At 74.5% G+C, this 56,679-nt stretch carries 46 protein-coding genes, 5 tRNA genes, 1 pseudogene and 1 riboswitch (1 of these 53 only partly in view); of the genes and pseudogenes, 22 read left to right on the top strand and 30 right to left on the bottom strand.

The window, feature by feature from the left end; all coding sequences use genetic code 11:
- On the top strand, positions 1 to 346 hold the end of the coding sequence (locus ACH5AR_RS07475) for a hypothetical protein (protein ID WP_396300419.1). It extends 860 nt beyond the left edge of the window; the window shows 346 of its 1,206 coding nt (coding positions 861-1,206); its start codon lies beyond the left edge, outside the window; its stop codon occupies positions 344 to 346.
- A gap of 72 nt (positions 347 to 418) precedes the next feature.
- Here the strand turns inward: ACH5AR_RS07475 and ACH5AR_RS07470 are convergent, their stop codons facing one another.
- Positions 419 to 1,918, bottom strand: a complete 1,500-nt coding sequence (locus tag ACH5AR_RS07470; protein WP_396300418.1) for an aminopeptidase P family protein — start codon at positions 1,916 to 1,918, stop codon at positions 419 to 421.
- A gap of 125 nt (positions 1,919 to 2,043) precedes the next feature.
- Positions 2,044 to 3,495: a PP2C family protein-serine/threonine phosphatase gene (locus ACH5AR_RS07465; protein WP_396300417.1), complete on the bottom strand. Its 1,452-nt coding sequence runs from the start codon at positions 3,493 to 3,495 to the stop codon at positions 2,044 to 2,046.
- Between the two features lie 616 nt (positions 3,496 to 4,111).
- On the opposite strand from ACH5AR_RS07465, the gene ACH5AR_RS07460 reads away from it, so the two are divergent.
- A complete protein-coding gene (locus ACH5AR_RS07460; RefSeq protein ID WP_396300416.1) occupies positions 4,112 to 4,774 on the top strand; it encodes a bifunctional DNA primase/polymerase in 663 nt (220 codons plus the stop codon).
- A 251-nt stretch (positions 4,775 to 5,025) separates the two neighbouring features.
- On the opposite strand, the gene ACH5AR_RS07455 is transcribed toward ACH5AR_RS07460, so the two are convergent.
- The 4 genes from ACH5AR_RS07455 to ACH5AR_RS07440 form a co-directional block, all read right to left on the bottom strand.
- Positions 5,026 to 6,009: a DUF5926 family protein gene (locus ACH5AR_RS07455; RefSeq protein ID WP_396300415.1), complete on the bottom strand. Its 984-nt coding sequence runs from the start codon at positions 6,007 to 6,009 to the stop codon at positions 5,026 to 5,028.
- Between the two features lie 68 nt (positions 6,010 to 6,077).
- A complete protein-coding gene (locus ACH5AR_RS07450; protein ID WP_396300414.1) occupies positions 6,078 to 6,494 on the bottom strand; it encodes an ATP-binding protein in 417 nt (138 codons plus the stop codon).
- Positions 6,495 to 6,920: 426 nt separating this feature from the next.
- Positions 6,921 to 7,742 carry a glycerophosphodiester phosphodiesterase gene (locus ACH5AR_RS07445; RefSeq protein ID WP_396300413.1) on the bottom strand — a complete coding sequence of 274 codons (822 nt, stop codon included), beginning with the start codon at positions 7,740 to 7,742 and terminating at the stop codon, positions 6,921 to 6,923.
- A 101-nt stretch (positions 7,743 to 7,843) separates the two neighbouring features.
- Complete coding sequence (locus tag ACH5AR_RS07440; protein ID WP_396300412.1) at positions 7,844 to 9,280, bottom strand: purine-cytosine permease family protein; 1,437 nt, start codon at positions 9,278 to 9,280, stop codon at positions 7,844 to 7,846.
- Positions 9,273 to 9,417, bottom strand: a riboswitch (TPP riboswitch). Its footprint overlaps the gene before it by 8 nt.
- Before the next feature lie 219 nt (positions 9,418 to 9,636).
- On the opposite strand from ACH5AR_RS07440, the gene ACH5AR_RS07435 reads away from it, so the two are divergent.
- The 6 genes from ACH5AR_RS07435 (at position 9,637) to ACH5AR_RS07410 (ending at position 15,940) form a co-directional block, all read left to right on the top strand.
- Complete coding sequence (locus ACH5AR_RS07435; protein ID WP_396300411.1) at positions 9,637 to 11,376, top strand: S1C family serine protease; 1,740 nt, start codon at positions 9,637 to 9,639, stop codon at positions 11,374 to 11,376.
- A 62-nt stretch (positions 11,377 to 11,438) separates the two neighbouring features.
- A tRNA-Ser gene (locus ACH5AR_RS07430) sits at positions 11,439 to 11,526 on the top strand.
- A 127-nt stretch (positions 11,527 to 11,653) separates the two neighbouring features.
- The gene (locus tag ACH5AR_RS07425; RefSeq protein ID WP_396300410.1) at positions 11,654 to 12,481 is read left to right on the top strand and encodes a MerR family transcriptional regulator; all 828 of its coding nucleotides are present in this window, start codon (positions 11,654 to 11,656) and stop codon (positions 12,479 to 12,481) included.
- Between the two features lie 141 nt (positions 12,482 to 12,622).
- Positions 12,623 to 13,987 carry an FAD-binding oxidoreductase gene (locus ACH5AR_RS07420; RefSeq protein WP_396300409.1) on the top strand — a complete coding sequence of 455 codons (1,365 nt, stop codon included), beginning with the start codon at positions 12,623 to 12,625 and terminating at the stop codon, positions 13,985 to 13,987.
- 392 nt (positions 13,988 to 14,379) lie between these two features.
- Positions 14,380 to 14,709, top strand: a complete 330-nt coding sequence (locus ACH5AR_RS07415; protein WP_396300408.1) for a hypothetical protein — start codon at positions 14,380 to 14,382, stop codon at positions 14,707 to 14,709.
- Positions 14,710 to 15,139: 430 nt separating this feature from the next.
- Complete coding sequence (locus ACH5AR_RS07410) at positions 15,140 to 15,940, top strand: pyridoxal 5'-phosphate synthase (protein WP_396300407.1); 801 nt, start codon at positions 15,140 to 15,142, stop codon at positions 15,938 to 15,940.
- 35 nt (positions 15,941 to 15,975) lie between these two features.
- On the opposite strand, the gene ACH5AR_RS07405 is transcribed toward ACH5AR_RS07410, so the two are convergent.
- Complete coding sequence (locus ACH5AR_RS07405) at positions 15,976 to 17,043, bottom strand: EamA family transporter (RefSeq protein WP_396300406.1); 1,068 nt, start codon at positions 17,041 to 17,043, stop codon at positions 15,976 to 15,978.
- A 152-nt stretch (positions 17,044 to 17,195) separates the two neighbouring features.
- Here ACH5AR_RS07405 and ACH5AR_RS07400 point away from each other — a divergent pair, with 152 nt between their 5' ends.
- From ACH5AR_RS07400 to ACH5AR_RS07390, 3 genes are all read left to right on the top strand, one after another.
- A complete protein-coding gene (locus tag ACH5AR_RS07400; protein ID WP_396300405.1) occupies positions 17,196 to 18,068 on the top strand; it encodes a DUF1906 domain-containing protein in 873 nt (290 codons plus the stop codon).
- A gap of 45 nt (positions 18,069 to 18,113) precedes the next feature.
- Positions 18,114 to 19,355, top strand: a complete 1,242-nt coding sequence (locus tag ACH5AR_RS07395) for a hypothetical protein (RefSeq protein ID WP_396300404.1) — start codon at positions 18,114 to 18,116, stop codon at positions 19,353 to 19,355.
- Positions 19,356 to 19,524: 169 nt separating this feature from the next.
- Positions 19,525 to 21,186, top strand: coding sequence for a long-chain fatty acid--CoA ligase (locus ACH5AR_RS07390; RefSeq protein WP_396300403.1), 1,662 nt, complete (start codon positions 19,525 to 19,527; stop codon positions 21,184 to 21,186).
- Positions 21,187 to 21,279: 93 nt separating this feature from the next.
- On the opposite strand, the gene ACH5AR_RS07385 is transcribed toward ACH5AR_RS07390, so the two are convergent.
- Complete coding sequence (locus ACH5AR_RS07385) at positions 21,280 to 24,723, bottom strand: PAS domain-containing protein (protein WP_396300402.1); 3,444 nt, start codon at positions 24,721 to 24,723, stop codon at positions 21,280 to 21,282.
- 177 nt (positions 24,724 to 24,900) lie between these two features.
- Here ACH5AR_RS07385 and ACH5AR_RS07380 point away from each other — a divergent pair.
- From ACH5AR_RS07380 to ACH5AR_RS07355, 6 genes are all read left to right on the top strand, one after another.
- Positions 24,901 to 24,994, top strand: a tRNA-Ser gene (locus tag ACH5AR_RS07380).
- 219 nt (positions 24,995 to 25,213) lie between these two features.
- Positions 25,214 to 25,289 (top strand) — tRNA-Arg (locus ACH5AR_RS07375).
- 31 nt (positions 25,290 to 25,320) lie between these two features.
- Positions 25,321 to 25,396, top strand: a tRNA-Arg gene (locus tag ACH5AR_RS07370).
- Between the two features lie 353 nt (positions 25,397 to 25,749).
- Positions 25,750 to 28,614, top strand: a complete 2,865-nt coding sequence (locus ACH5AR_RS07365; protein WP_396300401.1) for an Ig-like domain-containing protein — start codon at positions 25,750 to 25,752, stop codon at positions 28,612 to 28,614.
- A 194-nt stretch (positions 28,615 to 28,808) separates the two neighbouring features.
- Positions 28,809 to 30,089 (top strand): SPFH domain-containing protein, encoded by a 1,281-nt coding sequence (locus tag ACH5AR_RS07360; RefSeq protein WP_396300400.1) that lies wholly within the window; start codon positions 28,809 to 28,811, stop codon positions 30,087 to 30,089.
- Positions 30,086 to 31,075: a C40 family peptidase gene (locus ACH5AR_RS07355; RefSeq protein ID WP_396300399.1), complete on the top strand. Its 990-nt coding sequence runs from the start codon at positions 30,086 to 30,088 to the stop codon at positions 31,073 to 31,075. The genes ACH5AR_RS07360 and ACH5AR_RS07355 overlap by 4 nt, the downstream gene beginning before the upstream one ends.
- Before the next feature lie 88 nt (positions 31,076 to 31,163).
- Here the strand turns inward: ACH5AR_RS07355 and ACH5AR_RS07350 are convergent, their stop codons facing one another.
- Positions 31,164 to 32,117, bottom strand: coding sequence for an aldo/keto reductase (locus tag ACH5AR_RS07350; protein ID WP_396300398.1), 954 nt, complete (start codon positions 32,115 to 32,117; stop codon positions 31,164 to 31,166).
- Positions 32,118 to 32,271: 154 nt separating this feature from the next.
- On the opposite strand from ACH5AR_RS07350, the gene ACH5AR_RS07345 reads away from it, so the two are divergent.
- Positions 32,272 to 32,472 carry a hypothetical protein gene (locus ACH5AR_RS07345; protein WP_396300397.1) on the top strand — a complete coding sequence of 67 codons (201 nt, stop codon included), beginning with the start codon at positions 32,272 to 32,274 and terminating at the stop codon, positions 32,470 to 32,472.
- Between the two features lie 54 nt (positions 32,473 to 32,526).
- On the opposite strand, the gene ACH5AR_RS07340 is transcribed toward ACH5AR_RS07345, so the two are convergent.
- The 16 genes and pseudogenes from ACH5AR_RS07340 to ACH5AR_RS07265 all read right to left on the bottom strand — a co-directional run bounded on the left by ACH5AR_RS07340 (position 32,527) and on the right by ACH5AR_RS07265 (position 48,877).
- Positions 32,527 to 33,291 carry an endo alpha-1,4 polygalactosaminidase gene (locus ACH5AR_RS07340; protein ID WP_396300724.1) on the bottom strand — a complete coding sequence of 255 codons (765 nt, stop codon included), beginning with the start codon at positions 33,289 to 33,291 and terminating at the stop codon, positions 32,527 to 32,529.
- Between the two features lie 280 nt (positions 33,292 to 33,571).
- The gene (locus ACH5AR_RS07335) at positions 33,572 to 34,267 is read right to left on the bottom strand and encodes a spherulation-specific family 4 protein (RefSeq protein WP_396300396.1); all 696 of its coding nucleotides are present in this window, start codon (positions 34,265 to 34,267) and stop codon (positions 33,572 to 33,574) included.
- Entirely contained in the window at positions 34,264 to 35,181 is a 918-nt protein-coding gene (locus tag ACH5AR_RS07330) for an NAD-dependent epimerase/dehydratase family protein (RefSeq protein ID WP_396300395.1), read from the bottom strand. Before ACH5AR_RS07330 ends, ACH5AR_RS07335 begins: the two co-directional genes overlap by 4 nt.
- A 125-nt stretch (positions 35,182 to 35,306) precedes the next feature.
- A pseudogene (locus ACH5AR_RS07325) lies at positions 35,307 to 36,008 on the bottom strand (NDP-sugar synthase); the annotation flags it as partial.
- A 73-nt stretch (positions 36,009 to 36,081) separates the two neighbouring features.
- A complete protein-coding gene (locus tag ACH5AR_RS07320) occupies positions 36,082 to 37,074 on the bottom strand; it encodes an SDR family NAD(P)-dependent oxidoreductase (protein ID WP_396300394.1) in 993 nt (330 codons plus the stop codon).
- 161 nt (positions 37,075 to 37,235) lie between these two features.
- On the bottom strand, positions 37,236 to 38,756 hold the full coding sequence (locus ACH5AR_RS07315; RefSeq protein WP_396300393.1) for a hypothetical protein: 1,521 nt from the start codon (positions 38,754 to 38,756) through the stop codon (positions 37,236 to 37,238).
- Positions 38,757 to 38,883: 127 nt separating this feature from the next.
- Positions 38,884 to 40,398, bottom strand: a complete 1,515-nt coding sequence (gene pelF, locus ACH5AR_RS07310; RefSeq protein WP_396300392.1) for a GT4 family glycosyltransferase PelF — start codon at positions 40,396 to 40,398, stop codon at positions 38,884 to 38,886.
- 113 nt (positions 40,399 to 40,511) lie between these two features.
- Entirely contained in the window at positions 40,512 to 42,875 is a 2,364-nt protein-coding gene (locus ACH5AR_RS07305) for a hypothetical protein (protein WP_396300391.1), read from the bottom strand.
- Between the two features lie 860 nt (positions 42,876 to 43,735).
- Positions 43,736 to 44,641, bottom strand: coding sequence for an RNA polymerase sigma factor SigF (locus tag ACH5AR_RS07300; RefSeq protein WP_396300390.1), 906 nt, complete (start codon positions 44,639 to 44,641; stop codon positions 43,736 to 43,738).
- Between the two features lie 145 nt (positions 44,642 to 44,786).
- Positions 44,787 to 45,632, bottom strand: coding sequence for an RNA polymerase sigma factor SigF (locus ACH5AR_RS07295; protein ID WP_396300389.1), 846 nt, complete (start codon positions 45,630 to 45,632; stop codon positions 44,787 to 44,789).
- Between the two features lie 320 nt (positions 45,633 to 45,952).
- The gene (locus ACH5AR_RS07290; RefSeq protein WP_396300388.1) at positions 45,953 to 46,246 is read right to left on the bottom strand and encodes a Dabb family protein; all 294 of its coding nucleotides are present in this window, start codon (positions 46,244 to 46,246) and stop codon (positions 45,953 to 45,955) included.
- A 133-nt stretch (positions 46,247 to 46,379) separates the two neighbouring features.
- Positions 46,380 to 46,544, bottom strand: coding sequence for a hypothetical protein (locus tag ACH5AR_RS07285; protein WP_396300387.1), 165 nt, complete (start codon positions 46,542 to 46,544; stop codon positions 46,380 to 46,382).
- Positions 46,545 to 47,046: 502 nt separating this feature from the next.
- A tRNA-Ser gene (locus ACH5AR_RS07280) sits at positions 47,047 to 47,133 on the bottom strand.
- 67 nt (positions 47,134 to 47,200) lie between these two features.
- Entirely contained in the window at positions 47,201 to 47,728 is a 528-nt protein-coding gene (gene tadA / locus ACH5AR_RS07275; protein WP_396300386.1) for a tRNA adenosine(34) deaminase TadA, read from the bottom strand.
- Positions 47,729 to 47,778: 50 nt separating this feature from the next.
- On the bottom strand, positions 47,779 to 48,315 hold the full coding sequence (locus tag ACH5AR_RS07270; protein ID WP_396300385.1) for a tRNA adenosine deaminase-associated protein: 537 nt from the start codon (positions 48,313 to 48,315) through the stop codon (positions 47,779 to 47,781).
- Between the two features lie 325 nt (positions 48,316 to 48,640).
- A complete protein-coding gene (locus ACH5AR_RS07265) occupies positions 48,641 to 48,877 on the bottom strand; it encodes a hypothetical protein (RefSeq protein WP_396300384.1) in 237 nt (78 codons plus the stop codon).
- A gap of 162 nt (positions 48,878 to 49,039) precedes the next feature.
- Between ACH5AR_RS07265 and upp the strand changes: the two genes are divergently transcribed.
- Positions 49,040 to 49,675 carry a uracil phosphoribosyltransferase gene (gene upp, locus ACH5AR_RS07260; RefSeq protein WP_396300383.1) on the top strand — a complete coding sequence of 212 codons (636 nt, stop codon included), beginning with the start codon at positions 49,040 to 49,042 and terminating at the stop codon, positions 49,673 to 49,675.
- A 111-nt stretch (positions 49,676 to 49,786) separates the two neighbouring features.
- Here upp and ACH5AR_RS07255 read toward each other — a convergent pair whose 3' ends face one another.
- On the bottom strand, positions 49,787 to 50,458 hold the full coding sequence (locus tag ACH5AR_RS07255; protein WP_396300382.1) for a LytR C-terminal domain-containing protein: 672 nt from the start codon (positions 50,456 to 50,458) through the stop codon (positions 49,787 to 49,789).
- Between the two features lie 274 nt (positions 50,459 to 50,732).
- Entirely contained in the window at positions 50,733 to 51,029 is a 297-nt protein-coding gene (locus tag ACH5AR_RS07250) for a type II toxin-antitoxin system VapB family antitoxin (protein ID WP_030061387.1), read from the bottom strand.
- Between the two features lie 191 nt (positions 51,030 to 51,220).
- Here ACH5AR_RS07250 and ACH5AR_RS07245 point away from each other — a divergent pair, with 191 nt between their 5' ends.
- The gene (locus ACH5AR_RS07245) at positions 51,221 to 52,798 is read left to right on the top strand and encodes a helicase HerA-like domain-containing protein (RefSeq protein ID WP_396300381.1); all 1,578 of its coding nucleotides are present in this window, start codon (positions 51,221 to 51,223) and stop codon (positions 52,796 to 52,798) included.
- 33 nt (positions 52,799 to 52,831) lie between these two features.
- Here ACH5AR_RS07245 and ACH5AR_RS07240 read toward each other — a convergent pair whose 3' ends face one another.
- Entirely contained in the window at positions 52,832 to 54,007 is a 1,176-nt protein-coding gene (locus ACH5AR_RS07240) for a hypothetical protein (protein ID WP_396300380.1), read from the bottom strand.
- A gap of 197 nt (positions 54,008 to 54,204) precedes the next feature.
- The gene (locus ACH5AR_RS07235; RefSeq protein ID WP_396300379.1) at positions 54,205 to 54,861 is read right to left on the bottom strand and encodes a rhomboid family intramembrane serine protease; all 657 of its coding nucleotides are present in this window, start codon (positions 54,859 to 54,861) and stop codon (positions 54,205 to 54,207) included.
- An 80-nt stretch (positions 54,862 to 54,941) separates the two neighbouring features.
- Here ACH5AR_RS07235 and ACH5AR_RS07230 point away from each other — a divergent pair, with 80 nt between their 5' ends.
- Entirely contained in the window at positions 54,942 to 55,460 is a 519-nt protein-coding gene (locus ACH5AR_RS07230; RefSeq protein WP_396300378.1) for a YbhB/YbcL family Raf kinase inhibitor-like protein, read from the top strand.
- A 9-nt stretch (positions 55,461 to 55,469) separates the two neighbouring features.
- Positions 55,470 to 56,357 carry a hypothetical protein gene (locus tag ACH5AR_RS07225; RefSeq protein WP_396300377.1) on the top strand — a complete coding sequence of 296 codons (888 nt, stop codon included), beginning with the start codon at positions 55,470 to 55,472 and terminating at the stop codon, positions 56,355 to 56,357.
- A gap of 16 nt (positions 56,358 to 56,373) precedes the next feature.
- Here ACH5AR_RS07225 and ACH5AR_RS07220 read toward each other — a convergent pair.
- Positions 56,374 to 56,679, bottom strand: a 306-nt coding sequence (locus tag ACH5AR_RS07220; RefSeq protein WP_396300376.1) for a transposase, incomplete at its 5' end; no start/stop codon positions are given.

Raw genomic sequence — 56,679 nt, 5'->3', positions numbered from 1 at the left:
CGATCCGGTCCCGTTCAGCTTCCGGGTCTCCTCGCCGGACGGCACCGCGGGCCTGCGCCCCCGGGTGACCGTGCGCAGCTCCGCGCTGCTGACCCCGGACGACGTGACGGTGGAGGCCCGGATCGGCGACGTGTGGAAGCCGGTCGAGCTGAAGGACGACTGCGGCCTGGTCACGGTCGATCCGAACGTGCCGGGCGTCCGCGACGGCGGCACCGTCGAGTACACCTTCCGGGCCACGTTCAAGCAGGCCCCGGGGAACGGCTCCGACGTGGACATCCGGGTGAGCGCGGCGTCGGACGGCCACCAGTCGGTCGAGCGGTCCGTCCTCCTGCGCGACGCGCGCTGACACCGCACGCCCCCGAGCCGAAGGGCCCGGCCTCCCACTGCTCGGGAGGCCGGGCCCTTCGTCGTGGCGCGGTCAGGCGAGCGAGGCCATCCAGGCCTCGACGTCCTCGGCGCGGCGGGGCAGGCCGGCCGAGAGGTTCTCGTTGCCGTCGGCGGTGACCAGGATGTCGTCCTCGATCCGGACGCCGATGCCGCGGTACTCCTCCGGCACGGTCAGGTCGTCCTGCTGGAAGTACAGGCCGGGCTCCACGGTCAGCACCATGCCGGGCACCAGCAGCGCGTCGACGTGCTCCTCGCGGCGCGAGTGGGCGCAGTCGTGGACGTCCAGGCCGAGCATGTGGCCGGTGCCGTGCAGGGTCCAGCGGCGCTGGAGGCCGAGCTCCAGGACCTTCTCGACGTCGTACACCGAGGCGTCCAGCAGGCCCCAGGCGAGCAGCCGCTCGGCGAGCACGCGCTGCGAGGCCTCGTGGAAGTCGCGGAACCGGGCGCCGGGCTTCACCGCGGCGATGCCGGCCTCCTGGGCGTCGTACACGGCGTCGTAGATCCGGCGCTGGAGCTCGGTGAAGCGGCCGTCGATCGGCAGGCTGCGGGTGACGTCGGCGGTGTAGAGGGTGGCGGTCTCCACGCCCGCGTCCAGCAGCAGCAGCTCGCCCGGGCGCACGTCGCCGTCGTTGCGCACCCAGTGCAGGGTGGTGGCGTGCGGGCCGGCCGCGGCGATGGTGCCGTAGCCGACGTCGTTGCCCTCGACCCGGGCGCGGCGCCAGAAGGTGCCCTCGATCCAGCGCTCCGAGGTGGCGACGGCCTGGCCCAGCTCGCGCACCACGTCGGTGAAGCCCTTGACGGTGGCCTCGCAGGCGGCACGCAGCTCGCCGATCTCCCACGCGTCCTTGACCAGCCGCAGGCCGCTCAGGAACTCCTTGAACTCGGCGTCCCGGTCGGCGTCCAGGGCGTCGGCGAGCGCGGCCTCCAGGCCGGCGTCGTAGCCGCGGACGATGCGGGTCGGCACGGCCGGGTCGGCGGCCTTCGCCGCCAGCTCCTCGGCGGCCTTGCGCACGTCGCGGGCAGGCAGGCCGAGCAGCTGCTCCTGCTCGGCCAGGCTGTGCCGGCGGCCGACCCACAGCTCGCCGTAGCCGTCCAGCCAGAACTCGCCGTTCTCGCGGTTCGAGCGGGGCAGCAGGTAGAGCGTGAAGTCGTGGCCGGCGGCGCCGGTCGGCTCGCCGACCAGCACCGCGTCCTCGGTCTGGTCGCCGGTGAGGTGGACGTACTCGCTGGCGGCGCGGAACGCGTAGTCGGTGTCGTTGGAGCGGACCCGCAGGTTGCCGGCCGGGACGACCAGGCGCTCGCCGGGGAAGGCGGCGGACAGCCTGGCGCGGCGCTCGGCGGCGTACGGGGCCTGGGCGACGGGGGCGAGGCCGTGCAGCTCGGTGTCGGCCCAGCCGGACTTCATCGAGGCGGCGAGCTCGTCGGAGATGTCGCCGTAGAGACCGTTCTTGCGGCCCTTGTACTGCTCAGCCTCGTCGCCGCCCTCGGCCTCGGGGTTCTCGGCCACCGCGGGGGTACGGTCCTCGGTCACGTGCAACGCCTCCTTGGGGGTGGTACCGCCGCCCCTCGGGGGAGGTGTCGGGTCGCGACACGCGCGGGCGGCCGTGCGTCCATGGTACGGACGCCCGGCCGCCCGTCCGTTCCGGGTCCGAACGGTCACTCGAAGCGGGCCGCCAGCAGCATCAGGTCGTCGGTGGCCGTGCCCGCGGCCTCCGGGCCGGGGCAGACGGACAGCAGGTGGGCGCAGAGCCGGTCCGGGTCGATCCGCACGTCCCGCGAGGCGTCGGCGGCGGCCCGGCGCAGGTTGGCCTGCCCGGCGTGCAGGGTCGGGCCGCAGCGGCGGGCCAGGCCCTCGGTGTAGAGCAGCAGGGTGTCGCCGCGCTCGGCGAGGAACTCCACGCCGGGCGCCTCCCAGCAGGCCAGCATGCCGAGCGGGGCGGAGAGCGAGGTCTCCACGAACTCGGCGCCCTGCCGGCCGACCAGCACCGGCGGGCAGTGCCCGGCGCCGGCCAGGGTGATCCGGCGCTCCTCGGGCTCGATCCAGGCGTAGACGGCGGTGGCGGTGCGGGACGGCTCGGTGGTCTTGAGCAGCAGCTCCAGGTCCCCCAGGACGGAGACCGGGTCCTCGCCCTCCAGCACCGCGTACGCCCGCAGCGCGGACCGGACCCGGCCCATCGCGGCGGCCGCGCCCGGGGCGGAGCCGGGGCCCGCGCCGGGGCCGTCGCCGGACACCGAGCCGACGGTGAGGCCGATGGTGCCGTCCGGCAGCGGGATCGCGTCGTACCAGTCGCTGCCGGTGGAACGCTCCAGCCCGGCGGGCACGAGCCGGGCGGCCAGCCGCAGCCCGGGGGCCTGGGGGAGCCGGTCCGGCAGCAGGCCGCGGCGCAGCGCCTCGGTGGTGCGCGAGATCCGGTCCGCCTCCAGCTGCTTGGCGAGCAGCGGGGCGGCGATCCCGCAGTACTGGCGGGCCAGTTCGCGCTGGCAGTCGGTGGGGCCGGCGGGCTCGTCGTAGAACCAGAGGGCGGCGGCGAGCGGGCCGTCCTCGGCGGTGGCAAGCGGCAGGCCGTAGGCGCCGCCGAGGCCGAGGTGGACGGCCAGCTCGCGCAGCCGGGCGCCGATGGCCGGGTCCTCGGCGAGGTCGGGGGAGTGCAGCAGGGCGGGCCGGTCCCGCTCGCGCAGCAGCCGGGCCAGCAGGCTCTGCTCGGTCGGGACGGTCTCCAGGGCGCCGAGGCTGGCGCGGTCGAGGCCGAAGCCGACCGGCTGCCCGGGCCCGCCGCCGGGCCTGCGGGTGACGAGCATGCCGCGGCGGGCGCCGAGCAGGTCGGCGCCGGAGGCGAGGACGGTGTCCAGGGTGGCGGCCAGGCCGCGGGCGCGGGCGAGCCGCTCGGTGTGCTCGTGCAGGCTGGTGAAATCGGACAGGCGTCCGGCCAAACGGTCCTGCACCGCGGCGGACGGCTCCGTGCGGTCCTCCGCCGCGCCGTCCGGGGCGTCGGCGGGGCCGGGCAGGTCCGGCGGGTCGAGGACGGTGAGCCCGCCTGTGCAGCCGGGCTCACCCGGCTCGGCGGTCATCGCCGACGGGACGGCCGCCGACGGGTGGGACTCGTTCATGCCGTCACTCCTGACGCGGTGCTACGTGCCATGCGAAACCCCCAGGTACGGCCAATGTGGAGCGAGCACGGCCAAAGGGCGTGATTCGCCTCGATTCGCTACTACTCGTCATTGATCGACAGCAATGCCACCACTTCTACACAGGCCATTCGGGGCATGTCCAGATCCAGGACGACGCGGTGGCCGGTTCCACATCGATCGCGACCCGGTCGGGGGGCGTGCGGGGCCGTGCGCGCGCCGTCGGGCCGGGAGGCATGGAGCGGGCCGCGAACGGGCAGAACCCGGAGGACGGCCCGGGCGGCCGTCCGGATCGTATGTCCGTGCCGCCCGCGGGCCGGGTCGGCCGGAACTCTCTCACTCGTACGGTGGAACCAAGCGCGCCCGGGCGGCGTCCATCCGGTCGCGTACGGGATTCTCGTTCCAAGGGCCGTGTCGGTGCGCGGCCCCTCATGTCGTGCTCCACCCCCCGCTTCCCGTCGAAGCCGCGCCGTCCGCCCTGCCGCCCACCCCGCTCCGTGCCGCCCGGGGCCGTTGTCGCGGCCGGCCCGCGCGGAGGATCCCGACGGACGCCGGCGGAGCGGAGCGAACCGAGCGGTCAGGGAAAGGAACGAGCGCCATGCGTGAGAACCCGAAGGACCGGTCGGAGGAGCGCTCCGCCCGGCTGGCCGCGGCCCTGGCGGCCGCCGTCGACCACCGTTGGCCCGTGGTGCCGGGCGCCGTGCTGCGCGACGGCCGTTGCTCCTGCGGGGACCCGGACTGCACCGTCCCCGGCGCGCACCCGCACGACCCCTCGCTGCTGGCCGCCACCACGGACGCCCGGATGGTGCGCTGGTGGTGGGAGCGGCAGAGCCCGGACGCACCGGTGCTGACCGCCACCGGCTCGGCGGTCTCGGCGGTCAGCCTGCCCGCGGCGGCCGGCGCCCGGGCCCTGGCCTACCTGGGCGCGCTGCGGCTGCCGCTCGGCCCGGTGCTGGCCATGCCGGGCCGCTACGCGCTGCTGGTGGCCCCGTACTCGCTGGACGTGCTCGGCGAGATGCTCGCGCAACTGCCCTGGGTGCCGGGATCGTTGCGCTACCACGGCACCGGCGGGTTCCTGCCGCTGCCGCCCGGCGGTGCGGCCGTCGGCGTCCCGCCGTCCGGAGGCTGGGGCAGGGTGCGCTGGGTGCTGGCGCCGCGACCGGGCGTCGGCGGCGGGGTCTGGCTGCCGCAGGTCGGGCCGCTGCTGGGGGAGTTGGTGGAGGCGACGGTCCGGCTGGACAGCGGACGCTCGGCCTACTGAGGCACCGGGGCCGGGCGGGGCGCGGGCCCCGCGTCGAGGCCCTCGGCCGGGCCCGGTGCCGGGGCCCTCGACCGGGCCGCCCCGGAAAACAAAAGATCCGACCGCTGGCGACGGGGGATGCACCAGCGGCCGGACTCTTTAGACAGTAACAAGGATCCGCGCCCGCGCCAATTTCCAAGACGCCCTCCAGGCCCGGAAATTGCGCGTTCACCGCGACAATGTGACACGTATCACGCGGATCCCTGCGCGCTTTAGTTCAAAGTGACCTGACGGTTCACCAGGTTCGCCCGGGCGCGCCGCTCCTCGGCGGTCAGCGGGGTGCCGTCGGCCAGCACGGCGGCGAGCCGCTCGGCGAACCCGGCGGCCGGCTTCTCGCAGTCGGCGGCGGTCATCCCGAGCGGGAGGTCCCAGACCGGGACGGTCAGGCCGTGCGCGCGGAACGAGCCGACCAGCCGGGTGTCCGCGCCGAGCGAGGCCTCGCCGGCCGCGTTCAGCCGGGCCAGCGCGTCCAGCAGCTGCTCCTCGGGCACGGTCATCACCCAGCGCAGGTGGTTCTTGTCCGGGGTGCCGCACCAGTAGGCGGCGTCCACGCCGGCGAGCTTCTCGGTCGGGATGGCCGAGGCGTTGGCGCGCTCCAGTGACGCGGCGACCTCGCCGGTGGCCGCCTCGGCGTCCTCCAGCCAGAACTCGAAGCCGGTGTGCACGGCGGGCTCGAACGGGGCGGTGGTGTCCAGCAGGTCCTGGAGGCGGCGCCCGCCCGGGACGGTCCGGCGGGCCGGCACCGGGCTGCCGGGCTCGGTGGCCAGGGCCAGCTCCAGGGCGTCCGCGAGGTCGCGGCTGAGGTCGCCGGAGGCGGACTGCGTCTGGAGGCCGAGCAGGATCGAGCCGTCCTGGCGGCGCAGGGCCGGCCAGGCCAGCGGCAGCACGGTGGCCAGGGTCACCGACGGGACGGCGCCGGTCGCGCCCTCGGCCACTCCGGCGGCCAGCGTCAGCGGCACGGTCGCGGCGGGCACCAGCTCGCGCAGGGCCACCCAGTCGGCCTCGCCCGGCAGGCCCTCGAACGGGCGGTGCACCAGCTCCTGCACCGCGTGCGAGGCCTCCCGGCCGTGGCACGCCTTGTACCGGCGGCCCGAGCCGCAGGGGCAGTCCTCGCGGGCCCCGACCACGGGGATCTCGCCCGTGACGGCGGTGGTGGACTGGCGCTGCGGCGCCTTCTTGGCGGCCTTCTTGCCCATGCTGCGGCTCTCCCGGGAACGTGGTGCTGTGTCCCGGGAAGCCTAACGACACATCCCCCGGGCCCGGCTCACGCGCTACGGGCATCGCCCCCGGTGCGCCGGGCGTGCCGGGCCCGGGCGGGCAGCGCCGCCCAGACCGTGACCTCGCCGGGTGCGTCGCGCACGCCCCAGTCGCTGGCCAGCTGGTCGACGATGCCCAGGCCGCGGCCGCCGCGCGAGGTCAGCGAGGGGCTCGCGGGCAGCGGCCGGGTGGCCGCCCCGCCGTCCGTGACCTCCAGGGTGAGCACCCCGTCGGCGTGCAGCTGCCAGCGCACCAGCACCCCGCCGTCCGGCTCCTCGGAGCCCTCGGCGGGCTTCGGGCCGGGGGCGGCGCCCGCCCCGGAGGGGACGCCGACCAGCACCTGTCCGAGCACCTCGACCCGGGTGCTGCGGCCGAGGGCCGGCAGCGGGCCGAGCGGACGGGCGTACCGGCAGGCGTTGCTCAACAGTTCGGAAAGGATCAGAACAGCATCGTCGATGACCGGTTCGGGTATCTGCCGGTCACCCAGATCTCGACGCAGTCGGCGCCGTGCGACCCCGACACTCGCTGGGCCGTGCGGCACTGCCATGGTCGATGAAGTCGGCACTTCACGCGCCACCATCAACGCCACCCCCGGACCTCCTTCAGCGTATGCCGAGGGAGAGATGCCCCTTGGTAATGCGTCGGAAACGAGCACCGGACGATCCTGCGAGCCCATTTCGAGTGTCGCTTCGAGTGCCACGACCGACGGTCGACATCAGGTCATTCCGTGCTCACCCTCCGTCGCTCGGACGCCGGAATTCCGGCAATTTCGTGCGAGGAAGGTTTGACCGCCGACCAGCGAGCCCGTCCGCGGGGTGCCGCCCGAGGGCCCCGACGGATCGCGGGCGGATCACCGGCCGAGCTGCGCCAGCACCTCCGCGGGCCGGTTGGTGATGATCGCGGACACCCCGAGCTCCAGGCAGAGCTCGACGTCGGCCGGCTCGTCCACCGTCCACACGTGCACCTCGTGCCCGAGCTCGCGCAGCCGGGTCACCAGCTGCGGACGGGCCCGCACCAGCTCGATGCCCGGGCCGGCGATCCGCGCCCCGCCCGGCAGCGGCGAGCCCGCGCGCAGCCGGCCGAGCACCAGCGTCCGCTCGAACAGGAAGACCCGCCGGTACTGCGGGGCGGCTGCGGCCACCCGGTTCAGCGCGATCGAGGAGAAGCTCATGATCCGGGCGGACGGGCGGCCGCCCTCCGGGGTCGCGCCGATCCCGAAGCGCTCCAGGGCCCGCAGCAGTTCGGTCTCCACCCGGCCGCGGAAGCGCACCGGGTGCTTGGTCTCGATCGCCAGCTCCACCGGGCGGCCGCACTCCGCCACCAGCTCCAGCAGCCGCTCCAGCCGCAGCACGCCGCGCAGCTCCGGGTCGGTGCTGGGGCGGCCGGTCTTCCAGGCGCCGAAGTCGTACGCCTCCAGCTGGGCGAGGGTCATCGCCGAGACGGTGCCCCGGCCGTCGGAGACCCGGCCGATCCGGCGGTCGTGCACGCAGACCAGCGCGCCGTCGGCGGTGACCCGCACGTCGCACTCCAGCGCGTCCGCGCCCTCGTCGAGCGCGCGCCGGTAGGCCGCGAGGGTGTGCTCGGGCAGGACGTGGGAGGAGCCGCGGTGGGCGATCACCTGGACGGCGGGCACCGTGCGCGCCGCCCTCGGGGGCAGGTCTGTGCTGGTCACGGCCCCAACGATAGGCGGCGGAGGTGAAGCGCGGACGAAGACGGCCCCAACCCGTGGGGCCGTCTTCGTTCCCGGCCGGGCCCGGCCCGGCTCCGGACGGCTCAGCTCCGGACGGCCCGGCTCCGGGCGGCGCGGCGGCGGGCCAGCGGGGTGAGCGCCCAGGTGGCCAGGGCGGGCACCAGGAAGGCGAACAGCGAGGCGGAGGTCCACTCCTGCGGGGTGAAGTGCAGCGCCTCCCGGACGGAGGTCCAGAAGCCCGTCCACCAACCCGCGACCCCGGTCGGCGCGATGAGCTGGTAGACCGCGAAGCCCAGCGCCCACGGCAGCAGCATCAGCCAGCGCGACGGCGCGTCGGCGGAGAGGTCCCAGCCGCGACGGCCGGCGCCGAGGAAGTAGTCCACCACCAGCACCGCCAGCAGCGGCACGAACACCGAGCCGATCAGGCCGAGGAAGCCGTAGTAGGTGTCGGTGAACTCGTCGATCTGCAGCGCCAGCACGGTGGTCAGCGCGCCGATCGCGCCGGAGAGCACCCGGCGGTCCGCCCTCGGCAGCAAGTTCTGCACCGACATCGCGGTCGAGTACACGTTGGCGAAGGACTGGTCGGTCTCGCGCAGCACCAGCACCAGCAGGAACAGCCAGCCGGCCCAGACCCCGAGGAAGGAGTCGAAGATCCGGTTCGGGTCGCCGTCCGACCGCAGCAGCGCCATCAGGCCGAGCACGTAGCACCAGACCTGGGCGATCGTGTAGCCGGAGAAGCTGCCCCAGAACGCCGAGCGCGGGGTGCGCGAGTGCCGGGTGTAGTCGGCGGCCAGCGGGACGAAGGAGACCGACACCGCGATCATCGCGTCGGTCGCGCCCAGGAAGCCGTGCCAGTTGCCCGCGCCCGGGTCCGGCACGCCCTGGCGGCCCAGCTGGACGGTGAAGTACACCATCGCCACCGCGACCGCCCCGGCCACGAAGCGGCGCAGCACCGCGATCGAGCCCAGCGGCCAGATGGTCAGCGCGGTGGTCAGCGCGCCCGCGAGCAGGACGAACAGCCAGCGGTAGCCGCTGGTGTGCGCCACGGTCTGCGCGCCCGCCGAGATGGTCAGCAGCTCGAACACGCCCCAGCCGACGCACTGCACGATGTTCAGCACCGTCGGCAGGTACGACAGCCGGGTGCCGAACAGCCCGCGCAGGTTCGCCATCGCGGGGGCGCCGGTGCGGGCGCCGATCAGCGCGGCCACGCCGAGCATCGCGGTGCCGACCGCGGTGCCGACGGTGATCGCGGTGACCGCCGCGGCCAGCGACAGCTCGCTGCCGCGGGCGCCGAGCACGGTGGCGGCGGTGGAGAAGCCGATCAGGCTGACGCCCAGGTTCATCCAGAGCGCGAAGTGGTCCCGGAACCGCAGCGTGCGCGGCGGCTCGGTGTCCAGTACCAGGGGCGCCTCCACGTGCTCGGCGCGCCTGGAGGGGTCCAGGACGGCGGTGGCCGCGGACCGGGAGGAGTCCCCGGAGGAGGGCGCACCCGAAGGAGAGGATGGCGAAGCAGGCGGCATGGCCGATACTCCCTACGCCGGCATTACCCGGACAGGTTCCGGCGGTCTGCGCCCCCTCGACCGCCCGCCGTCCCGGTGGCGTACGGTCGTCATGCGCACTCTCAGCCTGGTGGGTCCAAGCTCCCGCGTGTCAGTTGTGAGCGACAGGCTAACCGGCACGGGGTCGAACACCCAAGGCCGAGGGCGCGCGGTCCGCATCGCGGGACGTCCGGCGGGGGAGGGGAGCCTCGGCCGTCGGTACCGGTGTCGGTGCCGGCTAAGGATTCTTATGAGTTCTTCAGAGGGGTCCTTACGGCAATCGAATCGACAGTGCGAAAAACTATGGTCCTTGGTTCTGCCAGCTATGGAGGTCGTCCGTGAGCACCGAGCGCGAGGTTGGGCCCACCGGGCCGCAGGGGGAGCAGCCCGCCGGCCGGGGAGCGGCCGAGTCCGTTTCCGAAGGCCCCGCTCAGGGCGGGCACCAGCCGACCATGGCCTTCCGGCGGGTGCCGGAGCAGGAGACGGGCGCGGTCGAGGCCGCCGCCGCCGAGTCGGCGCCGGCCGCCGACGGGGCCGAGGGCGCCCCGGCCGCGGGCGGGCACAAGCCCACCGTCGCCTTCACCAAGGTGCCCGCACCGGAGGCGCCGGCCGCGCCCGCCGCGGCGGAGCCGGCCGTGGACCCGGCCACCGGCTACATCGACGCGCCGCCGCCCGTCCTGCCGCCCGCCCCGCCCGCCGCCCCGGCCGGGCCGCCGACCGGCAACCCGTACGCCACCCCGAGCCACGGCGTGCCCGCCGCCGGTGCGCACGAGGGGTACGGCGCCGCCCCGGCCGCGCCCGCCGCCCCCGGCCACCACCCCTTCGGGGCCGGCCAGCCGCTCGGCGGCTGGGGCCCCGCCCACGACTCCGCCCCCGGCGGTGCGGGCTACCCCGGCGGCCCGGCGGGCCCGCTCGGCTACCCGGCGGACCACGCCGGCGGCCCCGGCGGCCCGCGCCGCAGGCGCAACGGCCTGGTCGGCCTGGTCGCGGCCGTCGCACTGGTCGCCGGCGTGGCCGGCGGAGCGGTGGGCGTGACCGTCGCCGACCGCGGCGACAGCGTCAGCTCCGCGAACGACCACCGCAGCACCACCGTCCAGGCCAGCGACACCCAGAAGAACGAGCCCGTCCCCGGCTCGATCGCCGCCATCGCGCAGAAGGCGCTGCCCAGCGTCGTCACCATCAAGGCGCAGGGCAACGGCGAGTCCGGCACCGGCACCGGCTTCGTCTTCGACACCGAGGGGCACATCCTCACCAACAACCACGTCGTCGCGCCGACCCTCGGCGGCGGGAAGCTGACCGTCAAGTTCGCCGACGGCAGCGCCTACAGCGCCTCGGTGCTGGGCCACGCCGAGGGCTACGACGTCGCCGTGATCAAGATCGACAACCCGCCGAAGGCCAAGCTGGCCCCGCTGCCGCTGGCCGACTCCGACAAGGTCAACGTCGGCGACGCCACCGTCGCGATCGGCGCGCCGTACGGCCTGGAGTCCACCGTCACCAGCGGCATCATCAGCGCCAAGGACCGCCCGGTGGCCTCCGGCGACGACACCGGCTCGCAGGCCTCGTACATGAACGCCCTGCAGACCGACGCCTCGATCAACCCCGGCAACTCCGGCGGCCCGCTGCTCGACTCCGGCGGCGCGGTGATCGGCATCAACTCGGCGATCCAGTCCAACGCCTCCGCCAACGGCCGGGCCGGCAGCATCGGCCTGGGCTTCGCCATCCCGATCAACCAGGCCAAGTGGGTCGCGGATACCCTGATCAAGACCGGCAAGCCGGTGTACGCCAAGCTCGACGTGCTGCGCAACGACGACTACAAGGGCGACGGCGCGCAGATCCAGACCAAGGACATCCAGGGCCAGCCCGCCGTCACCCCCGGCGGCGCGGCCGACAAGGCCGGCCTCAAGCCGGGCGACGTCATCACCAAGCTCGGCGGCGTCCCGATCGAGAACGGCCCCGCCCTGGTCAGCCGGATCTGGACGCACAAGCCCGGGGAGACCGTCGACGTCGAGTACACCCGCAACGGCCAGACCCTCAGCACCAAGGTCACCCTCGGCCAGCGCGAGGGCGACCAGCCGTGACCCCGCGCGCACCGGAACGTGTGCGCCGAACCCCGCCGGACCCGTTAGGCTGACCTCCGCCTGGAGAGCTGCCCGAGCGGCCTAAGGGAACAGTCTTGAAAACTGTCGTGCGGTGACCCCGTACCGTGGGTTCGAATCCCACGCTCTCCGCCGGTAGGGAACCACCTGCTCAGGGCGGGTGCCGACATCGTTCGGCACCCGCCCTCGGTGTTTGTCCCGCGGCCGCCGCGGGCGCGGTTGACCCTGACACGGTGGCAGGCGATGGAGTGGTCGCACCATGTTGAACATCGGAGACTTCGCCAGCCACGGCCGGGTGTCGGTACGGATGCTGCGCCACTACGACGCGATCGGGCTGCTGCGGCCCGCCCGGGTGGACCCGGTCAGCGGGTACCGCTTCTACGAGGCGTCCCAACTGGCCCGGCTGAACCGGGTGATCGCGCTCAAGGAGCTCGGCTTCACCCTGCAGCAGGTACGCGCCGTCCTGGACGAGCGGGTGGACGCGGCCGAGCTGCGCGGGATGCTGCGGCTGCGGCGGGCCCAGCTCGCCGCGGCGATCGCGGCCGACGAGCTGCGACTGGCCCGGGTGGAGGCGAGGCTCCGGACGATCGAGAGCGAGGGGACCATGTCCGCGCACGATGTCGTGGTGAAGCCGGTGCCGTCCGTCCGGGCGGCCCAACTGACCGCGGTGGCCGCGAGTTACGAGCCGGAGGACATCGGACCGGTGATCGGGCCGCTGTTCGCGGAGCTCTGCGGGCGGCTGGCCCGGGCCGGGGTCGAGGCGGCCGGCCCGTCCGTCGCCCGCTACCAGGACGCGCCGGAGGGCGCCGGCGCTGTGCTGGTGCTGGCCGCCGTCCCGGTCGGCCCGTCGGTGCGCGCGGGCGCGCACGACTTCGAGGTGGTCGACCTGCCGGCGATCGAGGAGGCGGCGACGATCGTGCACCGCGGCCCGATGGACGAGGTGCTCGGCGCCGGCCAGGAGCTGGCCCGCTTCATCGAGGAGAACGGCTACCGCTCGGCCGGCTACGCCCGGGAGCTGTACCTGGAGTGCCCGCAGGACCCGGCGGGGTGGGTCACCGAGCTCCAGGAGCCGGTGGTCCGCCGGTAGCCGTCGGCCCGGCCGGGTGCGCTCCGCGGCCCGCGCGCCCGGCCCCGTCCGCCGGTGCGCCCGCCCTGTGGCCCACTTGCCCGGCCCCCGCCCGCCGGGCAGAGTGCGGAGGGCGGGGGCCGGGCGCGAGCGGAGGCGGCGATGGGTGATCTGACGGACCGACTGGCGCAGGGCCTGCCCGAGGGGGCCGTCGTGGTGGACCCGGACGTGACCGCCGCGTACCGCCACGACATGGCGGGCTTCTGCCCGGCCGGGCAGCCCGCGGCGGTGGTGTTCCCGGAGACGGTCGAGCAGGTGCAGCACGTGCTGCGCACCGCGACCGAACTGCGCGTCCCCGTGGTGCCGCAGGGCGCCCGGACCGGGCTGTCCGGGGCGGCGAACGCGGTGGACGGCTGCGTCGTGCTCTCGCTGGTGAAGCTGGACCGGATCCTGGAGATCGACCCGGTGAACCGGATCGCGGTGGTCGAGCCCGGCGTGGTGAACGCCGAACTCTCCCGCGCCGCCGAGGAGGTGGGCCTCTCGTACCCGCCGGACCCGTCCAGCTGGGAGTCCTGCACGATCGGCGGCAACATCGGCACCGGGGCCGGCGGGCTCTGCTGCGTGAAGTACGGCGTCACCAGCGAGTACGTGCTCGGGCTGGACGTGGTGCTGGCGGACGGGCGGCTGCTGTCCACCGGCCGCCGGACCGCGAAGGGCGTCGCCGGGTACGACCTGACCAGGCTGTTCGTCGGTTCGGAGGGGACGCTCGGCGTGGTGGTCCGGGCGGTGCTGGCGCTGCGGCCCGCCCCCGCCCCGCAGCTGGCGCTGGCGGCCGAGTTCCCGAGCGCGGACGCGGCCGGGGCGGCGGTCTGCGAGGTGATGGCGCGCGGGCTGAGCCCGTCGCTGATGGAGCTGATGGACGCGGTCTCGGTGCGGGCCGTCAACGCGTTGGGGCGGATGGGGCTGCCGGAGTCCACCCGGGCGCTGCTGCTGGTGGCCTTCGACGGGCCGGACCGGGTGGCCGAGCTGGCCAGGACCGCCCGGCTGTGCCGGGAGGCCGGGGCGACCGAGGTGGTGCCGGCCGAGGACCAGGCGGAGTCCGATCTGCTGCTGGCCGCCCGGCGGATGGCGCTGCCCGCACTGGACCGGCTGGGCACCACGATGATCGACGACGTGGCCGTGCCGCGCTCCCGGCTGGCCCGGATGCTGAACGGCGTCGCGGTGATCGCCGAGCGGCACGGGCTGACCATCGGGGTGGTCAGCCACGCCGGGGACGGCAACACCCACCCGATCGTCATCTTCGACGCCTCGGACGCGGAGCAGACGGCCCGCGCCCGGCGCTCCTTCGACGAGATCATGGCGCTCGGGCTGGAGCTCGGCGGAACGATCACCGGCGAGCACGGGGTGGGGCTGTTGAAGCGGGACTGGCTGGCCCGTGAGCTGGGCCCGGTGGCCCTGGACCTCCAACGGCAGCTGAAGGCGGTCTTCGATCCGCTGGGAATCCTGAATCCAGGAAAGATGATCTGATTTTCATGGGGATATCGGCAAAAGTCGACAGGTACGGGTGATCGAACCTTTCAGGGGCGCGCACAAAGTTCGTACGCGCCAGGGTGGTGCGCCCGGCGGGCCACCCTGGCGCCGTCGCGCCGCCGACCAGTCTGCGCGGATTCGGCGGCCGTCCGAGTGAAGTCCCAGCTCGGACGGGGGATGTCGGTGCGTTTGCCGTTTTGTCGGTCCCTATGCGCGGCTGCACTGGATATCACGCGAACGGGCGAAATTCACCGTGGGAGCTAGCGCTTTGTCGATTTGTTGCGGAAGTCTGTCTTCCGGCGTCGCAGCCCGTAGGTGTTCGTCCCGCGGACGAACCCCGCACCACCTGATCGACCTCTGTCCGACAAGAACAGCTTCCGGAGGCACCCATGGCTCGCACCCCCACCCGTCGAACAGCCCGGCTCCTGCTGGCCGGCCCACTCGCGGTCGGCCTGCTGCTGGCGGGCGCCGGTGCCGCCGCCGCCGACGAGGGTGCGGGTGCCGAGGGCTCCTCCAACGCCGGGGTGGTCTCCGACACCGGCACCGGCAACGTGTTCGGCGGGGTCGACGGCAACCACGTCTCGACCCAGCAGACCGCCGTCGGCTCCGGTGCCTCGAACCAGGACAACACCGTCGCGGTGAAGGACAACACGGGCACCGTCCAGGCGGGCCAGGGCAACAAGGACGTCAACGTCGTCGTCGCCCCGACCTTCAACTGACCGGCCGCACGGCCGGGTGACGGCACCGGGCACCACGGAAGGCGGGGGCGCCGGACGTGGGAGGCCGCGGCTGGGCTGAGCAGCCGGGGCGGGCCCGGGCCTGATCCGCAGACGGCCGGGACGACCGGAACGGCTCGAAGGGAGACCGAGTCACCGACGCATCAGACCAGAGGGAACAGCGCAATCGACCGGCCGGCGGAAAGGGTCACCGCGGAACCGGTCCCGTGGGCGGTGCCGCCATCGGCACCGCCCACGGGTGCGTCCGGAGCCCTGCGCCCGGGGCCCGGAGCCGTCCACCGAGGGCCCGCGACCGGAGCCGTGGGAGCCCGGCGGTACGGTTGCGCTCCGACAGCGCACCCACGCGTCCGGGCCCCGGAAGGACCGGCCCGGCCGGGGCGGCGACCGCGGCAATCGGAAGGAAGGGTGTGCGATGGCGGCGGAGGAGGAGGGCCTGACCGGCCCGGGCGAGACCGGGCCCGTCCCGGAGACCGGACCGGCACCGGCGGCGGACGCGCGCCCGGAGCCGTCGTCCGACCCGCTCCACGAGCACCGCCCGGGGCCCCGGTCCGTCCCCGAACTGCTGCTCGGACGCCCGCCGATGGCCCGCCCGCTGCCGTCCTTCGACCACGAGGCCGCCCCCGCCGAGCCCGGCCCGCTGTTCGTGGACTGGCTCGCCACCGCGCTGCACGCCGGGGTGCTGGACCCGCAGGCCTTCACCCTCTCGACCGTCGACGCCGACGGCATGCCGGACGCCCGGGTGCTGGTGCTGCGCGACGTCGACGCGGCCGGCACCGGCTGGAACTTCTCCGCGGCCGCCGACAGCCCCAAGGGCCGCCAGCTGGCCGACCACCCGGCGGCCGCGCTGACCGTCTACTGGCCGCAGCTGGGCCGCCAGGTCCGGGTGCGCGGCATGGTCGAGCGCGCCGCCGACCTGGTCGCCGCCGCCGAGTTCGCCACCCGCTCGCCCGCCGCCCGGGTCGGCGCGCTGGTCGGGCGGCAGAGCGAGCCGCTGGGCTCTGTCGCCGAGTACGACGAGGCGGTGGCCGTCGCACGCCGCCGGTTGGAGGCGCACCCGGACGCGGTCGCGCCCGGGCACGCGGTCTACACCCTGTGGGCGCACGAGGTGGAGTTCTGGCAGGGCGACGCCCAGCGCCGGCACACCCGCCTGCGCTACACCCGCACCGGCCCGGTCAGCGCCCCGGAGTGGTCGCGCACCCTGCTCTGGCCGTAGCGCCGTAGCGCCGTAGCGCTGCGGCCCCGCGCGCGCTACCGCCGCCCGGTCAGCGTGGCGCCCACGCTGGCCGCGACCACGCAGCCGATCCCGGCCAGCTGCGGCATGCCCAGCAGCTGGCCCAGCACCACCAGCCCGACCAGCGCGCTGACCGCCGGCTCCAGGCTGACCAGCACGCTGAACACCCGCTGCGGCATCCGTCGCAGCGCGGTCATCTCCAGCGCGTACGGGATCACCGGCAGCAGCAGCGACACCCCGGCCACCGCCGCGAGCAGCGCCACCGGCGAGGCGCCGGGCTCGGTCAGCCCGTGCCAGGCCTGGCCGAACCCGAACGGCGCCAGCGTCAGCGCGCCGACCGTCATCGACACCGCCAGGCCCTGGAACCCCTGGAAAGCCGCGCCGACCTTGTCGGTGAACAGGATGTACAGCGCGTAGCAGGCGGCCGCCCCGAAGGCGTACAGCAGGCCGACCGGGTCGAGCGACCCGCCCCCGTCCCCCTCGCCGAGCAGGGTCAGCAGCACCACGCCCGCAGCCGCGAGCAGCGCCCAGAGCAGGTGGCTGGCGCGCCGCGCGAAGACCAGGGCGACGGCGAGCGGGCCGAGGAACTCGATGGTCGCGGCGGTGCCCATCGGCAGCCGGTCGATCGCGCCGGCGAACAGGAAGGTCATCCAGGCGGAGGCGACGCCGAGCAGCGCGGCCGCGGCGAGGTCGCGCGGGCGCTTGTCGCGCAGCTTCGGCCGGGTGACGGCGAGCAGGATGACGGCGGCGAAGCCGAGCCGCAGGAAGGTCGTGCCGCTCACGCCGAGCGGGCCGAACAGCGGCTTGGACAGCGCGATGCCGGTCTGCACCAGGAACATCGCGGCCAGACAGAGAAGCGGCGCCGGGATCCGCTCCGGGCGCCGCAGGCTCTTGCCGAACCGGCCGGTGGTCCGGCCGGGCCGGACTCCGGGTGGCGCCGAGGGGCCGGAGGCCCCACCTCGTCGCCAGCTGCCCCGCTCGCCGGCAGGCTCGCCCTTGGGTGCGGGCGGCATGGCCAGGGCCTCGGCGACGGCGGCGGCCGACGACGAGGCGGTGGGGGTTTCGCTGGTATGGGAGGTGGGCATAGTCGTGAGTTTGCCGTAAGGAGTGATGAAGCAGCAAGCTCGTTACAAAAATCGGGACGGATACGGACGGGTGCGTCCGAAAGGGTGGACTCGCGAGGGCGCTGCGGCGTGGTTGCCGCAGGGGCCCGACGGTCCGTCAGTAACAAGGCGGGGTGCGCCATCTCCGTCCTGTCTCCCTGCTCGCCGCCGCCCTCGTGCTCCTGCTGGCCACCGGCGGGGCGGGTGTGGACGCCGAAGCCGTCGCCCCGGCCGCCGTCGCGGGCCCCCGCATCAGGGCCGTCACCCTGCCCGACCGCTCCGGACCGCCCCGGGTCCGCGACACCTGGAGCGGCCCCGCCTTCGACGCCTGCACCGCACCACCGGTCGAGACCCTGAAGGCCTGGCGCGGCGCCTCCCCGTACGGGGCGCTCGGCATCTACACCAGCGGCTCCCAGCGCGGCTGTGCCCAGCCGCGGCTCACCGCCGAGTGGGTGCGCCAGGTGCGGGCGCAGGGCTGGCGGTTCCTGCCGGTGCACGTCGGCCTCCAGGCGCCGTGCGCCGACCCGGGCCGCAAGCCCCGGCGGATCGACCCGGCGACGGCCGTCGAGCAGGGCCGCGAGGAGGCGGGCGAGGCCGCCCGGGCGCTGCGCGCGCTCGGGCTGGGCGAGGGCAGCCCGGTCTACCTGGACATCGAGGCCTACCCGGTGCACGACCCGGCCTGCGGCCAGGCCGTGGTCGACTTCACCCTCGGCTGGACGGCGGGCCTGCACGCCGCCGGCTACCGCTCCGGCTTCTACTCCAGCCTCGACTCCGGCGTCGCGGACCTCGCCGTCGCGGCCCGGGCCGGCAGCTCCCCGCTGCCCGACGCCCTCTGGTACGCCCGCTGGGACGACCGGGCCGACACCGACGGCTCCGGTGGCCTCGCGCCCGACCTCTGGAGCTCCCACCAGCGCGTCCACCAGTACCACGGCAACGTCGAGGAGACCTTCGGCGGTGCCACCCTCACCGTCGACCGCAACCACGTGGACGGCCCGACCGCCCGCTGAGACCCGCCGGTAGGGTGTCCCCCGGTCGACCACGGGGGGAGCGGCATGGCGAACGGCCAGGGGTACGGCGGCACCGGCGGGTACGGCGCGCCGCCGCCGCAGGGCCCGTACGGGCAGACGCCGTACGGGCAGGGCCCCGCCCCGCGGAACCCGTACGCCCCAGGCCCGCACGCCCAGGACCTGTACGCCCAGGACCCGTACGCCGGGAACCCGTACGCCCGGCCGGTGCCGCCGCAGCAGCCGTACCCGGCCGTGCCGCAGCCCCCCGCCCGTCCCGTCGCGCACCAGCCGGTTCCGGCACCCCAGAGCGCAGCCCCCCGCCCCGGGCCCGCCGGCCCCGGCGGTTTCCCCGGCCCCGCACCGCGCCGCAACCGGTCGGCGGTGCTGGCCCAGTTCCTGCTCCAGTGGATCTACGCCCCGCTCTGGATCCTCGGCCTGGTGCTCCTCTTCGTCCTCCTGCTCCTCGCCGACAACGCCGGCGTGTCCGGCCCGAGCTCCGACGGCTGGCTGAAGGTCAACCGCAGCTTCATCCCGCCGCGCCGGCTGCGGGCCGAGCTGACCGGCCGCCCGGAGGACTGGGAGCGCTACGTCACCCCGGTCCTGGCGCGCCGGATCGCCGCCGCCGAGGCCTCGTACGCGGCCGGCGACGGCGAGGTGCAGCCCGACCTCGGCCGGGTGGTGCGCACCGGGCTCCCGTTGCGGCTCTACCGGGGCCTCGGCGCGTCCGGCGTGGTGCGGCTGGCCGAGCGGTACGGCTGGCACGGCTCGGCCGCCGGGACGGACGCCGGGCACGTCCGGCTCGCCCGCCACTTCCCCGCCCCGGCCGTCCTGGACGCCCCCTCCCCGCAGGGCCCGCCCGCCGCCCCGGGCACCCCGTGGGGGCCGCAGCCGGTCCGCTTCGCGCCGCTGCTGCCGTTCGTGTTCCTGCTCCAGCTCGTCTACGTCCCGGTGTACGGCCTGCTCACCTTCTGGGTGAGCCGCCCCGAGCCCGACCACTGGGACCGCTGGGGCGCCCGCTGGACGGTCGGCCCGCGTGCCTTCCGCGCCGAGTTCACCAACAGCCCCGCCGCCTGGGACCGCCACATCCGCCGCATCCTCGCGCGCGACGAGGGCCGCCTGCCCGAGAGCGCTCCGGTGCACCGCGTCCACCTCAAGCGCGCCACCTACCGCGGCGCCGGTGCCCACCGGGCCCTGGCCATCGCCGCCGAGCACGGCTGGGCTCTCGATCCGGCCTACGCACCCGACCCGGCCAACTCCCTGCGCCTCCACCGCCCCCGCCGCCCCTGACGGCGGCACCGCGGCGCCGCCCGGACCGGGACGCATCCGTGATCCGCGCAACGGGGCCGGGATACTGACAGCGGGGGGTGGGAGCGGCACAATCGGGCACGTCCGCGCTCATTACCGCCCGGTAGGTGTCGCGGCGCAGCCGCCAGTGCCGCCAGGTCAAGGAGGACCCGTGTTCAGCACGATGCAGGACGTCCCGCTCACCGTCACCCGAATCCTGGAGCACGGGTCCACGGTCCACGGCCGGTCGACCGTGAGCACCTGGGACGGAACCGGCCCGGTCGTCCGGACCTACGCCGAGGTGGGCGCCCGCGCCGCGCAGCTCGCCTGGGCCCTGCGCGACGAGCTCGGCTGCACCGACGCGAGTGTTGTAGGGACGTTGATGTGGAACAACGCCGAGCACCTGGAGGCGTACCTCGCCGTCCCCTCGGCGGGCGCGGTGCTGCACACGCTGAACCTCCGGCTGCCCTCCCAGCAGCTGTCGTTCATCGTCAACCACGCCGCCGACCGCGTGATCATCGTCAACGGCTCCGTCCTGCCGCTGCTCGCCGCCGTCCTGCCGGACCTCGCGCCGACCCTCAGGCACATCGTGGTGAGCGGCCCCGGCGACCGCTCGGTGCTGGCCGGCTTCGCGGGCGGGGTGCACGACTACGAGGAGCTGATCGCGGGCCGGCCCACCGAGTACCCGTGGCAGCGCGACATCGACGAGCGGCGGGCCGCCGTGCTCTGCTACACCTCCGGCACCACCGGGGACCCGAAGGGCGTGCTCTACAGCCACCGCTCGGTCTACCTGCACTGCCTCCAGGTCAACACCGGCGACAACTTCGCCTTCACCCCGCGGGACACCGCGCTGCCGGTGGTCCCGATGTTCCACGTCCAGGCCTGGGGCATCCCGCACGCGGCCTTCATGTCCGGCGCCAACCTGCTCATGCCGGATCGTTTCCTCCAGCCCAAGCCGATGGCCGAGATGATCGCCGCCGTCCGTCCGACCGTCAGCGCCGCCGTCCCGACCATCTGGGCCGGGCTGCTGGGCGAGCTCGACGCGGGCGACTACGACACCTCCAGCCTGCGCATGGTGGTCATCGGCGGCAGCGCCTGCCCGCCCTCCCTGATGAAGGCCTACGAGGAGCGCCACGGTATCCGGGTGCTGCACGCCTGGGGCATGACGGAGACCTCCCCGCTCGGCTGCTTCGCCCAGCCGCCGGGCGGCCTCACGCCCGAGGAGGAGTGGCCGTACCGGATCACCCAGGGCGTCTTCCCGGCGTCCGTCGAGGCCCGGCTGATCGGCCCGGGCGGCGAGCGGATGCCGCACGACGGCGTCTCGGCGGGCGAGCTGGAGGTGCGCGGCCCGTGGATCGCCGGGGCGTACTTCGGCGGCGCCGGGCAGGACCCGGTCCGCCCGGACGACAAGTTCTCCGAGGACGGCTGGCTGCGCACCGGCGACGTCGGCACCATCACCTCCGACGGCTACCTGACCCTCACCGACCGGGCCAAGGACGTCATCAAGTCCGGCGGCGAGTGGATCTCCTCGGTGGAGCTGGAGAACGCCCTGATGGCCCACCCCGACGTGGCCGAGGCCGCCGTGGTCGCCGTCCCGGACGAGAAGTGGGGCGAGCGCCCGCTGGCCACCGTGGTGCTGCGCCCGGGCGCGACCGCCGGGCTGAGGGAGCTGCGGGCCTTCCTGGGCGAGCGGATCGCCTCCTGGCAGCTGCCGGAGCGCTGGTCGATCGTGGAGTCGGTGCCCAAGACCTCGGTCGGCAAGTTCGACAAGAAGGTGATCCGGGCCAGCTACGCGGCCGAGGAGCTGGACGTCACGGTGCTCGGCAAGGAGTGACCGCGCCCCGCGGCCGGTGACCGCGCGAAGGGCCGGCCGCCTCCGACGGACGGGGGCGGCCGGCCCCCGGCACGCCACGGGGTGCGGCGCGCCTCAGCCGGCGGCGGCGACGCCCGCCTCGCCCATCGCGCCGATCCGTCCGAGCAGGTCGACGATCCGGGACTGGACGTCCTCGCCGGTCGAGCGCTCGGCGAGGAACAGCACCGTCTCGCCGGTGCGCAGCCGGGGCAGTTCGCGCGGGTCGAGGTCGACCGAGGTGTAGACCACCAGCGGGGTGCGGTGCAGCCGGTCGTTGGCGCGCAGCCAGTCCAGCAGGCCGACCCGGCGGCGGCGGATCTGGAGCAGGTCCATCACCACCAGGTTGGGCTGCACGCTGCTGGCCCGGGCCACCGCGTCGTTCTCGTCCACCGCGTGCTCGACGTGCATGCCGCGCCGCTCCAGGCTGCTGATCATGGCGGCGGCGATGTCCGGGTCGCCCTCGACCAGCAGCACCCGCGGGGCGTGCTGCTCGCCGTCGCGCGGCGCGAGGGCGCGCAGCAGGACGGCCGGGTCGGCCCCGTAGGCGGCGTCCCGGGTGGCCTGGCCGAGGCCGGCGGTGACCAGCACCGGGATCCGGCGGTTGAGCGCCGCGGTGCGCAGCGACTGCAGCGCGGTGCGGGTGATCGGCCCGGTCAGCGGGTCGACGAAGAGGGCGGCCGGGAAGCCGGGGACCTGGGCGTCCACCTCCTCGCGGGAGCGGACGATCACCGGCAGGTAGCCGCGGGCCTGGAGGGCCTGATGGGTGGCCGGGTCGGGCTCGGGCCAGACCAGCAGCCGACGGGTGTTGGCCAGCTCGCCGGTCGGGGCCGGGGGCTGCTCGGCGCCGGGGCGTTCCCCGGCGGGCGGGAGCTCGGCCATCGGGCGCGGCGAGGGCCGGGCGGCGTCGGCCGGGGCGCTCGGCTGCGGGACGGCGGCGGGCACCGGGCCGAGCGGGCGCGGCGGGGCCAGCTCGCCCAGGCCGGTGCCGACCGGGCGAGGGGCGGCCGGTTCCTCGGCGGTGGGCCGCCCGGCGCGGGCGGGCGCCAGCGCGGTGCCGGGCTGCCCCTGGCCGGCCGGGGCGGCGGTGTTCACCAGGGCTTCCGGGTCGGGCCCGGGCGGTACGGCCAGCCGGCGGCGGCGCCCGGTCGGGGCGGTGGCCGGCTCGGGCGGTGCGGGCGCGGGGCCGACCGGCAGGGCGTGCTCCAGGCCGGGGTAGACCGGCGTGTCCGCGGCCCCGGGCAGGGCGAAGCCGCCGGAGGACTCCTCGGTGGAGGGCAGCGCGCGGCGGCGGCGGTGCTTGGTCTCGCCCGCGGCCTGCTCCTGGGCGGCCTCGGCGGTCGGAGTGCCGCCGGGCGGAGTGCCGTCCGGGGCGGCGGAGGGCGCGGGGGCCGGGCCGAGCGCCAGCGGTTCGCGTCCCGCGGGGCGGTTCGGCTGCGCCCGGTGGCCCTCGACGGGCACGGCGTAGGCGGGGCCGGAGCGGCCGTCGTCCTTGCCCCACGGGTCGCTCTGGGCGCCGTCCGGTCCGGCCAGGCCCTGGCGGCCGTACGCGGGGTCGTTGCCGGTGCCGTTCCACTGCTCGGGGACGGCCCGCTCGACCCGGGCGGGGGCGTTCGGCCACTGGTCGGCCGGGATGTCGGGGGTGCCGGGGGCGTCGGCGGCGTCGGTGGCCGGGCGGCCCCGGCGGCCGCGGCGCTCGGCGGGGGGCTCCTCGGTGGGCGCCTGCTCCGCGGCGGGGGCCTCCGGGGCGTCGGTGCCGGGCTGCTCCTCGGCCGCCGGGGCCTCGGCGGGCTCGCCGCCGCTGGGCAGATGCGGGATGCCCGGGAGCTCGGGCAGGACGGCGCTGTCGGTCTCCTTGGGCCGGTCGGAGCGGCCCTCGGCGGCGGCACGCTCGGCGGCGGCCTTCGCGGCGGCGGGGTCCAGCGGCAGCTCGACGACGTACGTGGTACCGGCCTTGCCGGGCAGCTCGTGCGGCTGGAGCACGCCGCCGTGCCGCTCGACCACCGTGCGGGCTATCGGCAGGTGGACGGGGCTGCCGCCGACGCCGGGGCCGCGGACCTCGACCCGGGCCACCTCGCCGCGCTGGGCGGCGGCCAGGACGACGGTCGGCGGCTCGGGGGCGGGCGGCAGCGCGGGCGCGGCGGCGCTGTTCAGCCCGGGCACGGCCAGGCCGGGGGAGGCGGCGGCGGGGGCGTCCAGCGCCAGCCCGACGCCGCTGACGTCGGCGACGAGGTGGGCCAGCGCCTGGGCCAGCCGCCGCTCGTCGGCGATCACCTCGACCGCGGCGGCGTGCACCGAGAACCGCACCCGGCCGGGGCCGACCAGCTCGCCGGCCTCCTCGACGGCCCGGCGGACCACCGTGTCCAGGCCGACCGGCACCCGGGCCGCGGCCTTCCGCCCGTCCTTGCCGTCCTTGCCGCCGTCCTTGCCGGGCTTGGCCTCCTTGCCGTCCCTGGCCTCGGGGGCGGCGCTCTCGCCGGCCTCGCAGCGCTGGTGGTCGAGCACCCCCTCGATCAGCTTCCCGAACCGGCGGCACTCGGCGGCCAGCCGGCGCAGCGTCCAGTTGGCCTCCGGCCAGAGCTGGCCGGCCGGGTCGGCGGCGAGCGCGTCGAGCCGCTGGTTCAGCGCGGTCAGCGCACCGCCCAGCTCGCTCTCCAGCACGGCGGTGAGGTGCTCGTTGCGGGCGACCAGGGCGAGTTCGCGGCTGCGGTCGGTGAAGGTCATCACCGCGCCGACCAGCTGGTCGCCGTCCCGGACCGGGGCGGTGGTGAGGTCGACGGTGACCGGCCGACCGTCCTTGCGCCACAGCACGGTCCCGCGCACCCGGTGCTTGCGCCCGGAGGTCAGGGTGTCCAGCAGCGCGGACTCCTCCAGCGCCAGCGGGGTGCCGTCGGCCCGGGAGTGCTGGATCAGCGGGTGCAGCTCGCGCCCGCCCAGCTCGCTCGCCCGGTACTCCAGGATGTGCGCGGCGGCCGGGTTGACCAGCACGCAGCGGCCTTCGAGGTCCACGCCGAGCACGCCCTCGGCGGCGGCGCGCAGGATCATCTCGGTCTGCTTGTGCTGGCGGCGCAGCTCGGCCTCGACGCCCAGCCGGCCGGAGAGGTCGCGGACCAGCAGCAGGAGCAGGTCGGAGGAGGAGGGCGAGTTCTCGCGGTACGGCTCGTACGGGGAGCGGGCGTAGCCGCGGCCGTCGCCGTCGTCGGCGAAGTCGTTGCCGGAGACCTCGACCGGGAAGGTGGTGCCGTCGGTGCGGTGGGCGGTCATCCGGACCGGGCGGTCGAGGGCGTCGCCGTCGCGGGTGGCCGGGCGCATCGAGCCGGGGATGCGGCTGGGGTCGAACTCGGGCAGCAGGCCCAGCACGCCCATGCCGACCAGGGAGGTGCCCGGGGCCTGCAACGCCTGGACCGCCGCGCTGTTGGCGTCCACGACGGTGCCGTTGCTGTTCACCAGCAGCAACGCGTCGGGCAGGGCGTCGAGTATGGCGGCGAGGCGAGCAGCGCCTCGGATCGGCCTGCTGCTCACGTCGACAGGTCTCCTCGGCTCGGGGCAGCTCCTCCGGAGACGGCAGTATCTCATTCTTCTTTGCGGCGGGGACGACCCGCCTAGTAACGTTGGCGGTGGTTGGTGCCGAGCCCCACGGTTGTGGCATCATCACTGACACACGGAACGTCTCCGCTCGCGCGGGTACGGTCCCTGTGGGGAGGCTTCGCCTAGTCCGGTCTATGGCGCCGCACTGCTAATGCGGTTTCGGGGTTATTCCTGATCGAGGGTTCAAATCCCTCAGCCTCCGCCAGTCGGGAGCCCCCGTCGACGATCTCGTCGGCGGGGGCTCTTCGCGTTCCCGGACGCGTTCCCGGACGCGTTCCCGGACGTGCCGCCGGACGCGTGCCGGGGCGGTCCGGCGGGGCCCCGGGAGCGGCCGGGAGGGCCCGGATCAACCGATTTCGTCCTGCGCCGCAGGTCATGTAATGTTGTCCCCGCAACGCCCCGGAGACAACGTTCACCAGGGCGGGCGCTCATAGCTCAACGGATAGAGCACTTGACTACGGATCAAGAGGTTGCAGGTTCGAATCCTGCTGAGCGCACCAATCTCCGCAAGATCGGGTTCGCCCGTTCCTTGCGCTCATAGCTCAACGGATAGAGCACTTGACTACGGATCAAGAGGTTGCAGGTTCGAATCCTGCTGAGCGCACCATCGAGAAGCCCCCGGCCGTCGGCCGGGGGCTTCTCGCGTTTCCACCGGAGGCCCGCCGAGCGGCTCGAACACAGGCCTCGGGTGGCTGGTGCCGTTCCGGCGGCCGGTGCCCGCCGGATGGGTCCTGAGCTGCCGTTCCCGCGTCCGTTCGGGTGGTGTCGACTGCCGCCGAATGGATGAGATGCAGTTGTTTCGGGTACATCCCGTCCTGCCGCCCGGATGACCGCCGAACGGGTGGGAGACGGCCGGAGTCCCAGGTGTCGCAGGATGCCCGGCCCAGGATCGTGATTCCTTTTTGTCCGATCTTGTGCAGACTGCCCACCTTTCGGCAGCCGACCGCGAAGGAGAGCCGGATGAGCCGACAGTTTCCCCGTACGGCTGTCGCCCTGGCCGTCCTCGCGAGCGGGCTGCTGACCGTGTGGAACGCCCCGCTCTCGGCGGCCCGGCAGTCCCCCGAGACGTGGTCCGCCGAGCACCGGGCGGTGCTGCCCTCCGGGCTCTCGGTCCGGTTCGACGTCGACCCGGCCCCGGGCACGCGCGTCACCGCCGAGCCGGGCGTCCTGGCGGGCGGCTCCGCAGCCGACGGCCCCGGGGCCCGCTACGCCGACGGGATGCGGCCGGGCGATCCGGCGCAGGCCTTCGGCCTCGTCCCCGACCGTCCCGAGGCGGACGGTTCCTGGCGGACCGTGGGAACGCTGCGGCTGGACTTCTCCCGGCCGGTCCGCAACCCCCGGCTGCACCTCAGCGGCCTGGCCGCGCTCGCCACCGGGAGCTCCGGCAGCACCAGCACCGCGGCCCGGCTGACCCTCACCGGCGGCTCGCCGTCCGCTCCCACCCTGGTCGACCGCACCGACTGGTCCGGCTGGACGGTCGACGGCAACGTGCTCGCCCCCGCGAGCCCGGACGGAGCCGCCGACGGCGACCCGGGCTCGGCCGCCGAGGGCTCGCTGGAGCTGGCCGGGACGGTCCGCACCGCGGTGTTCCGGGTCGAGGAGCGCTCCGTCGCCCGGGCCGGCAGCACCACCGCCCCGCCCGTGCTGCGCCAGGCCTACACCGTCACCGTGGACGAGGAGGTCGGCACCGCCCCGCAGGCCTACGGCAACGCCTCGCACGTGGTCTCCGACCTCTTCCTGGGCGCCGCCGCCGGCCCGGCGCGCAGCGGCGGGGGCCGCTCCGCCGGGGCGCCGGGCAGCGGGCCGGCGGTCCGGCCCGACGGCGGGGCGGCCCCGCGCAGCCCCTTCGCCGGCCCGCGGACCAGGCTCCAGCCCGGCCGCGGCGAGTACCAGGGCGCCGACCCGTCGCTCGTCTTCCCCGCCGAGGCCGCGATCGGGCGCTACTACCGGCTGACCGTCCCGGTCGCCGTCGGCGACCAGCCCGCGACCCTGGCCGGCTGGATCGACTTCGGCCGCACCGGCCGCTTCGATCCCGCCGAGCGGGTGCAGACCGAGGTCCCGGCCGGCGCCGGCACCGCGACCCTGGAGTGGACCGTCCCGCCGGGCGCCGCCTCGGGCGAGACCTGGGCCCGGCTGCGGATCGGCCGCGACGCCGGACAGCTCGTCTCCTCCGGCGGCTTCGCCGACTCCGGGCAGGTCACCGACCAGCTGATCAAGCTGACCGTCGGCGCCGCCCGGCCGGAGATCGCCGAGCCGGCCGAGGCCGCCGTCCTCGCCGACGCCCGCCCGCGGGTCAGCGGCGGCGGCGCGGTCTCCGGCGCCACCGTGGAGGTCCGGGAGGACGACACCGTGCTCTGCCGGGCGATGGTCGGCAGCGGCGGCGACTGGTCCTGCCGCCCGGACACCGCGCTGGCCGCCGGCCCGCACTCCCTCACCCCGGTGGAGACCACCAGGGGCGGGGTGGTGCTGCGCGGCGAGCCGGTCATGGTCACTGTGAAGACCGCGCCGCCGGGCGTCCCCACGCTCACCGTCCCCGCGTACACCAACGACCCGGGGCTCCGGCTCACCGGCACCGGCGAGGCGGGCAGCACCGTCTCGGTCCTCGACCAGGGCTCCGCCGACGAGCTGTGCATCACCGGGGTGCCGGCGGGCGGCGAGTGGTCCTGCCTGCCGGTGGAGGAGCTGGCGGACGGGAAGCACCTGCTCACCCCGGTCGCGGTGGACGTCGCGGGGAACCGGACGACCGGGCAGCCGGTCGCGCTGGTCGTCGACACCGGGCTGCCGGCCCGGCCGGTGCTCACGTCGCCGGCCTCGGGGGAGACGCTGCGGGTCAGCCGTCCGAAGCTGGTCGGCCGGGCCGATCCGGACGCGAACGTGCTGGTCACGGCGCAGGCCGGGGCGGGCTCGGAGTCACAGCGGCGGACGGTGCTGTGCGGGGCGACGGCGGCGCTCGACGGGAGCTGGGCCTGCACGGCCAACCGGGACCTGGCGGACGGGGAGCAGTGGCTGGTCGTCACGGCGACCGACCGGGCGGGCAACGAGGCCTCGGCGGCGCCGGTGCCGGTCCGGGTCGCCACGGCGGAGGCCGTGCCCAGCCCGGCGGCGCCGAGCCCGACGGCTTCGGGTGCGGTGGCGCCGAGTGCGACGGCCTCGACCGCGGCCTCGGCCTCGGGGACGTCGAGCCCGGTGGCCGCGGGCCCGACGGCAACGGCAACGGCGACGGCGACGCTGACGGCCACGGCCACGGCATCGAGTCCGGCGTCGGCCGCCTCGTCGGCCCCGTCCGCGGTGGAGGTGCCCGCGGTGGTGCCCGCGGTACTGCCGATCGCGGTTCCGGCGGCGGGCGCCCGGCCGCTGACGGCCGCTCCGGTGGCGACCGGATCCCCGGCCGTGCCGACCGCGGCGCCGTCGGCGGCACCGCCGGTGTCCGCGAAGGCGACGCCGCGTGCCTCGGCCCCCGCTACACCGGCCGCGGCCACCGCTTCCACCAGGCCCGTCGTCCCGAGCCCTGCTCCCGCGGTGTCCGCCTCCCCGGCCCCGGCCACCGGCCCCGGCCGCTCGCCGGCGGCCGGCGCCGCGGTGGCGTCCGCCCCCGCACCGGCCGGTCCGGCCGACGCGGCCGGGCCCGCCGAATCCGCCGGGCCCGCCGGGTCCGCGCCGCGGCCGTTGGCGGCGCCCCCGGTGGGGGCCGCGCCCGGCACACCCGAGCCCTCCGGGGCGACCCGCTGGCGTGGTGGGCTCGCCGGAGTCCTGCTGGTGCTCACCGGCCTCGGACTGATCACCCGCCGGGTGTTCGCCCGCAGGCCCGGTGATCCTCGGCGCTGAACGGCGCCGAACTGTCCCGACCATCAGTTCATGTGCCTGCGCGTCAGGTCAGCTTTGGATCATTCGTCAGTAAATGTCGACACACCTCGGTTCAAATGTCGCATTTGATGACGTATGAACTTAGCCTGACCCTGGCACTGCCCGTCAGATCCGGGCCGCCCGTTGCGCGACACACAGACCCAGAGGATCCGTGCATGGACGTCACCCGCGATTCTTCGCAGCGACCCGACCCCCTGCCCAAGGCGCTCCCGCCCGCACTGCCGGAACGTTCCGCCTCCGGCTCCAGCCGGCTGGCCAAGGCCACCGTCAGGGCCGTCCAGCAGAGCGGCCCGGCCGACGCCGGCCCGGCGACCACCCCGCTGGCCGTCCTCCCGAGCCCCGCCCCGGCCGTCGGTGCCGGCCCGGAGGACCTGCTCGACCCGCTGGAGACGGCCGCTCCCGAGACCGTCGAACTCCCGGATCCGGTGACGGCCGCCGCCCCGGCCGCCGCCACCTCCCGGCGCCCGCCCCGGGCCGACCAGGCGCTGCGCGAGCACCGCGCCGCCTCGCTGCCCGGCTGGATCGCCCTGCTGGCGGTGCTGATCGGGGTGGCCGGCGTGCTGTTCGTCCTGCTGCGCACCGGTGTCATCCCGTACTGGGACGCGCTGCCCGACCTGCGCGGCAGCGCCTCGCGGGAGAGCGGCCAGGTCGAGGTGGACGCCCAGTGGATCGCCGGGGCGGCCGCGGCCGGCCTGCTGGTGATCTGCGCGCTCGCCGGGCTGCTGGCCAACGCGGGCGGCGAGACCCGGGTGCTGACCCGGTGGGGCCGCTACCGGGGCACCGTCCGCCGGGCGGGCCTGGTCTGGGTCAACCCGCTGCTGCGCCGTCGCCGGGTCGACGTGCGGCTGCGGCACTGGCGCAGCGAGTCGGCCAAGGTGGTGGACCGCACCGGCACGCCGATCGTCGTCCGGCTGCTGATCGTCTGGCGGGTCAAGGACACCGCGCGGGCGCTGCTGGCGATCGAGGACCACGAGAGCTACCTGCGCGAGCAGGTGCAGGCGGTGCTCACCCGCACCGCCTCCACCCTGCCCTGCGACAGCAACGCGGCGCCCGGCCCGGCGCTGCGCGACGGGCAGTGGTTCGCCGACGAGATGACCAGGGCGCTGGCCGCCGAGGTCGCCCCGGCCGGCCTGGAGGTCTACTCGGTGCAGCCGCTGGCCCTCGACTACGCGCCCGAGGTGGCCGAGTCGATGCGCCGGCGCCGGCTGGCGGACCTGGACGCGGGCCTGCGCACCGTCCTGGTGGACGACGCGGTGGAGGCGGCGGCGCTGGCCGTCCGCCGCCTGGAGCGGGCGACCGCGCACGAACTGGACGAGGCCGCCCGCAGCTCGCTGATGGAACAGCTGCTGGTCGCCTTCGTCGCCCCGGCCGGAGTGGCCGCCTCGGTACCGCCCCCGGCCGCCCGTGCCGGACGGAAGGAAGGACGACCCGCATGAGGATAGCCACCGGTGCGTACGCCGGATCCCGGACCGGAGCCGAGGGCGATCCCGGCCTGATCGGTTTCGAGGAGCGCCTCGGCAGCATCCCCGCGATCGCGGGCTGCGGCTGCCCCAACTGCGTCGTCCGGCCGCGCTCCGCCCGCTCCGCGGCGGCGGTCGGTGGCGGCCGAATACACCGGGCGGTGCGGAGCACCTGCCTGGCCACCACCGTGCTGGCGGGCGCCGGCGTCGTCGGCCTGACGGCCGGCGCCGGATCCGCGCACGCCGCGGCCGGCAAGCAGGGGTGGGACGGCTCGAAGTACTGGTTCAAGAGCGGCTCCGGCGAGTGGCGGTGGACCAGCCACTACGACGTCTACGCGAGCCGCACCGGAAGCTCCGGCGGCTCGGCCGGCTCCGCCGCCCAGTCCGCGTCCAACGGCCCGGCCTCCTCGGCCGGGATCCGCCAGGGGTGGGACGGCTCGAAGTACTGGTTCAAGAACGGCTCCGGCGAGTGGCGGTGGACCAGCCACTACGACGTCTACGCCAGCCGCACGGGGGCCTCCGGCGGGGGTTCGGCCCAGGCTCCCGCGCAGCCCGCGCCCCCTGCGGGCCGGCCCCCGGCGAACACCGCCCCGGCCTCCGGGAACCTGGAGTCCGCGATCGACTACGCGCTCGCCCAGCTGGGCAAGCCGTACGTCTGGGGCGGCAACGGCCCGTCCGGCTACGACTGCTCGGGGCTGGTCCAGCAGGCCTACCGGCGTGCGGGGATCAGCCTGCCGCGGGTCGCCGACGACCAGTACGCGGCGACCACGCCGATCGGCTCCGGGCAGCTGCGCCGCGGCGACCTGGTGTTCTGGTCCGACAGCGGCCGGGCCTCGGGCATCCACCACGTGGGGATCTACCTCGGCGGCGGCAAGTTCGTGGAGGCTCCGCGGCCGGGCACGACCGTCCGGATCTCCACCCTCAGCCCGGGCTACTACCCGACCCACATCGGCCGGCCGTAGGACTCCTCCCGGCGCACGGCGCGCGACGGGCCCCCGGCCGCCCCTTCCGGCCGCCGGGGGCCCGCCCGCGTGCCCGGGCGGGGCGGGCTCAGGCGGAGGCGGCGTCCAGCAGGGCGGTCTGCTCCGGGGTGAGCTTCAGGACCGCACCGGCCAGCAGCGGCGGGAGCTGCTCGACGGTGCGGGCGCTGGCGATCGGGGCGGCGACGGTCGGACGGGCGGCGAGCCAGGCCAGGGCGACGGAGGCGGGCTCCACCCCCTGCTCGGCGGCGACGGCGTCCAGCGCCTCCAGCACCCTGGGCCCGCGCGGCTCGGCCAGGTAGCGGGCGGCGCCCTCGGCGCGGGCGCTGTCCACACCGGCGGCGCCCGGGCGGTACTTGCCGGTCAGGAAGCCGGAGGCCAGCGCGTAGTACGGGACGGTGGCCAGGCCGTGCTCGGCCACCACCTCGGCCAGCGGGCCCTCGAAGGTGCCGCGCGAGACCAGGTTGTAGTGCGGCTGGACGGCGACGTACTTCGCCAGGCCCTCGCGCTCGGCGAAGGCCAGCGCCTCGGTGAGCCGCTCGGCGGAGATGTTGGAGGCGGCGACGGCCCGGACCTTGCCCTCGCGGACCAGCTCGTCCAACGCGGTGACGAACTCCTCGACCGGGGTGTCGTCGTCCCGGTGGGTGTAGTAGAGGTCGATCCGCTCGACGCCCAGGCGCCGCAGCGAGTCCTCGGCGGCGGCCTTGATCGTGGCGGCGCCCAGGCCGCTGCGCTCGGCGAGCATGCCGACCTTGGTGGCGATCACGATGTCCTCGCGGTTGCCGCGGCTGCGCAGCCAGTTGCCGATCACCGTCTCGGACTCGCCTCCGGTGTTGCCCGGGGCCCAGGAGGAGTAGACGTCGGCGCTGTCGACGAAGTTGCCGCCGGCCTCCGCGTAGGCGTCCAGCACGGCGAAGGACTGCTGCTCGTCGGCCGTCCAGCCGAAGACGTTGCCGCCGAGGGCGAGCGGGAAGACGGACAGGTCGGAGGTGCCGAGGCTCACCCGGCTGTGGTTTCCGGTCATGACGCCAGTCAACCCGACGCCGCCGCCCGGCATTCCGGCGGCCCGCGCGCCGCGCCGAGCTCTCGTCCCTCCAGTCGCACGCGCGGGTGGTGCGGCCCGCGTGACGGGGGTCCGGGGTGTGCCCGGGGTGGCCGGATTCGTTAGAGTCCGTGCCATGGCTGACAACGACTACGACCCCGCCGGCAGCACCCAGATGTTCCGGGCGTTCGTCGACGAGAGCCCGGCGCCCCAGGCCCCGGGCAACGTTTCCACCTACGGCAGCAGCAAGGGCGGCAGCCGCACCGGCGTGATCGCGCTGGTCGCCGTCGTCGTGCTGGTCGTCCTGGGCGGCGTCGTCTGGCTGGCGGTCAAGTGACCCTCGCGCGGGTGACCCTCGTCCGGGTCACCCGCGCGACGGGAGAGGAACGCCTCAGCAGGGCTTGCGCCAGGCGTTCAGTTCGAGCTTCTTGCGCATCGAACTGAAGCCCAGCGACCTGGCCTTGGCGCAGAACTGGTCCGTGTCGAGCTTGTACTCGACGTGGAAGACCGCCTTGCCCGCCTTGACGAACGGCGCGACCCGGTCGCACTCGTCGAACTGCGCGCACTCCTCGTTGACCGCGAAGTCGAAGTCCGGGAGCAGCGCCGGGATCTGGTCCAGGTCGTTCTTCAGACCGATGGCCAGCCCGCGCTCGTGGGCGAGCTGCGCCAGCATCCGGTTGTAGCGGAGCTGGTCGTCCGCGGTCAGCGGGAAGCCGCTGTTCTGGTTGTAGGCCTCGATGGTGTCCGGTTCGACGGCGTCGAAGCCCTTGCTCCGGCACATGTCGAAGCGGGCGGCCATCAGCGGCCTCAGCTGGTCGAGCTTGCGGATGTCGAACCACTTCTCGCCCTTCCAGCCGGTGTCCGAGCCCTGGAGGGACTTGGCGAAGGCGGCGGAGTCGGGGCGGAAGTCCTCCCAGGAGCCGGCGTTGATGTAGCAGATCACCTTGCGGCCCTTGGCGTGCAGCGCGGCCACCACCGAGGCGTCGTTCTCGAAGCCGTCGATGTCGTAGACCGGCACGTCCACCGACTGGTCCACCCCGCCGCCCAGCTGCCACTGCCAGGCCAGGCCGGGGGTGGGCTGCCAGCGGGCGCCGGCCGGCGGCGGCGCCGGGTTGCCCGGAGGGGTGCCGGTCCCCGGCGGGGGTGCGGGTGGCACGGTGGTGCCGGGCGTGCCCGGGGGCGGGGCGGTGGCACCCGGGGTGGTGGGCGCGGTGCTCGGCGTGCCCGGCGCGCCGGTGCTCGGGTCGGGGGTGCCGGGGGTGGTCGGCGCGGTGGCCGCGGGAGTGGGGCTCGCAGTGCCGTCGGCCTGGTCCTGGTCGTCCTCCGATCCCGAGCTGCTGCACGAACTGACCAGCAGGGCGGTGGCGGTGGCGGCGGCCAGGGCGGCCGGAAGTAGCCGGTTGCGGCGGTTCACGGTAGTCGGGCTCCGGATCGGGTCAGGTCAGTTCGGCGGCGTTCAGGCCGTACGGCAGGGTGCGCCAGGGGTTCTCCCCGGCTCCCGGTACGGCGCAGCCGACGCCGGCTCGCCGGGCGGCGATCAGGGCGGCGGCGTCCTGGGCGTGCTCGGCGGGGACGTCGTAGACCAGGTGGCAGAAGCGGGAGGCCGCGTGCCGGCCGGTCCACAGCGGCAGCGACATGGAGCGGTAGGCGTCCCAGTCGCCCTCGAAGGTCACCAGCAGGTCGGCCAGGCCGACTTCGGCGTAGCCCGGGTCCGGGTGCTCGCCGTGGCCGAACACCACGGTGCCGCAGCCGGCCGCGCGGGCGGCCGTGGCCAGCCGCCGGTAGTGCGCCAGCGCGCCCGGGTGGGTGGCGACCTGGTCGAGGTAGACGCCGGTGATGCCGTGCCGCTGGCGGTACGTCAGGATGTCGGCCACCACCGCCGCGTGCGGTCGGCGGCCGTAGTCGGTGTCGGCGTACCCGACCAGCGGGAGCCCGGCGGCGCGCAGTTCGTCCGCCGCCTCGGCGAAGACGTGGTCCGGGAGCTCGCCCGGGCCGTCGGCGAGGTTGAGCACCACGGCGGCGATCCTGGCGGGGTCGGCGGCGGCGACCGCCTGCCAGGCCGCCGGGTCCACCGCGGGGTGGACGTACAGCGGCACCAGCAGGCGGCCGTCGGGGGTCTGCCCGGTGGTCATGCGACCACCGGGTCGGGCGTCGGCCCGGCGGTGCCGAGCCAGAGGTCGCGCAGGGTGTCGGCGAGGTCCGTCCGCGGGTGCCAGCCGAGCTCCCGGGCGGCGGCCGACACGTCGGCCTGCTGCCAGGAGACCCCGGCCGAGCGCTCGGAGCCGGCCCCGCTCTCGTCGATCCGGCCGGTGTAGCCGGCCGCGGCGGCGAGCCCGTCGGCGATCGCCCGGACCTGCCGGGCCTGCCCGGAGGCCAGGTTGAGCACCCGGGGGAGCGGACGGTCGGCGGTGACGGCCAGGCCGACCGCCGCCGCCACGTCCCGGGCGTCGACGAAGTCGCGGTAGGCGGAGAGGTCGCCCACCGTGATCACGCCGGCGGTGCCCTCGGGCGCCACCCGGCGCAGCTCGGCGGCCAGCCGGCCGGGCAGCGAGCCCGCCGGTGCGCCGGGGCCGACCGGGTTGAACACCCGCAGCACCACGGCGTCCAGCGGCGAGCCGGCCACCGCGAGGGAGCCGGCCAGCTTGGTCGCGCCGTACACGCCGACCGGGCGGGCGTCGGCGTCCTCGGCGAGCGACTCGCCGCGGGCGCAGACGCCGTACTCGCCGGCCGAACCGATGTGCACCAGGCGGGCCTTCGGGGCGCCGAGGGAGAGCGCCTCGCAGAGCACCGCCGGGCCGCGGGCGTTCACCTCGGCGAGCTTGACCGCGCTGCCGGCCACCGCGCCGGCGAAGTTGACCACCGCGTCGGGGGCCAGGGCGGACAGTTCCTCGCCGAGCGGGCCGGCCTGGGCGGTGGCCAGGTCCAGCCGGAGGTCGTGGGCGGGCCGCCGGCCCGCGGTCAGCACGGTGGCACCGGGCAGCGACCGCAGGACGGCGGTGGCGTGACGGCCCAGGAAGCCGTCGCCGCCGAGGAGCAGTATTCTCACGCGGCCCGTCCGTCGCTCTCGACGCCCGCGGCGGCGGGCTCGGTGGGCACGTCGTCCGGGGCGGTGCGGGCGGCCGGGATCGGCAGCTCCGCGACGCCCGGCGCGATGCCGGTGGACTCGAAGGGCATCAGGACCGGACGGATCGTGGAGAACTCGGCGTTCGCCCGGTCGTAGTCGTCGGGCCGACCGATGTCCAGCCAGTAGCCGCCGAACTCGTAGGCGGACGGCGGGGTCCCGGCGGCCAGCAGGTCGAGCACCAGCTCGTCGAAGCCCAGCGGCAGGCCGGGGGTGTACGAGGCCAGCGCCGAGCGCGAGACGCCGTACACGCCCATCGAGACGCGGTAGTCGATGCTGGGCTTCTCCTGGAAGCCGGTGATGGTGCCCGCGTCGGAGGTCAGCACGCCGAAGTCGATCTTGACCTGGCGGGCGTAGGTGGCGATGGTCAGCGGGGCGCCGGACGACTCGTGGTGCTTGAGCACCCCGGCGAAGTCCAGGTCGGTCAGGATGTCGCCGTTCATCACCAGGAAGTGCTCGGGCAGGCGCTCCTGCATGGTGAGCAGCGGGCCCATGGTGCCGAGCGGGCTGTCCTCGACGGCGTAGCCGACCCGCAGGCCCCACTGGGAGCCGTTGCCGACGTAGGCGCGGATGATGTGGCCGAGATGGCCGATGGCCAGGGTGACGCTCTCGAAGCCCGCGGCGGCGAGCTGTCGCATCACGATCTCCAGGATCGCGTGCTGGTCGCCGATCGGGACGAGCGGCTTGGGAAGCGCGGTGGTGTACGGGCGGAGACGGACGCCCTTGCCGCCGGCCAGGATCACTGCGTGCATGGTGTTTCCCCCACGGAAAGGATGTGCAGGACACGAACCTTGGTTACCAGGACGAGCAAGCTCGGTAGGGCGGTCAGACGTTGTAGATGTCGGTCTTGTAGCGGGCCAGGTTGGCCGGGTCGCGGAAGAACTCGATGGTCTGCTCCAGGCCCTGCTCCAGGGTGAAGGCCGGGGCCCAGCCGGTGGCCTCGCGCAGCCGGGTCGCGTCCGCGACCAGGCGCATCACCTCGGAGTTGGTCGGGCGGATGCGCTGCTCGTCCTCCTTCACCACCAGGTCGACGCCCATCAGCTTGCCGACCAGGGTGACCAGGTCGCCGACCGAGATCTCGCCGCCGGTGCCGGCGTTGAACGTCCGGCCGACCACGGTCTCGGCCGGCGCGGTGCCCACCGTGCGGAAGGCGTTGGCGGTGTCCTTGACGAACATGAAGTCGCGGGTCGGGCGCAGGTCGCCGAGGGTGATCTCGGTCTGGCCGGCCGCGACCTGGGCGATCACGGTCGGGATGACGGCGCGCATCGACTGGCGCGGGCCGAAGGTGTTGAACGGGCGCAGGGTGACGACCGGGGTCTCGAAGCTGGCGTGGTAGCTGTCGGCCAGCCGGTCCCCGCCCGCCTTGGAGGCGGCGTACGGGGACTGGGTGTTGATCGGGTGGTCCTCGGTGATCGGCACGGTCTGCGCGGTGCCGTACGTCTCGCTGGTCGAGGTGTGCACCAGGCGGGGGATCTCCAGGTGGCGCACCGCCTCCAGCACGTTCAGGGTGCCGGTGACGTTGGTGTCCACGTACGAGTGGGGGGCCCGGTAGGAGTACGGGATCGCGATCAGGGCGGCCAGGTGGTAGACCGCCTCGGTGCCCTTGACCAGGCCGTTGACCGAACCAGGGTCCCGGACGTCGCCCAGGACGACCTCGACCGAGTCCAGCACCTCCTCGGAGAGGGTCTCCAGCCAGCCGAAGGACGAGAACGAGTTGTACTGGACCATCGCGCGGACGTGGTGCCCGTCGGCGACCAGGGTCTCGACGAGGTGGGAGCCGATGAAGCCCTCGGCTCCGGTAACCGCGACGCTGCTCATGCGGATTTCGCTTTCTCGATCTGCCGGGGCGGCCGGCGCGCGCTGTGGTGGCCGGCCGCCGTCGGCCCGGTGGACGTCTCAGGTGGGACGCGTACGGCGGTGCACGCGAAGGAAGGCGTGCGGGATATTCGATGTGACCAGCGGTGCTGGGTGGTGCGTGTTCAGCGGTGCTGGGTGGTGCGGCCGAGCGCGGGCCCGGCCAGTGCGGTGAGGACGAGGGCGGCCGCCCCGCAGCCGGTCAGCTGCAGGACGATCGGGTCCGCACCCGCCAGCAGCCCGGCGCTCTCGGCGACCGCGGCGGCCAGACAGACGAGGGCGGTGCTCCAGCTGAACCCGAAGGCGTTCAGCAGCAGCGCCAGCCAGAGCGAGCCGCCGAGGAGCAGCATCGCGCCCAGCTGCGGCACGCCGAGCGCGGGGGCGCCGGGCCACAGCACGGTCGCGGCGGCGTCCAGCGCGGCCACGGTGGTGAGGTAGATGAAGAGGCAGCCGAGCAGGATCGCGCCGGTGCGGCGGGCGAACTGTCCGCTGGTGTGGCTGGTGCGCAGCGCGGCCACCGCCAGCGCCCGGTAGCGGAAGAGCAGCCACTCGGCGAGGCCCAGGCTGAGCGTCAGCGCGATCATGGCCGGCCCGGTCGGGGTGGTCGAGGCCTCCTGCGCGGGGTGGCCGCCGGTCAGCACGGCCTGGTGGAGGGTCTCGCCGAGGCCGGCGATCAGCGTGAGCGCGCCGCAGGCCAGGCCGAACAGCAGGTGCGGGACCTCCTGGCGGACCGGCAGCCGCGGCCCGGCGGACTCGCGTTCGCCGCCGCGGATGCAGACCAGCAGTTCCCGGGCGGCCAGGCCGACCGCCAGCACCAGGGAGGCGAGCAGCACGACCGTCCGGACGAGCTGGGGGACGTCCGCCGCCAGCACCACGCCCGCGCCCACCGAGGCCGGGGCCAGCGCCAGCAGCAGGAACTTCTCCCGCCCGAGCACCAGCAGCACGGTGGCCGCGCCCAGGTAGCAGGACTGCCCGGCGGCGAAGCACAGCGCGCCGAGCGGCCCGCCGACGACGTACGCGGCGGCCGCCGCGACCAGCGCGCCGGCCGGGGCGCCGACCGCCAGGCAGACGGCGGCCTCGCGGCGGCGCAGCCGGCCCAGCCAGCGGTAGGAGCGGTGCGCCAGGGCCTGGTTGAAGCCCCAGCTGACCAGCGTGGCGACGGACAGCGCGAGCATGCCCGAGGGCAGGCCGAAGCGCATCCGGGTGGTCGCGAACAGGTTGGCGCCGAGCAGGTAGCCGAGCCCGGGCAGGGCGAACACCAGGCCGCGCACCACGCAGCGCCAGGGGTCGGCCCGCCAGGGGTTGGCGAACTCCGAGCTGGGGCCGGGGTAGCGGCGCTCGACCTTCTCGAACAGCTCCTCGGCGACGGTGAAGGCGTCGGGGCGGCCGTACAGCAGGGCGGCCTGCTCGTCCGAGAGGCCGTCGGACTCCAGGAAGGCCGCGATCTCGTACGGGTGGACGGCGTCGGCGCAGACGTCGCGCAGGCGCTCGGCGAGCTCGTCCAGCGGGTCGGCGGAGAGGTAGAGCGAGTCCTCGGGCTCCGGCTCCGGCGGGGCGGGGCGCCGCCGCTTGAGCGGCAGGGCGCGCAGCTGGACGGTGTGCTCGGGGCCGGCCTCGTCCGGCACCAGGCGCAGGGGGCCGCTCATGCGTCCACCTCGCGGGAGGCTCGCCTTCCGGCGGTTCGCTCGCTGCGCTCGCTCATGCGCCCGCCTCGCTGCTCGGCGGCCGCTTCGCGGGACGCGCGCCTACCGACGGTTCGCTCGCTGCGCTCGCTCACGCACCCACCTCGCTCGGCTCGGGGCGGGCGGCGGCCAGCTGCTGGTCCCAGTCGGGGCTGGGGACCTGGTCGGTGACGGCGACGACGCCGCCGGGCATCCAGCGTGCGGTGCCCAGGAGTTCGGTGTAGATGCCGCGGAAGCCGTCGATGTTCTGGCGGAGGGTGAACTGCTCGATCACCCGCAGCCGGGCGCCCTCGCCGAGCCGGGCGCGCCGTTCGGGGTCGCGCAGCAGCTCGATCGCGGCGGCCGCCATCGGTTCGGGTTCGCGCGGCGGGACGACCAGTCCGGTGTCGCCGACGGCCTCGCGCACGCCGCCGACGTCGGTGGAGACGGTCGCGCGGCCGCAGGACATCGCCTCGATCAGGGTGAACGGGAAGCCCTCGCTGATGCTGGAGAGCATGACCACGTTGCCCGCCGCGTACGCGTCGGTGATGTCGGCGACGCGGCCCTCGAAGGCCACCGAGTCGGCTATGCCGAGCTCGGCGGCCAGGGCTATGCAGCGGTCCCGGTACGCCTCGCCGCCTTTGGGGGTGCCGCCGAAGAGCCGCAGCCGCGCTTCGGGGATCTCCCGTCGGACGATGGCGAAGGCCCGGATCAGCGTCTCCAGGTCCTTGATCGGGTCGACCCGGCCGGCCCAGCTGAGGGTCGGGGTCTCGGGCTCGGGGCCGGCCGGCGGGAAGGCCGCCGGGTCCACCCCGTTGTAGACGGTGCGGATGTGCGAGGAGGGTGTGCCGCCGCGCTCCTCCCAGCGCCGGTTGTACCGGTTGCCGGGGGTGACCAGCGCGGCCTGCCGGTAGCTCTCCTCGGCGAGCATCCGGTAGAAGCCGAGCAGCAGCGCCTTGACCGGCCAGCGGTAGGGGCCGGTGCGGTAGCCGAGGTAGCGCTCGCGCAGGTAGATGCCGTGCTCGGTGAGCAGAAACGGTACTTCGTACTGCTGTGCGGCGATCAGCCCCGGCAGGGTGGCGAGGCCGCCGCTGGCCGCGTGCGCGACGCCGTCCTTGGGCGGCTCGACCGAGAGCGGCCGCAGGGCGTGCTCCAGCAGGTCGGTGGCGTTCAGCGCGTCGTGCAGGGTGGGCCGGGAGACGGCGGTCGGCAGGTAGTCGCGGGTCCAGACCTGCTGGAGGGTGCGCAGCGCCCGCTCGCTGCGCAGCGCCGGGCTGAGCAGGCCGTGCCGGGCGAGGTCGGCGAAGTTGTACAGCTCGGTGCCGAAGTGGGTGGTGTAGACGGGATCGAGGATGGAGTGCAGGAAGCGCTCGTACGCGTTGAGGAAGCGCCGCATCTCCTTGCCGCGGGGCGGGCGGCCTTCCGAGGCCGGGCCCCACAGCGGTGCGGTGGTGACCGACCGCACGTTGGCGGGCAGTTCCCAGGCCAGCGGCTCGTGGCCCGTTCCGGTGACGGCGATGACGTCGAACTCGACGTCCGGCATGCCCTGGACGAGCTGGTCGCACCAGACGCTCACGCCGCCGTGCTGGTGCGGATACGTCCCCTCGGTGAGCAGGGTGACGCGCATTCCTGTCCCCCCTCCTGTTCTTGCGTCGGTTCCGGTCTGGATGACCGGAACGGGAGCCGTGGCGGGGCCGGGCCGGGCGCCGGCCCGACCCCGCCGGTGGCGGGTGGTGCCGGTTACCGGTGGCCGGAGCGTCCGGTGGTGCTGCTCGGCGCGGCCGTCCCCCCAGAGGCCTTGCCGTTCTTCGTCGCAGCCCCGTCGGCGCGGCCGTCGCCGCCCTGACCGATGGTGCCAGCGGCGGCATCCTTGCCGGGCACCGGGGTTCCGCTGCCCGGGACCAGGGACGGCGCGGGCTTGCGGGTGGTGTCGCTCGGGCCCACCGGGACCGGGGTGGCGACGCCCTGCGGCACGACCTTCTTGTCCGCCGGCGCCGGTGCCGGGACGGACTTGGCCGCGACGCTCGGCGCGACGGCGGCCGGGGCGGCCGGCGCGGTCGGCAGCTGCAGGGTGACGCTGCTCTGGAGGGCGCCCGGGGACACCCAACCGGAGAGGCTACCGGCGTAGGCCGAACCGAACCCACCCGTTCCGATGGCCAGCTTCTGAGCAGTTCCGGTCGGCATGGTGGCCTGGACCTGAACGCCGGACGGCGCGTTGACCGTGACGGTGGTGCCGACCCGGTAGGCGGTGACCTGGCCGGCCGCGAGCGCGGAGTTCCAGGCGGCGCGGCGCTGGAACTCCTGGCCGATCTCCCGCTGGCTCAGGTTCACGATCGGCGCGTTGTCCGCGTGCAGCGAGCGGTAGGTGCCCAGGATCTTCTCCAGCACCGGGTACAGGATGCGGTCCTCGGAGAGGTTCGACTGGTGCACGAAGTGCGGCCGCGGGTCGTTGTTCAGCACGTGGCCGAGGTCGATCCGGGCCTCCAGCGGCACGATGTACGACTGGTAGCCGGTGGCGGTGTCCAGCGGCTGGGCCAGGCAGGTGGAGTTGGCGTTGTTCTCGCAGACGCCGCTGCCGCCGTTGGCCTTGCTGGTGTAGATCCAGTTGTACTCGTCGGCCTCCTCCTTCGCCGTACCGGCGTTGTAGAAGACGTTCATCGGGTACCGCGGCACGGTCAGCGTGGAGCTGCCGACGGCCCGCTGGCCGGTCTCGCGGGAGGCGTCGCTGGCGGTGAACTTGATGCCGTTGGCGGCCAGCGTCGGCGCCAGGTTCGGGTTGTCGCTGGTCTCCTGCGGGGCGGTCAGCAGCCCGGAGTGCTCGCCGGTGACGAGGGTCTGCGGGTCGACCTGGAGGCCCTGCGCGGCGGCCCAGTCGAAGTTGTTCCTGATCTGGGTGGAGATGGTGTTCTGGTCGACCCAGACGGTGGCGCCCGCACTGTTCTTGGCGCAGACCCACGGCACCACCGTGACGTTCTGCTCGCAGCCCAGGTACGGGTGGGTGAAGGTGTGGTTGACCCACCGGTAGCTGTTCTGGTCGGCGATCATCTGGTTCGCCGTGGGGTCCACCGTGGTCTGGTGGTCGGCCTTCCAGTCCTCGCTGCCGCCGCCGTTGAACACCATGTCCAGGGTGAAGTTGTTGGCGGCCTGCCACTGCTTGAGGTGGTTGGCGTCGTCGACGGTCATCCGGATCGGGTTGGCGGTGTCCGGGGTGCCGGGCGGGCAGGTGACGTCGCCGGGGGTGCACTTGAGGACGGTGTCCCAGCGGTCGTCGGCCAGGAAGACGTCGTCCACGTGGGTGGCGAAGTAGTTGCGGTCGTAGCCGAGGTGCACGCCCTGGGTGAGCCAGTCGACCATGCCGCGGGCCAGCAGGCGGTACTGCTGCTGGTACTGGTTGTAGACGAACGTGACGACCAGTTCCTTGCGGCCGTCGTGGGTGTACTCACCGACCAGTGATCCGCGGCTGGTCGAGTCGGGTATCGGCGCGTCGACCAGCGGGACGAACGAGGAGCCGGCCGGCAGCCCGGCGAGGGGGGTGGCGAGGTAGCCGTAGCTCTCGCTGACGTTCGGGTCGTTGTCCTCGAACGGGACGCTGCCCTTGAGGTACCCGAACGGGCCCGAAGTTCCGGCCGCCGTGGTGGCGCCCTGGAATCCGTCGAGCGTTCCCACGAATCCGGGATTCTGGGCGTAGTTCAGCCCGACCCCCGGGTTGGCCCAGGTGTAGGCGTCGATCTGGCGGACGTTGAATGCGGCTTCGTAGGTCGCGATCGCCGTCATCTCGGCGGCGCTGTTGGGGAAGGGGTTTTCGTTGGGCAGCACGATGCCCTGGAACTTCCCCCGGGGCTGGCCGTTCAGCGTGTCGCTCAGGAAAGCCGAGTTGATGACGGGGCGGCCGGGGTCGTTGAGGCTGACCACCTTGTACGGCGTGCCCTGGCTCTTCAGCTCGGCGGTGATGGCGGCGACGGACGGGCCGCCGTCGTCGACGACCAGGACGGTGAGGTCGATCCTGGCCGGCGGGGTGTCGCCGTGGGCCAGGGTGGTCTGCAGGCCGCTGGCCAGCAGGACTGCCGCCGCGCATGCGGCGACTCTTCGGGTCGCTCGACCCATGGTGATCCTCCCCTTGGTGCAGGCGTCGCGCTGCTCGGCGCGCGCCTGCCCGTGTAGCTGTTCGCGGGCAGCAGGCTGCCCGGGCCCATCCTGGTCGAGGGACAGTGGTGCGAGGGACCAATTGGGCGAGAGTGCAGCGAACCTGTTACCAACGTTCATGGCGAGGCCATGAAGGCGCTGATTGTGACCGGAACCGTACCGGTGACGCAAATAATGAATTGAAAATGAAAAACCGGAAGCTGAGTGCTACACGTGGTTACCGACGGTGGGGCCCGGTGGGCGCGTGGGACACCTGCACTGTCGTCGTTGCGCCTGACACTCTTGCACATCTCACCGCCCGGTTGGACAGGTTCATGCAATATCGAGCACCGCTGTGCCATGTGACAGTCCGAATATGCAATGCCGGTGCCCGTGTGGTCGATCAGCATACCGAGCCGGGGGGATTCCCGGGCGTACGGAATGCGTCACCGAAGGCCGGGGAAACGCCGCTGGTCGGACGCAGCCCCGCTTTGCGGCGTGTACCGAATGCCGGGGGCCGGGCGGCTGGCGGGCGGTTCTCCGGTGCGGGGCGGCACTGCGCGGCGATGGCCTGAACCGTGCCGCCGGGAGTCCCGGCCGGCCCGTGCGGCGGACCTGCGGGGCGCGGAGGGCGCGACGGGGCCGGTCTGGACCACACACGAGGTTCCGGGCCGACCGGCGACGTGGCGGCACGTCACATGCGCTCGGCGGGACCGGCCTTCGACCTCGTCGCGCCGATCGGTGGCGCGCCGGGGGCGGGTGAAGCGGATCGGCCGCCGGGGACGGTCTCGGTCCCCGGCGGCCGGTCTCGTCGGCAGCCCCCGCTGGTCGGCCCCTGTCGGTCAGCCCTCGTTGATCAGCCCTTCGCGCAGCTGGGTGAGTGTCCGGGTGAGCAACCGGGAGACGTGCATCTGGGAGATCCCGATCTCCTCGCCGATCTGCGACTGCGTCAGGTTGCCGAAGAACCGCAGCATGATGATCCGGCGCTCGCGCGGCGGCAGCTTGGCCAGCAGCGGCTTGAGCGACTCCCGGTACTCCACGCCCTCCAGTGCGAGGTCCTCGTAACCGAGCCGGTCGGCCAGCGGCCCGTCGCTGTCCTCCTCGCCGGTGCCGGAGTCGAGCGAGCTGGCGGTGTACGCGTTGCCGACCGCGAGGCCCTCGACCACGTCCTCCTCGCTGACCCCGAGGCAGGCCGCCAGCTCGGCGACGGTGGGGGAGCGGTCCAGCCGCTGGGAGAGGTCGTCGCCGGCCTTGGTGAGCGCCAGCCGCAGCTCCTGGAGCCGCCGCGGCACCCGGACCGACCAGCTGGTGTCCCGGAAGAAGCGCTTGATCTCGCCGACCACGGTGGGCATCGCGAAGGTGGGGAACTCCACCCCGCGCTCCGGGTCGAACCGGTCGATCGCCTTGATCAGCCCGATGGTGCCGACCTGGACGATGTCCTCCATCGGCTCGTTGCGGCTGCGGAAGCGGGCCGAGGCGTACCGGACCAGCGGCAGGTTGAGCTCGATCAGGGTGTCGCGCACGTAGGCGTGCTCGGTGCTGCCCGGATCCAGCGCGGCCAGCCGCAGGAACAGCGAGCGGGAGAGCGTCCGGGTGTCCAGCCCGGAGCCGGGCGGCGTCGAATCCCCGGCGTCGGGGCCGGGCGGCTGGAGCGGTTCGACCCGCTGCCGCGGGACCAGGTCCTCGACGACGGCCGTGCCGTTGGCCTGTCCAGCGTGGATCTCCGCAGTGCCCAGCTCTCCGGACATGCACCCACCCCCTTGTGACTGTCGGTTGAACGGGGGCCGTCGCGCGGAGGTTCCCGGCGAGGGCCTTCCCCCTCCATACCGGAACACGGTCCACGGCAAACCCGAACGTCGCAAGATGTCACGCGGGGGTAACTCGCTGCGATCCTCACTCTTCCCAGGAGTTGCCGGTCCGAAGCCTGGTCAGGATCCGGGAGAGCAGCCGGGACACGTGCATCTGGGACATCCCCAGCTCGGTGCTGATCTGGGACTGGGTCAGGTTGGCGAAGAACCTCAGCATCACGATCCGCCGCTCCCGTTCGGGCAGCTGGACCAGCAGGTGGCGGACCATGTCCCGGTGCTCGACCTCGGCCAGCGCGGAGTCCTCGTAGCCGAGCCGGTCGAGCAGGGCGAGCCCGCCCTCGTGCTCCTGCGCGGCCTCCAGGGACGCCGCGTTGTAGGCGCGGCCGGCGTCCAGGCAGGCCCGCACGTCCTCCTCGGGGATCCGCAGGCTGGCGGCGATCTCGGGCACCTTGGGCACCCGGCCGTGCAGCACCGTCAGCTCCTCCATCGCGCCGCTGACCTGGACCCACAGCTCCTGGAGCCGGCGCGGCACGTGCATGGTGCGGACGTTGTCCCGGAAGTACCGCTTGATCTCGCCGAGGATGGTCGGCAGCGCGTAGGTGGGGAACTGGACGCCGCGGCCCGGGTCGAAGCGGTCGATCGCGTTGATCAGGCCGATGGTGCCGACCTGAACGACGTCCTCCATCGGCTCGCTGCGGCTGCGGAAGCGGGTGGCCGCGTAGCGGACCAGCGGGATGTTCACCTCGATCAGGGCGGCCCGCACCCGCTCCCGCTCGGGGGCGTCCGCGGGCAGTTCGGCGAGCCGCTCGAACAGCACCCGGGTCAGCGTCCGGACGTCCACGGCGGGGCGGCCGCCGGGGCCGCGCAGGCGGTCCGGGCGGAGCTCGCCGGCCGGGCTGGTGATCGCAGCCAGCACCTCGTCCACGGACACCTCACCCCTCCTGAAGTCGTCAACGGCGGGCCCTGCGGAGCGGGTGTCGTGGCTGGTGTTCACCACCTCGCCATGTCCGGCAAAACCGGTCATAGCATCACAAGGTGGGCATAGTTCGGGCAAGCACCCGACGGAGGTGTGTTGGTCGGCCGTTCAACCTTTCCCGGGGCGGACGGCGAAGCGGCGCAAGGGTCGTTCCGGGGCACGGCACGGCGCCCCGTCCGGGATCGGGACGGGGCGCCGCGGGCCGTCCGGGGGATGCGGCCGGAGCGCGGGCTCCGGCCGGACCGGGCCGGACGGGGTCGGGCTCGCAGGGGTGCTCAGACCTCGATGTCGGCGATCACCCAGGTGGCGAACTCGCGCCACAGGCCGGCCGCCGCCTGGTGGTCCGGGTGGGTCAGGTAGGCCTGGAGGGCGTCGCGGTCCTCGACCAGGCTGTTGATCGCGTAGTCGTACGCGATGTCGCGCTCGGTGGTGTTCCAGCCGCACTCCCACTCGCGCAGCTCCGGGACCACCGGGCCGAGCGCCTCGAAGGCCTTGGCGCCGGCGAGCACGCGCTCTTCGTCCTTGCTGACGCCTTCGTTGAGCTTGAACAGGACCAGGTGCCGGATCACGATTGCCGCTCCTCGCGGACGGGGACAGAGGGTCCCGCTCACCGTAGCCGGTGGGGCCGGCGCGGCCGCCGGGAGGAGGGGTGGGGCAGGGCGGGGGAGGAGTGGGGCAGGGTGGAGGGGTGGCGCCCGGCCGTCACTTGATCAGGCCGGTCATGAAGGTGCCGACTGCCTTGGCCGCGTTCGAGATGCCCTCGAAGCCGAGCTGGACCAGTTCGGCCGACCGGGAGGGCGAGGTGATGATCGAGTAGAGCACGAAGACGAGCAGGAGGATCATGCCGATCTTCTTCGCCTGCGCCATCGGGTGACCTTCCTCCTGCTGTGGGCCGCCGTCATCCGGTCCCCGAGCGGCCTGCAGGGGGCAGCTTATCCACCCGGACGGGCTATCAAGTGTGCGACGCGTTCGGCCGGCGGGACGAAGGTCCCCGCGAGTGGGGCCTTTCTCCGGGTGCCCGGTCGCGGCCCGGACGGCAGGATGGAGACGTACCGAGGATCTGGCAGGAATCCCCGGTACAGGGATCCGGAGCTCCCCGCTGTGGGACCGGTCGCCGCGGCTTCCCCCCGACGCGGCACCGGTTGTGGGACTCCGCCGGGGGAGCGGTCAGTCCCCCCGAGCCGCTCCCCCCTCCAGGCTCCGTACGGACCGGGCACCGGTGGTCATCGGCCCGGGGTACGGAGCCGTTCCTCGTTCCCGGCCGGCTCGTGAGCGGCCCCGTGGCCGCGGGGCCGTCACCGGTGCGGCGGACGTCGGCGGGGAAACGCCGAGGGCCCGTCCGGATCGGACGGGCCCTCGGGCTTTCAAGCGGTAGCGGTGGGATTCGAACCCACGGTGGAGTTGCCCCCACACACGCTTTCGAGGCGTGCTCCTTTGGCCGCTCGGACACGCTACCGAGAGGAACTCTACCGGAGGGGTGGCGCAGTCACGAAATCCGTATCGCCGCGGGGGCCGGCGGCCCCTCAGCGGTGGGTGTCGAAGAAGGCGCGCAGCTGCGCGCCGCACTCCTCGGCGAGGACGCCCCAGACCACCTCGGGGCGGTGGTTGAGCCGGCGGTCGCGCATCACGTCGAAGAGCGAGCCGGCCGCGCCGGCCTTCTCGTCGAGGGCGCCGTAGACCACCCGGTCGATCCGGGACAGCACGACGGCACCGGCGCACATGGTGCACGGCTCCAGCGTGACGACCAGTGTGCAGCCGCTCAGCCGCCACTCGCCGACCCTGGCGGCGGCCTCGCGGATCGCGACCACCTCGGCGTGCGCGGTCGGGTCGCCGACCGCCTCGCGCTCGTTGTGGCCGCGTCCGATCACCTCGCCGTCCGGGCCCAGGACGAGCGCCCCGACCGGTACGTCCCCGGTGGCCGGCGCCAGTGCGGCCTCGGCCATGGCGAGGCGCATCGGTGCCGCCCAGCGGTCGCGGACCGGGTCGGGGCGGACGGGAGCGGGCAGCGGGGGGACGTGCGGGACGGTCGGTGCGGTGGATGCGGGCTGCATGGCATCCAGTGTCGGGCATCCGGTGGTGCGCACCGGCATGACCGGGCGCGCTACCGGACGGCCTCCAGGACCTCGCCGCAGCCCAGGGCCTCGGCGATCTCCTCCAGGGCGTCCCCCGGGACGGCGCCCTCGCCGCTGAGCGCCAGCAGCTCCTCGGAGGCGAGGCCGAACTCGGTGAGCAGGTGGGCGTCGCCGAGCGGGCCGACCGGGACGCCGCCGCGGGTGTCGGCCTCCTCCTCGTCCTGCTCCTCGGCCTCCTCGGCCCCGTCCAGCAGGTGGTCGAGGTCGCCGAACTCGCTCTCGCCGGCCTGGTCGACCAACTCGTCGGTGAGGACGGATCCGTACGAACTGCGGGCGGCCGCGGCGCCGTCCGACACGAAGATCCGCGGGTCCTCCTCGCCGTCCACGCGGACGATGGCGAACCAGGCGTCCTCCTGTTCGATGAAGATCAGGACGCTGTCGTCGTCCTGGGCGGAGTCGCGGGCCAGGTCGACCAGGTCGGCCAGGGTTTCGACGTCGTCGAGCTCCGTCTCGCTCACATCCCACCCGTCCTCGGTGCGAGCAAGCACTGCAGCGAAGTACGCCACCAGGGACACTCCCAAGATCGTCGGTCTCGGCTGTCGGCGCGCACGGGCAACGCGGAAATCCTGGCCGCCCCCGCGCCAGAGGCGGTCCGCTTGTTCGGACCGTCCCATCGGAATCGTGACAGAAAGGCCGCCCTCGCGGGGGGTGTTCGGCAGCGCGTCTTTGCAGGTCGTGTCGGAAGCTCCGGGTGGCGGAGGGCGGGGCGGTCCGAAGCCGGTCGAAATTTGCTCCGAACACCCGTCGGAACCGTCCGGCCCCTCGCCGGGGCCGGGCGGGCGCCCTGCCGGGAGCGCGCCGAGGGAGCTCCGGGGGCGGGCCCGGGCCCTGTCAGATCCGGAAGGTTCGCATCCGCATCGCTTCGCGCATCCGCCGCTCCTTGGTCCGCCGCGGCTGCACCCGCTCCCGCAGCTCGCGCGCCTCGGTGAGCTCGCGCAGGAAGACGGCCCGCCGCTTGCGGCGCTCCGCTTCGGTCTCCGGGTGGTCGAACGGCGGGCCGGGGCTCCGGCCGACCCCGTCGACGGGCTCGTCCGTCGAGCCGTCCCCGGGGTTCGGGTTGCTCGTCATAAGAGGTGACATTCCCCGAACGGCCCGGTTGATACCACACGAGGCACTTCCGCCCGGACATCCGCCACGCGTCACGGCGTGTCACGGGCGTGTCACCCGGTCCGCCGCCCGGTGGGGCACGGCGGGTCGTACACCCGTCCAGGACCGGGCTAACCTCGATACATGCGTCTCCACGTCGTCGACCACCCCCTGGTCGCCCACAAACTCTCCACCCTGCGCGACGAGCGCACCGACTCGCCGACCTTCCGTCGCCTGACCGACGAGCTGGTGACCCTCCTCGCCTACGAGGCAACCCGGGACGTCCGCACCGACGAGGTGGAGATCACCACGCCCGTGGCGGTCACGCTGGGTACCCGGCTCAGCTACCCGCGCCCGCTGGTGGTCCCGATCCTGCGGGCCGGCCTCGGCATGCTGGACGGGATGACCCGCCTGCTGCCGACCGCCGAGGTGGGCTTCCTCGGCATGGTCCGCAACGAGGAGACCCTGGAGGCCTCCACCTACGCCACCCGGATGCCGGACGACCTCTCCGGCCGCCAGGTCTACGTGCTCGACCCGATGCTGGCCACCGGCGGCACGCTGGTCGCCGCGATCCGGATGCTGATCGAGCGCGGTGCCACCGACGTCACCGCCGTGGTGCTGCTGGCCTCCCCCGAGGGCGTCGAGGTGATGCAGCGGGAGCTGGCGGGCATGCCGGTCACCGTGGTCACCGCCGCCCTGGACGAACGGCTCAACGAGAACGGCTACATCGTCCCCGGCCTGGGTGACGCGGGCGACCGGCTCTACGGCACGGCCGGCTGAGCCCCGCCACCCCCGAACCGCCGGGACGACCCGGACCACCGGAACACCGAGAGCCCCCGGCACTGCGTCTGCCGGGGGCTCTTCGCGTCGTCGGGCGGCCGGGGCGGCGCCTCAGCAGGTGCCGGTGGCGGTCGGGGTGGGGGAGGGCTTGGTGGCCAGCGCGAGGGCGGCGGCCGCCTGGGTCTCGTCCAGCAGGGCGTTGTAGCTGTCGCCGATCACGAAGTCCACGGTGGCGTCGGTGCGGGCGTCCGCCGTGACGGTGGCCCCGGCGATCTGCGAGCCGACCAGGGTGCCCGCACCGGCGCCGGCCGGACCGGCGATCACCTGGGCGGTGCCGGGCACCTTCTTGTCCAGCTCGGCCGGGGCGTTGCCGACCTTGCCGATGACGAAGCCGCGCTTCTTGAGGTCCTCGGCCGTCCGGCCGGCCAGGCCGGCCTTGGTGGTGGCGTTGTAGACGTTCACGGTGACGGCCGAGGGCTGCGGGACGGCGTGCGGGTCGCCCTGCGCGGCGGCGGGAGTGCCGGAGGCGTCGGGGGCGCCCGGGGTCGGCGCGGCGAGCGCCTTGCCGGAGGGGGTCGCGCAGGCCTGCGCGGAGGCGCTCTTGTTCCTGCCGGTGAAGATGTCGTACAGCTGCACGCCGCCGAGCGCGACCAGGGCCAGGGCGACCAGGCCGGCGAGCGCGGCGATCACCTTGCGGCTCTTCTTCGGGGGGCGGCCCAACCGGGGGTAGGTGTTGCCGGTGACGCGGTACTGCTTCCCCTTGAGGCCTTGGGGAGTCAACATGCTCACGGTTTGTCTCCCCCTCGTGCCGGGGCGGGGTCGGGATGACGGACCGGCCGGATGGGGGCTTCCCCCGGTGCGGGCGGAATCCCCTGGTCGCGGCCGTAGTCAGCAGCGTAGTGCCGGACAGCCTCGAAGGTACTAAACGATCATCATCTGGCGTACCCCGGTACCCGAACGGGGGTACCCGGGTACGCGCGGACCGCCCTCCGCCGGATGGCGAGGGGGCGGTCCGTGAAGCCCGTGGCGGTGCGGCGGCCCCGCCGGTGCGGGTCCGTCACTCCATTTCGAGGACGCGGGCGTGCAGCACCTGGCGCTGCTGCAACGCGGCCCGGACGGCCCGGTGCAGGCCGTCCTCCAGGTAGAGGTCGCCGTGCCACTTCACCACGTGGGCGAAGAGGTCCCCGTAGAACGTCGAGTCCTCGGCCAGGAGGGTTTCGAGGTCGAGTTGGCCCTTGGTGGTCACCAGCTGGTCGAGTCGCACCGGGCGCGGGGCGACGTCGGCCCACTGGCGGGTGCTCGTCCGGCCGTGATCCGGGTACGGCCGCCCATTGCCGATGCGCTTGAAGATCACACGGAAAGCCTACCGTTCGGACGGCGGATGGCGCAGCAGCCGCGGCGTCGCCACGCGCGCCGGTGTGAACTGCGCATGGACGAATGCCGCTGTTTGATGGGAAATGTCGCAAACATCGCCCGGAGTCGATCGGTTCCAGGTCGATGCCGAAGCGTTCCGAAGCGTTCCGATCCGCTCAGGAGTGTGCACCGATGGACTCCGCTCCCACGCCGCCGACCGTCCGGGAGATCGCCGACGGGTACGCCTTCACCGGTCCCGCCCTCGACCTCGGCGCGGTGCTGCTGGACGGCACCGCGTACCCGGACGCCCAGGTGCGCATTCCGCTGGGCGTGCTCAACCGGCACGGGCTGGTCGCCGGAGCCACCGGCACCGGCAAGACCAAGACCCTCCAGCTGATCGCCGAGCAGCTCTCCGGGCAGGGCGTGCCGGTCTTCCTGGCCGACGTCAAGGGGGACGTCTCCGGGGTCGCCGCTCCCGGGGTGCCGAGCGGACGGACCGACGCGCGCGCCGCCGAGGTCGGGCAGCGATGGGAGCCGCGGGGCTGCCCGGCGGAGTTCTACTCGCTCGGCGGGCAGGGCGCGGGCATCCCGATCCGGGCCACCGTCACCAGCTTCGGGCCGCTGCTGCTGGCCAAGGTGCTCGACCTGAACGAGACCCAGGAGTCCTCGCTCAGCCTGGTGTTCCACTACGCCGACACCCGGGGGCTGGAGCTCTACGACCTCAAGGACCTCACCGCGGTGATCGCCTTCCTCGCCTCGCCAGAGGGCAAGGAGGACCTGCGGACCATCGGCGGGCTCTCGGCGGCCACCGCCGGGGTGATCCTGCGCGCGCTCACCGTGCTGGAGAACGAGGGCGCCGGGGCGTTCTTCGGTGAGCCCGAGTTCGACACCGCCGAGCTGCTGCGGACCGCCCCGGACGGCCGGGGCGTGGTCTCGGTGCTGGAGCTGCCCGCGGTGCAGGACCGGCCGCGGCTGTTCTCCACCTTCCTGATGTGGCTGCTCGCCGACCTCTACCAGGAGCTGCCCGAGGTGGGCGACCCCGACAAGCCCAAGCTGGTGTTCTTCTTCGACGAGGCGCACCTGCTGTTCAAGGGCGCCTCCAAGGCCTTCCTGGAGGCGATCACCCAGACCGTGCGGCTGATCCGCTCCAAGGGCGTGGGCATCTTCTTCGTGACCCAGACGCCGAAGGACGTCCCGTCCGACGTGCTGGCGCAGTTGGGCAACCGGGTGCAGCACGCGCTGCGCGCCTTCACCCCGGACGACGCCAAGGCGCTCAAGGCCACCGTCTCGACCTTCCCGCGCTCCTCGTACGACCTCGGCGCGGTGCTGACCTCGCTGGGCACCGGCGAGGCCGTGGTCACCGTCCTGTCCGAGAAGGGCGCGCCGACGCCGGTCGCGGCGACCAGGCTGCGGGCGCCGCAGTCGCTGATGGGGCCGATCGAGGCGTCGGCCCTGCGGGCCGCGGTGGACGCCTCGCCGCTGACGGCCCGCTACCGGGACGCGATCGACCGGGAGTCGGCGTACGAGAAGCTGGCGGCGCGCGCTCCGCGGCCGGAGGCGGCGCCGGCCGGTCCGGCGCCGACCGGGCCGGAGCCGGCGGAGCGGACCGAGCCGTCCGGGCCGCGGCGGGAGGCGCCCAAGGGGGCGGGCGGGCTGCTCGGCTCGCTGCTGAGCAACCCGACCGTGAAGTCCTTCGCCCGCTCGGCCGGGAGGCAGCTCGGGCAGGAGATCTCGCGCAGCCTGTTCGGGACGTCCAAGCGGCGGCGCTGACCGGTCGGGCAGGGGGCTGCGGAGCCGGTCCGGTCAGCCGCGAAGCGTGGACAGCGCGGCGCCGATCCGGTCCAGCGAGGACAGCCGCATCAGGCCGTAGTGGTAGAACTCGACCTCGGGGACGCCGAGTTCGCGCAGGGCTGCGAGCTTGGCGGCGAGGTTCTCCGGGCCGTCGCAGTCGGCGGTCATCGGGCGCAGGATCACCGCCATCCGCTCCGGGCGGACGCCGTGCAGGGCGAAGGCGGCGATCTTCTCCCGGACCTCCTGCGGGGTCCTCGCGTAGCCGAGGGTCTCGATCTGGTCGGTGACCTCGGCGAGGGCGGGCAGGTCGATGCCGGAGAGCCAGCCGCGGCCCGGGCCGCCGCCGTCCATGAAGCTCAGCCGCATGCCGTGCCGGCGGGCCTGCTCGGTGAGGTCGGCGGCGAGCGAGGTGACGGTGGCGGCGGAGGCGTCCACGTAGGCGGCGAAGGCGCCGTCGGCCAGGGCGCTCAGGTCGGCGGGTCCGGCGGCGGCGGACTCGTCGGCGAGCCGGCGGCGCAGTTCGGCGCGGACGGCCCCGGCCACCTCCTCGGCCGGGACGCCGGCGCCGGTGGCGGCGGCGCGGCAGTGCAGGCAGAAGCAGACCCCGAGCAGGGCCTCGGCGGTCGGGCCCAGCTCCTCGAAGTAGCGCTCGTGGTGGTAGCCGTGGCGCAGGCCGTGGAAGTGCGGGGACTCCGCGCGGACCGCGTCCACGCCGTACCGGGCCAGGTCGGCGACCAGCGTCAGCGCGTACTCCCGGACCTCCGGGTGCGCCGGGCAGAGCTCGGTGAGGTGGCGGTCGCCGAAGGCGTTGGCGGGGGCGCAGTCGGGGTGGGCGAAGCCGAGCCGGTCGTTGTGGCAGAAGACCGTCCAGGCGTGCAGTTTCAGGCCGCGGCGGCGGGCCTCCTCGGCGGCCTCGGCGAAGGGGTCGCGCTCGCCGATCGCGGTGGACGGCACGGGGGCGAGGCGCCGGCCCGACCAGCGGGCCGGGTCGGGGCGGAAGTACGCCGCGCCCGGCTCCAGGTAGCGGACCACCCGGCGGGGGTTGTGCGGGAAGACGTCGCGGGCCCCGTGGTAGACGGAGGCGAGGGTGACGCCGCCGGCCCCGGCGCGGTCGGTGAGGTTGCCGAAGAAGGTGTCGGCGCCCTCGTCGAGCAGGTCGGTGGCGAAGGCGAGGACGGACGACTCCACGGTGCGGCTCCGGAGCTGGGGGAGGGCGGGCCGTCCACGCTAGCCGCAGGGGTGGGATTGGTCTATACCTGATGGTCCGAGCGGGTCGTCGGCCCGGTCACGGGCCCGCGCGGCCGGTGCGCGCGCCCCTCGGCCGTGCGCGCCCTCGGCCGTACGCGCTCCGTGCGGCCGTGCGCGCCCCGCGCGGCTCCTTCGGCTCACAGGCCGAGGTCGTCCAGCTCCTTGAGCAGGGCGGAGCGGGGGCCGCCCGGGGCGGCGGCCTGCGGGCCGGGCGTCGGGGCCGGTCGGCCGCGGAGCAGGACGGCGGCGGCCAGCCCGCCGGCCAGTCCGCCGAGGTGGCCCAGCCAGCTGACGCCCGGGGTGCCCGGCAGCACGCCGACCAGGACGGTCGAGTAGACCGCCGCGACGCCGACGCCGACCACCGCGTCCAGCACGTTGCGGTCCAGGACCCCGCGCAGCACCACGTAGCCGAGGTAGCCGAAGACCATGCCGCTCGCGCCGGCCGTCACGGTGCCCGGGCTCTCCAGCAGCCAGACCGTCAGCCCGCCGGACACCATGATCACCAGGCTGGCCAGCAGGAACTTCCTCATGCCCCGGTAGGCGGAGAGGAAGCCGAGCACGAACAGTGGCCAGGAGTTGGCCTCGATGTGGTCCCAACCGAAGTGCAGGAACGGCATGGTGAACATCTCGGGCAGGTCGCCGATCCGCTCCGAGCGCAGCCCGAGCTGCCGCGAAAGCCCGTAGTCCCCGAGCCAGTTGACCACCTGCACCGACCACAGGACGGCCTGGACGCCGAGCATGGCGAACAGCGCGTCACGGGAGTCGGAGAGCAGACGGGTCAACCTGGAGGCCATGTCCCGACTCTACGGGCCACGGGATGGTACGGGCACCCCGTTACAGTGACGGTGTCCTTCCGATCTGAGAGGTGGCCACCATGAGCAAGCGCCCGCCCCTGCCGTACGAGTTCCTGCCGCAGGTGCCGTCCTTCCCGCTGAGCAGCGAGGACATCACCGACGGCGGCACGCTGGGCCGGGAGTTCGTCCACGCCGACGGCAACCTCTCGCCGCAGCTGTCCTGGTCGGGCCTGCCGGAGGGCACCCGGAGCATCGCGGTCACCTGCTACGACCCGGACGCCCCGACCGGCTCCGGCTGGTGGCACTGGCTCGCCCTCGACCTGCCCGCCGACACCACCGAACTGCCGCGCGGCGCCGGCTCCTCGGACGCCGACCTGCCCGGTGAGGCCTCCTACCACGGCCGCAACGACTTCCCGGGCAACCGGTACGACGGCGCCGCCCCGCCGCCCGGCGCCCCGCACCGCTACGTCTTCGCGGTGCACGCGCTGGACGTGGAGAAGCTGGACGTCACCGCCGACACCCCGCCGGCCCAGGTCGGCTTCAACCTCACCTTCCACACCCTGGGCCGGGCGCTGCTGACCGCCGAGTACGGGGTCTGATCGGTGGCGGTGTCCGACCGTCCGGTCGAGGTCTGGCGGCTGCCCGAGGAGGACGTACGGGCCGGCCGGCGGGTGGTGGCCTGGACGGTCGGGCCGGCCGGGGAGACGGCCGTCCTGGTGGTGCCGGAGCAGTTCCTGGAGCCGGCCGGATCGTGGTCGGAGGTCCGCTTCCCGTACGACGCCGAGGTCGTGGTGACGGGCCCCCGCGGTGAGCGGCGGGTGCCGCTGTCCGGGGTCGGCTGCTCCCCGGAGCACCTGGCGCTGCTGCCCGGCGGCCGGGTGCTGCTGGTGGAGACCCGGGCCGAGCAGGACGGGGAGCGGTGGCTGCCGAACGGCTTCGTGTACGGCCCCGACGGGGCCCCGGGCCGGGAGCTGCTCCTCGGCGACGACACGCCCGTGCTGGTGACCGACCGGGACGGCCGGATCTGGATGGCCTACGGCGACGAGGGCATCTACGGCGACCACCCGATGGCCGCCGCCGGGCTGCGGGCCGCCGACACCCACGGGCGGGTGGTGTGGAGCCCCGACCACGGGAAGCTGCCCGGCTACCCGCTGGAGGGCCTGGCCGGCGCGACCGAGGACGGCGGCACCTGGCTGGCCTGGTACCCGAGCTCCTCGGGCAGCTACCTCACCCGGATCGAGGCGGCCGACGGCGCCTCCACCACGGTGCCGTGCCCGGTCCGGCTGCCGGTCGGCTTCGCGGTCCGCGGCCGGGAGGCCGTCTTCCTCTCCCGCGGCGGGGAGCTGACCTGGCACCTGCTGGTCGGCAGGCAGTGGAAGCGGACCGGCAGGCGCGTGGTGGACGTGCCCGGCGAGCTCGACCGCAGCCGCGCCCACGGCCGGGACGGCGCGCTCTGGTTCCGCTCCGGCAACGGCTGGTACCGGGTCGAGGTCTAGGGATCGTCTTCAAAGATCAGGTCCAGAGCAGGATTGAGGCGATGGTGACGGCGGCCTGGTAGGACTCGCGGGTCTTGTCGTAGCGGGTCGCCAGACCACGCCACTGTTTCAACCGGTTGAAGCAGCGTTCGACGATGTTGCGGAGCCGGTAGGTCCGGCGGTCGAAGCCTGGTGGCCGGCCCCCGCGCGAACCGCGGTTGAGGTGGCCGAGCGCCTGGTCGACGCGCTCGGGGATGGTGTGCGGGATGCCGCGTCGTCGCAGGTAGGTGCGGATCTTGCGGGAGCTGTAGCCCTTGTCGGCGATGACGTGGTCGGGCCGGGT

The sequence above is a fragment of the Kitasatospora sp. NPDC018619 genome (assembly GCF_044391605.1).
In the GTDB taxonomy this organism is placed as follows: Bacteria; Actinomycetota; Actinomycetes; order Streptomycetales; family Streptomycetaceae; genus Kitasatospora.
Note: the sequence above shows the minus strand (reverse complement) of the source record. Positions and strands in the feature narration are given on the sequence as shown.

Bases quoted from the DNA above. Each gene is read 5' to 3' on its own strand.
- ACH5AR_RS07465 (WP_396300417.1), bottom strand. From the start codon at position 3,495: ATGAACGAGTCCCACCCGTCGGCGGCCGTCCCGTCGGCGATGACCGCC.
- ACH5AR_RS07460 (WP_396300416.1), top strand. From the start codon at position 4,112: ATGCGTGAGAACCCGAAGGACCGGTCGGAGGAGCGCTCCGCCCGGCTG.
- ACH5AR_RS07455 (WP_396300415.1), bottom strand. From the start codon at position 6,009: ATGGGCAAGAAGGCCGCCAAGAAGGCGCCGCAGCGCCAGTCCACCACC.
- ACH5AR_RS07440 (WP_396300412.1), bottom strand. From the start codon at position 9,280: ATGCCGCCTGCTTCGCCATCCTCTCCTTCGGGTGCGCCCTCCTCCGGG.
- ACH5AR_RS07425 (WP_396300410.1), top strand. From the start codon at position 11,654: ATGTTGAACATCGGAGACTTCGCCAGCCACGGCCGGGTGTCGGTACGG.
- ACH5AR_RS07420 (WP_396300409.1), top strand. From the start codon at position 12,623: ATGGGTGATCTGACGGACCGACTGGCGCAGGGCCTGCCCGAGGGGGCC.
- ACH5AR_RS07415 (WP_396300408.1), top strand. From the start codon at position 14,380: ATGGCTCGCACCCCCACCCGTCGAACAGCCCGGCTCCTGCTGGCCGGC.
- ACH5AR_RS07410 (WP_396300407.1), top strand. From the start codon at position 15,140: ATGGCGGCGGAGGAGGAGGGCCTGACCGGCCCGGGCGAGACCGGGCCC.
- ACH5AR_RS07405 (WP_396300406.1), bottom strand. From the start codon at position 17,043: ATGCCCACCTCCCATACCAGCGAAACCCCCACCGCCTCGTCGTCGGCC.
- ACH5AR_RS07395 (WP_396300404.1), top strand. From the start codon at position 18,114: ATGGCGAACGGCCAGGGGTACGGCGGCACCGGCGGGTACGGCGCGCCG.
- ACH5AR_RS07365 (WP_396300401.1), top strand. From the start codon at position 25,750: ATGAGCCGACAGTTTCCCCGTACGGCTGTCGCCCTGGCCGTCCTCGCG.
- ACH5AR_RS07360 (WP_396300400.1), top strand. From the start codon at position 28,809: ATGGACGTCACCCGCGATTCTTCGCAGCGACCCGACCCCCTGCCCAAG.
- ACH5AR_RS07355 (WP_396300399.1), top strand. From the start codon at position 30,086: ATGAGGATAGCCACCGGTGCGTACGCCGGATCCCGGACCGGAGCCGAG.
- ACH5AR_RS07350 (WP_396300398.1), bottom strand. From the start codon at position 32,117: ATGACCGGAAACCACAGCCGGGTGAGCCTCGGCACCTCCGACCTGTCC.
- ACH5AR_RS07345 (WP_396300397.1), top strand. From the start codon at position 32,272: ATGGCTGACAACGACTACGACCCCGCCGGCAGCACCCAGATGTTCCGG.
- ACH5AR_RS07335 (WP_396300396.1), bottom strand. From the start codon at position 34,267: ATGACCACCGGGCAGACCCCCGACGGCCGCCTGCTGGTGCCGCTGTAC.
- ACH5AR_RS07320 (WP_396300394.1), bottom strand. From the start codon at position 37,074: ATGAGCAGCGTCGCGGTTACCGGAGCCGAGGGCTTCATCGGCTCCCAC.
- ACH5AR_RS07315 (WP_396300393.1), bottom strand. From the start codon at position 38,756: ATGAGCGGCCCCCTGCGCCTGGTGCCGGACGAGGCCGGCCCCGAGCAC.
- pelF (WP_396300392.1), bottom strand. From the start codon at position 40,398: ATGCGCGTCACCCTGCTCACCGAGGGGACGTATCCGCACCAGCACGGC.
- ACH5AR_RS07305 (WP_396300391.1), bottom strand. From the start codon at position 42,875: ATGGGTCGAGCGACCCGAAGAGTCGCCGCATGCGCGGCGGCAGTCCTG.
- ACH5AR_RS07300 (WP_396300390.1), bottom strand. From the start codon at position 44,641: ATGTCCGGAGAGCTGGGCACTGCGGAGATCCACGCTGGACAGGCCAAC.
- ACH5AR_RS07285 (WP_396300387.1), bottom strand. From the start codon at position 46,544: ATGGCGCAGGCGAAGAAGATCGGCATGATCCTCCTGCTCGTCTTCGTG.
- tadA (WP_396300386.1), bottom strand. From the start codon at position 47,728: ATGCAGCCCGCATCCACCGCACCGACCGTCCCGCACGTCCCCCCGCTG.
- ACH5AR_RS07265 (WP_396300384.1), bottom strand. From the start codon at position 48,877: ATGACGAGCAACCCGAACCCCGGGGACGGCTCGACGGACGAGCCCGTC.
- upp (WP_396300383.1), top strand. From the start codon at position 49,040: ATGCGTCTCCACGTCGTCGACCACCCCCTGGTCGCCCACAAACTCTCC.
- ACH5AR_RS07255 (WP_396300382.1), bottom strand. From the start codon at position 50,458: ATGTTGACTCCCCAAGGCCTCAAGGGGAAGCAGTACCGCGTCACCGGC.
- ACH5AR_RS07245 (WP_396300381.1), top strand. From the start codon at position 51,221: ATGGACTCCGCTCCCACGCCGCCGACCGTCCGGGAGATCGCCGACGGG.
- ACH5AR_RS07235 (WP_396300379.1), bottom strand. From the start codon at position 54,861: ATGGCCTCCAGGTTGACCCGTCTGCTCTCCGACTCCCGTGACGCGCTG.
- ACH5AR_RS07230 (WP_396300378.1), top strand. From the start codon at position 54,942: ATGAGCAAGCGCCCGCCCCTGCCGTACGAGTTCCTGCCGCAGGTGCCG.